Genomic DNA, 54744 nt, shown 5'->3' on the forward strand with positions numbered 1-54744 from the left:
GGTCGGGCCGGTCGGGCCGGTCGGGCCGGTCGCACCGTCCACTCCTGCCGCACCCGTCGGGCCGGTCGCACCGTCCACTCCTGCCGCGCCGGTCGGGCCGGTCGGGCCGGTCGGGCCGGTCGCACCGTCCACTCCTGCCGCACCCGTCGGGCCGGTCGCACCGTCCACTCCTGCCGCGCCGGTCGCGCCGGTCGGGCCGGTCGCACCGTCCACTCCTGCCGCACCCGTCGCACCCGTCGCACCCGTCGCACCCGTCGGGCCGGTCGCACCTGTGGCACCGTCTACTCCTGCCGCGCCGGTCGGGCCGGTCGGGCCGGTCGCACCTGTGGCGCCGTCCACTCCCGCCGCACCCGTCGGCCCCGTCGCGCCGGCCGGCCCGGTCGCACCTGTAGCGCCGTCCACTCCCGCCGCACCCGTCGGCCCCGTCGCGCCGGCCGGCCCGGTCGCACCTGTAGCGCCGTCCACTCCCGCCGCACCCGTCGCACCCGTCGGGCCGGTCGCACCTGCCGCACCCGTCGGACCGGTCGCGCCGTCCACTCCTGCCGCACCCGTCGCACCCGTCGCGCCGGTCGGGCCGGTCGGGCCGGTCGGGCCGGTCGCACCGTCCACTCCTGCCGCACCCGTCGCACCCGTCGGGCCGGTCGCACCTGTGGCGCCGTTGGGGCCCTGAGGGCCGGTCGGGCCGGTGGGACCGGTGGGACCGGTGACCGCGCCGCAGAACGGCACGCCGGTCGCGGCGACCCAGCGTGCGGTCACCCAGCCGGGACGGCCCGCCAGCCGGTACCAGACGGTGTTCCTGTCGATGGGAGCGCCCGTGTCCCAGCACAGGATGCTGACGTGCGCCCCGGACCGGAACGAGCCGAGGGTCGCCGAGTTGGTCGTGGGCTGCTCACGGATGCTCACACCGGTCCTCGCGGTGACCGTCCCCGTGACCGCCGGCCGAAGGCGCTTGTGATTCCTTCTCGCCCCCGCCTCCTGAGCGATCCGCACCGCCTGCGAGGCGTCGGCCTGAGCATGCGCCCGGCCCGCGACAGGCTGCGCCTGCGTGGCAACAGGGCCGCAGAGGCACCAGGTAAGGCCGAGACTCGCTGCTCCGAGTGCCAGAAACGAGACTCTCCTGGTCTTGACAGCCCCATACACCAAACCCACCGTGCCTTTCCTGGCGAACTGTGAAGAATGAGATGAGGACAGCCAACTGCATATGCTTTCAGCAACATCAGACAACACGACCGTAATGACTCAAACGCTGCATATATATCGCTCGGGAAGCTCGAAAATCATATAATCTGTCAAGTAATACGAGAGGGGGCGGAGATCAGTCCGCAAGGGCACCCCCATTCACCCAGACCTCGGGGAGAGTCGCATTCGGCCGGTTTGACTATGTAGAGCGCGAGCGGATTCCGGATGCGAGGTGAGCACGGCGCTTGGAGTTCTCCCGCTTCAAGATCCGCATCCCGATCCGTGTGACCGGTGTTTTGAAGCTGGCGACGCTGCTCGCGGTGGTCGTGTGCGCGATGACCAGTGCGGGCCACAACTCCCGGGGCGGAGATTGCCGAGTGGGCACGCCGCTGCGACCAGACGGTGCCGGCCGCGTTCACCGGCCGCTTCAGGCCCCCGGGTGAGCGGACCTTGCGGGATGTCTTCGCGCGGGTGGACGCTGCCGCGCTGACCGCAGTCGGCTTCGTCCGGCTTGCCGCGTTGACGCCGCCGGCTGCGGGGGCACTGTGCCCCGATGGCGGGCCCGAGCGGGAACAGCGCCGTTCCCATCAGGCAGCCGCCCGCCGCCCGGACGGGCAACTGCGCCGTCGCGCGTTCGCCGTGGACGGCAAGTGCCTGTGCGGAGCGGTCCGGCAAGACGGCACCCGCGTGTTCGTCATCACCGCCGTCCGCCACGACGACGCCCTGACCGCAGCACTGCGCGAGATCGGCGCCAAGAGGCAACGAAATACCGGAATTCGCTCCACTCCTGGACACCGTCGACGACGCGGACCTGGGCGACGCCGTTGTCATGGTGGACGCCCTGCACGCCCAAAAGGACCACGCCCGCTATCTCGTCGAGGACCGCCGCGCCCACTACCTGCTGTCCGTGAAGGACAACCGCCCCTTCTGGCAGGGCAGTCAAGGACGCTTCCCTGGAGCCACGTCTCCGTCCTTGGCCACTCCCGTGACCGTGCCCACGGTCGTGAGGAGGTACGCGAGGTGAAGGTCGTCACCGTCAACGGGCTGCGCTTCTCGCACGCCCGCCAGGTAGTACGCATCCACCGTGGGCGCCGCCGCATCGGCGCGAAGAAGTGGCAGACCGAGACCCGAAACCGTCCTCGCCCTCCACGGGATCCCGTGATCAAACCGGACGATCAGGGCTCTCCCCAGGGCACTGCGTGAAACGCAGTGATATTTTCAGGCCGAGTCGCGCCGGAGTGCGGCTTTCCGGGCCATTTGCGCTGGTGGCACGCCCTGTAGAGGCGGATGGTGGTGCGCTCCCTCGAATGAGGGGTTTGGCTGTCACTCTCTTGCGATGATGGCCACCCAGATGGATTACTGACTGTTGTCGGACTGGCCGAGTCATCCGCCTCTGTGTTCGGGATTATCCCGCTCCGCGTTCGGAGCCGTCAGCGGCGCGGTTGGCTTCCAGCGAGTGAAAATTCTCTGCCGGTTCTCGGCTCGCAACGCACATCGTAAGAAATCGGAAGTGGTGCCATGCTCAGCTGCAGCTGAAGTCGACGCCGCCACGTCTTTGGCGCGTGCAGTGAGACCGCGTTCGCGTACAACAGGTGTCTCGTTGCCGGTCGCCGCGAGACTTTCGACCGCCTCCGTCCTTCCCTGTCACATCCTCGCCGTCGAACCAGCTTGGGACGAGCCGCAATTCCGGTGAGGCTGTGCACGTCACGAACTTCGGTCACGGTACCGGGCCGAGCCGGGACGCCGCCCGGCCATGTGTGCCGCAGGCTCCCGGATGCGCGAGGTCGCTGGGGCTCCTCCCCTTCTCTCCATGCGCATCCGGCTCGAACTAACCCGCACCCCCTTCACAGTCCACGGCGCGTCGGTGGTCTGTCGGGAGGCGCCATCGCCAAGCCGGTGGCGCAAGGACCTCACCAGCGGCACGGCCAGCACGACCATGCGCCTGCGCCGGACACCCCACCGTTCAGCCGGCCATCGGACAGGCCACCAAGCCTTGTCCTCTGGAACACCCATGCCCACAAGGCCGTTCGGCCCACGCAACCAGCCGATCACACGGCCAACTGCGAAAGGACGCATCATGGCAACCATCACCTCCTCCACGGGCAGCCCCGGCTCGGTCGGGCAGACCCTGACGATCAACGGAACCGGCCTGTCGAGCGCCACCAAGGTGAACTTCGGCAACAAGTCGGCCACCGCCACCGTCGTCAGCAGCACGCAGATCACCTGCACCATCCCGTCGCTGTGCGCCGGGCAGTACAACGTCAACGTGACGGCCGGAACGTCGACCACCAACTCCCTGCCGTTCTTCTACGCCGCCACCCCCGCCGTCTCGTCCGTGAGCCCTGCCTCGGGCGCGGCCAGCCCCGGCTCCATCACCGTCAACGGCAGCGGCTTCCTCAACGCCACCGCGGTGACCTTCGGCGCCATCGGCGCGGGCACCGGGATGGCCGTGGTCAACGACAGCCAGCTCAGCGTCACGGCTCCCGCGCACGGAGCCTTCACCGGCTGCCTGGACACCGTGGACATCACCGTCACCACCCCGGGCGGCACCAGCACCACGGGCGTCAGCGACCAGTTCGTCTACTACAACGCCCCCGCCGTCACCGGAATCAGTCCGACCTCGGGGGCGGCCGACATCAACGTCACCGTCACGGGCACTTGCTTCGACAGTGTCAGCGACGTGACTTTCACACCGACCGGCGGTGGCGCATCGATCTCGGCGAGTAGCTTCACCCCCATCTCCGAGACTCAGCTGGTCGCCGTCGTCCCCGCCGGGCTCACCGCGACCGCCACCTACGACATCCAGGTCGTCACCCCCGGCGGTACTAGCCCGGCCGTCGCCGGCGACGTGTTCACCGCGGCCTGACCCTCCACCGCCCAGGGGCCGCCCATCGTCTCCCCCGACGAGGGCCGCCCCTGGGCACACACCCACTCGGGAGTGCACGGACCGCCGTGCCCCGACCCCGCTCCTGACCGGGCACGGGGCGCCCACCCCACCACGTGGAAAGGAGCACGTCATGGCGCCGATCATCAACAGCATCAGCCGCAACCAGGGATCGGCCGCCGGCGGTACGGCTGTCACCCTCACCGGCAGCGGCTTCACCGGCGCATCGTCAGTGACATTCGGGACGAACCCGGCCCAGTTCGCCGCGCTCAGCGACACGAAGATCAGTTGCACTGCCCCCGCGGGGTCGGGCTCGTCCGCCGTCACCGTCACCTCCTCGGACGGCACCAGCAACAGCGCGACCTTCACCTACCTTCCCAGCCCGGTCGTCAGCTCGATCGCTCCGAACCAGGGCCCTACGGCCGGAGGGAACACCGTCACCATCACGGGCACCAATCTCTCCGGCACCAGTGCGGTCATGTTCGGCAGCCACAGCGCCACCATCACCGGCAACACCAGCACACAGATCACCGTCCAGCCCCCCGCCGGTGCGGCGGCTCCGGTCAACCTCACGGTCACCACAGCGGGAGGCACCAGCACCCCGTTGCCGTACTTCTACGTCCCCCTACCGACTGTCGACGACGTCTCCCCTGCCCTGGGGCCACCCCTGGGCGGCAACACCGTGACTGTCACGGGGAGCAACCTGTCCCTCATCAGCACCGTACGCTTCGGATCCCGCACGTCCGCCAGCTTCAGCGTCGTCTCGGACGGCGAGATCACCGCCCTAGTCCCGCTCGGCTCCGGAACCGTCAGCGTCACCGCCACCACGCCGGGCGGCACGAGCCTTCCCGGCGTCGGCAATCCTTACTACACCTACGTCGGGCAGCCGGTCATCACCAGTCTCAGCCCCAACCAGGGGCCGGCCGCCGGCGGAAACAGCATCACCATCACCGGGAGTAACTTGACCTACACGGACAGTGTCAGGGTCGGCGGCATCCTGGCCCCGTTCGTCACCGTCTCCGACACCAAGGTCGTGGCCGTCGCGCCAGGAGGCACCTCCGGCACCGTCGCCGTCCTCGTCCACAGTCCGGGCGGCACCAGCAGCGCCAGCTACCAGTACACACCGTGACTCACAACGCCGGGGCGGTCCCCACGGCTCCGATGAACTCCGTCCAGGCAGCCGCCCCGGTCAACAGCACAGCCCCACCGGGCGCTTTGCTGTCCCGGACCGGGACGACACTGGGGACTCCGTCGGCGACTCGACGCAGTCGCCCCGCTTGACGCGCACCCGCAGGAAGACCCGCCTGCTCACCCCCTTCTGCCAGGCCGTGCTGATCCTGCACTGACACCGGCCGCGGGGTTGTTGCATCGAGTGCGACCCGGAGATGGGCGCCGGGGGTCAACACTCGGGCTTGGTGGGCCGTTGCATCAGCGCGACCGCGGCCTGGTTGAGGGTGACCTTCTCGTGCAGCAAGGCGGAGAGGAACCCAAGGTGGTACCGCGTAGCGGTACGGACCGGAATCTCCTGCCCTCGGGCAGGAGAGGGCGTCAATCCATGGCGATGGCCCGCAGCACGTCCAGGCGTGCCGCCCGCCGGGCCGGGCGCAGGCCCGCCAGGGCGCCCGCCGCCACGCCCACCAGGGCCACGACGACCAGCTGGACAGGCGGGACGGCGAAGGCGAACGCCGTGTCGCTCGTGCCGTCCGAGGCCTTCACCAGGACCCAGCCGAGGAAGGCGCCGAGGCCGAGTCCGCCGGCCGTGCCGAAGGCGGCGACCAGGACCGACTCCCAGCGGACCATGGCCCGCAGTTGGGGGCGCGTCTGGCCGACGGCCCGCAAGAGGCCCAGTTCCCGGGTGCGTTCGTGTAGCGCGAGGGTCAGCGTGTTGGCGATGCCGAGCAAGGCGATGAGGACGGCGAGTGCGAGCAAGGCGTAGACGAGGGTGAGCATCATGTCGATGCCGGCGGCCGAGGACTGCGCGTACTCGTCCCGGGTCTGCACCTGCGGGTTGCCGTACTGTGCGGCCACCTTCGCCACCGCCGCCTTGCCCGTGTCCGCGCTCACCCCGGACCTGAGGGCGACGGCCACCAGGGTGTCGGAGTCCTGGACGCGGTGCGGGGCCCAGGCGGCACGGGTGATGACGTAGTCACCGGCGAGTTCGGACCGGCCGTAGACCGCACGGACGGTGAAGTTCTGCTGCTTGCCGTCGGTGAAGGCGAGTCGGGCGGTGTCCCCGGTGTGCAGGTGCTGCCGGTCGGCCTCCGTTCGGGTGATGGCGATGCCGTCGGTACCGAGCCGGGTGAGTGAGCCCTGGACGGTTCCGAGGTCGAAGGTGTGGGCGAGGGCGACGGGGTCGGTGACCGTCAGTGCCCGTCCCTTGCCGTCCACTTCGGCGACTCCACGACCGAGTCCGACGGCGGTTTCCACCTCCGGGAGCCGCTGGAGCACCGGGGCCAGGCGGGGGCTCAGTCCGCTGCCGCCCGCGCCGAAGGACGGGTTGCTCACGGCGAGGTCGCCGGCGAAGGACCGGGAGACGGTCTGGTCCATGGTCGCCTTCAGGGACGCGCCGAACACGGTGAAGAGCGAGACGACGGCCACGCCGATCATCAGTGCGCTCGCGGTGGCGGCGGTCCGTTTGGGGCTGCGCAGGGCGTTGCGGCGGGCGAGGGCGCCGGTCACTCCGCGCAGCCGGCCGAGGGGGCCGCCGAGGAGTCGTACGGCCGTGGTGGCGGCGACCGGGCCCAGGATCACGAAGGAGACCAGGGCCAGCAGGGCGCCGAGTCCCGCCAGCCAGACGGACGGGGAGACCAGCACGCCGGTGAGGGCGAGGGCGACGGCCAGGGCGCCCAGACCCCCTCCGACCACCGTGCGGAGGCTGGACGCGCCTGAGGAGTCGACGGCGGTCTCGCGCAGGGCGGCGAGCGGGGCCGTGCGTCCGGCGCGCACGGCGGGCAGCAGGGCGGAGCCGAGGCAGACGACGACACCGACCGCGAGCGGGAGGGCCATCGAGAGCGTCTTGACCACCAAGTCACCCTCGGGGAACGGGAATCCGATCGCCGGGAAGAGCGCCTGCAGCCCGGCGGCGATCCCGATGCCGCCCGCGAGCCCGACGGCGGACGCCACGACGGCCACGACGCTCGCCTCCGTCAGGGTCGCCGCGGTCACCTGGCGGCGGGAGGCGCCGAGAGCGCGCAACAGGGCGTTTTCCCGGGTGCGTTGGGCGACGACGATGGCGAAGGTGTTGTGGATGGAGAAGGTCGCGACCAGCAGGGCGATCCCGGAGAAGACGAGCAGGAGGGTCGTGAAGACGGTCAGGAACTGACTGGAGATCATGTCGGTGTTCTCCTGGGCCGACTCCTGGCCGGTGATCGCCTCGACTCCCCTGGGCAGCACGGGAGTCAGCCGGTCGACCAGCTCCTTCTGACCGACCCCGGGTCCGGCCCGCACCAGGATGCCCGCCGCCTCTCCGGGCTTCGCGGTGAGGTACTTCTCGGCGTCGGCCCGCGTCATACCGGTGAAGGTCACCTGGGCCATGCCGTCCTCGCCGCCGAAGGTCGCGAGGCCGACGATGGTCACCGTGACGGGGTCGGGGGTGCGCAGGACGGTCGTGTCGCCGATCCTCAGGCCGCCCTTCTTCGCGGCTCCCCGATTGACCACGACCTCCCCTGACCTGGCGGGGGCTCGGCCCTCGGCGATCCGGTAGGAGTTGAGCTTCGGGTCCGTGATCCAGTTGCCGGCCAAAGTCGGCGGGCCCTTGCCGCCGATGGGCTTGCCGTTGGCGCCGACCAGCTGGCCTGCGCCCTGGATGTTCGGGGCGGCGGCCGCGACGCCGGGCACCTCCTCGACGGCCTTCACCAGGGAGGTGGGAACCGGCCGCCGTACGCCCTGCGCCTCGCCCGGGGTGGTGATGGCGTCGGCGCCGCGCACCACGGCGTCCGTGCCGCTGGTGGCCTTGCCGAACATCGAGTCGAAGCTGGCGCGCAGCGTGTCGCCCATGACCAGGGTGCCGGCCAGGAAGGCGACCCCGAGGAAGACGGCGAGGAAGGTGCCGGCGAACCGGCGCCGGTGGGCGCGCAGGGAGGACAGACTCAGTCGTACGGAGGCATTCATGACCGCACCTCGAAGGCCTTCATCCGGTCCAGGACCGTGTCGGCGGTCGGGGACTCCATCCGGTCGACCAGGCGCCCGTCGGCGAGGAAGACGACCTCGTCGGCGTGGGCGGCGGCCACCGGGTCGTGGGTGACCATGACGACCGTGCGGCCCGTCTGCCGTACGGCGTCGCCGAGCAGGCCGAGGACCTCGGCGCCGGAGCGGGAGTCGAGGTTGCCGGTGGGCTCGTCGGCGAAGACCACCTCCGGGCGGCCGGCGAACGCCCGTGCCACCGCGACGCGTTGCTGCTGGCCGCCGGAGAGTTCGGAGGGGCGGTGGTGCAGCCGGTCGCGCAGCCCGACGACGTCGACGAGCGCTTCGATCCACTCCGGGTCGCCGCTGCCGCCCGCCAGGTCCAGCGGCAGGGTGATGTTCTCGGCGACGGTCAGCGTCGGCACCAGGTTGAACGCCTGGAACACGAAGCCGACCCGGTCGCGGCGCAGCAGTGTCAGCCGGCGGTCGTCGAGCTTGCCCAGCTCGGTGTCGCCGATCCAGGCGGAGCCCGAGGTGAGGGTGTCGAGGCCGGCCGCGCAGTGCATCAGGGTGGACTTGCCGGAGCCGGACGGGCCCATGATCGCGGTGAAGCGTCCTTCCGGGAACGCCACGTCCACGCCGTCCAGGGCGCGTACGGCGGTGTCGCCCCCGCCGTACACCTTTACGGCACCCACGACGCGGGCCGCGGCCCGCACTGCGGTCGTCGTGCTCATGCCGCACCGCCCTTGCCGATACGGCCGAACTGCTCCTCCAGGACGGACGACCGCCGCCAGTACTCGTCCTCGTCGATCTCGCCGGAGGCGAAGCGGCGGCCGAGGACGGCGAGCGGCGAGTCGCCGGCCGGGCGCCAGGGGCCGCCGCGCCCGCGCCACGCGGTGCGGCGCAGGACGGTGACGACGCCGATCACGACGGCCGCCCAGATCAGCGGGAAGAACAGGATCCACGGGCCGGGCCCGCCGTCCCAGTTCGCCAGGGTCTGCATCTCGGTTCAACTCCCTTGTCGTCGCCCCTTGTCGCCGTTTTCCGAACCTCGTCGAACCTCGTCGAAAGGGGCTTGGTGTGATGCCTAGAGACTGGCTCCGGGGAGTGGTCCGGGTCGTCGTGCGGCCGGCGGCAGTGGCCGTACCTCCCGGGGAGTACACGGGCGAAGGGCGTCTGCTCCCCTCAGGGTTGGCGTTCTGTAACTACTAGTATGTACAGTCGGCGCATGAGCACGTCGGAGCGGTTGATCGAGTCCACCCGTGAGCTGCTGTGGGAGCGCGGTTACGTCGGCACGAGCCCGAAGGCGATCCTGGAGCGCGCCGGAGCCGGCCAGGGCAGCATGTACCACCATTTCAAGGGCAAGCCGGACCTGGCACTTGCCGCGATCCGGCGGACCGCCGAGGAGTTGCTGGCTACCGCCGAGGGAGTACTCACCGGGCCGGGCACGCCGTACGAGCGGATCGAGGCGTATCTGCGGCGCGAGCGCGATGTGCTGCGCGGCTGCCCGGTCGGACGGCTGACCATGGACCCGGACGTCATCGCGAGCGACGAACTGCGGGCGCCCGTCGACGAGACGCTCGACCGGATCCAGGAGCTGATCGCCGGGATCGTCGAAGAGGGCAAGGAGCAGGGGCAGTTCGGGCCCCGGTTGGACGGCGAGGAGATCGCCGCGACGGTCCTCGCGACCCTGCAGGGGGGTTACGTCCTCGCCCGTGCCTCCGGCTCGCCCGCCGCGTTCGACGCCGGCGCGCGCGGCCTCCTGTCGCTGCTGAGGAGTTGACGCACGTGCACGCCCTGCAGTACGAGCTGACCCGGCCCGCCGACTACGACACGGGCATCATCCGGGACCGGGTGGCCCGCGTCGGGCATCTGCTCGACGACTGGGACGGTCTCGGCTTCAAGACGTACCTGCTCCGCGAGCGCGGTGCCCACGGCTCACCCGTCAACCAGTACGCGCCGGTTCTACCTCTGGAACACCATGGAGGGCATGAACCGCTTCCTGTGGGGAGGCGCCTTCCAGGGTCTCGTGAACGACTTCGGGCGGCCCGAGGCACGGCAGTGGTCGGGCCTGGCGTACGAGGAGGGCGGCGCGCCCGACTCGCTTGCGGCCTTCGCGGTACGGCGGCGGGAGCCGGTGCCGGACGGGGCCGAGCTGTCCGGGCTGATGGCGGAGGTGACGCGGGAGACGGCGCGGGTCGCGGGCGAGGACGGTGCCGTGCTGGCGGCGGCCGCCGTGGACACCGCCCGCTGGGAGCTGGTCCACTTCTCGCTCTGGGCACACGACGCCCCGAAGGCCGAAGGGGACGTGTTCCAGGTGCTGCACATGTCGTCGCCCGGCCGGGACCGGCTGCCGCGCGGGCGGCAGTGGTGAGCACCTTCCGTCCTTGCGGCTGCCGCTGGTGGCTCGCGCCGTGGAGCCTCACCGCTCAGTGGCAGGCCGTCACTGAAGTGCCCCCAGCGGATCGTCCAGCACCGGCTGCCACGCCAACTCGGCCGCTCCGACAAGGCTGTTGTGGCTCAGCGTGCACGGCAGGATCGGTACGCCACCGCTCTGGCCCCACAGGCTGCGGTCGGCGACGACGGCACGTAGCCGCTCGGGGTCGGCGTCCAGCAGGGTGCGGTGCAGGCCGCCGAGGATGATGCGGTCGGGGTTCAGGATGTTGACCAGCCCGGCCAGGCCCAGGCCGAGGCGGTCGATCAGGGCCTCGGCGGCCCTGCGGACGGTCGGGTCGGCGTAGTGGTCGCGGACCAGGTCCTCGGCCTGCCGGAGCAGCGACACCTCGGGGCCGGGCTCGCGGCCCGCCTCGATGAGCAGTGCCAGCGGATCCGCCTCGACGTCCAGACAGCCCCGGCTGCCGCAGTGGCAGGGGCGGCCCTCGGGGTTGACGGTGAGGTGGCCGACCTCCAGGGCCAGGCCCGAACTGCCTGTGTGCAGACGGCCGTCCAGGACCAGCGCGCCACCGACGCCCCGGTGCCCGGTCGCCACGCACAGCAGATCGCGGGCGCCACGGCCCGCGCCGTGCCGGTGCTCGGCGAGCGCCGCCAGGTTCACGTCGTTGGCCGCGAAGGCCGGTCCGGTGATCCCTGCCGCGCGCACGCACTCCGCGAAGATCCGGCGCACCGGTGCGCCCACCGGCCAGGCCAGGTGCAGCGGGTTGAGGGCGAGGCCCTCCGGTTCGGCGACGGCGGACGGCACGGCGAGGCCGGCGCCGACGCAGCGGAGGCCGGTGGTGCGGAGCAGGTCGGCGCCCGCCTCCACCACCGAGCCGAGCACCTTCGCCGGGTCGGCCTCGACCGTCTCGCAGCCGGGGGCGGTGGCGACGATGCGGCCGCCCAGGCCGACCAGCGCGGCGCGGAAACCGTCGGCGTGGACCTGTGCGGCGAGCACGACGGGGCCGTCCTCGGCGACCTCAAGGCGGTGCGAGGGCCGGCCCTGCGACCCGGCCGCGGCGCCCGGGTGGGCGTCGACCCTGATCAGGCCGAGCGCCTCCAGTTCGGCGGCGACGGCGCCGGCCGTGGCCCGGGTGACGCCGAGTTCCGCGGTGAGCACGGCGCGGGTGGGGGCGCGGCCGGTGTGTACGAGTTCCAGTGCGGGGCCGAGTGCGCCGCGTCCTCGGTCCAGTCTCATCCTCGAGGTCCCTTCCCCCGTCGGGCGGGGGGCCGCCTTGCCGCTCATGAGAGCGAGTCTCCCATGATCCGTAGTTCTGCTTGGTCGCGAGCGCCGTGCGAACAGTGCGGCACCGTCGTGGCTGGTCGCGCCCACGGGGGGCGGAGCCGCACATCGATACAGCCCCGCACCATGAGGGGGCGCTCCGAGCGAGGCGTGTCAAAATCCACTCACTCTCAGCGTGACGTTCAGGCGACCGGTCAGACCCAGCTCCGAGGGTCCCGTCCCCGGGTAGACCCGAGGCACCCCGTGATAGGCGAGTCGCGACTCAGCCCCGAACACGAACAGGTCCCCCGACCGCAGTTCCACGTCCGTGTACGGCTTGCCCCTGCTCTCCGTGTTCCCGAAGCGGAACACACACGTGTCCCCCAGGCTCAGTGACACCACCGGTGCGTCCGACTTCTCGTCCGTGTCCCGGTGCATACCCATCCTCGCGTCGGCATCGTAGAAATTGATCAGTGCGATGTCGTACGACAATCCGCCCACCGCCTGTGGGCCCAGCGCGTCGGTCACCGCGCGGCGGCCCAGATCGTCGAGCCAGGGCGGGAACGGCTTCACGGGGCTGCGGTCGCCGTCGACGGCCGCGCGGGCATAGGCGTACGGGTACCAGTGCCAGCCCAGACACACCTGGCGGGCGGTCATGGTCCCGCCTTGCGGCGTCCGGACCGTGCGTAGTCCGGCGGGTGGCCGTGCCCACTCCCGGCAGGCGCCCAGCAGCTCACGCTGCCGCTGCGCGCTCAGCCAGTCGGGGACGTGCACGGCGCCAGGCGCGAGCTGGGCGCACGCCCTCGGGAACAGTTCGTCCTCCATGCCCCCATCCTGCCCGACCGGGTCTGAGCTGCGGCTCCGCTAGCCTGGACGCACGATGAGCGACCGTATGACGACTGCGTGGGGCGAGTACGAGCTGTCCCGCTTCCCTCAGGATCCGAGCGACCGGCTGCGTGCCTGGGACGCCTCCGACGCCTATCTGCTGAGGCATCTCGCCGGGGAACGGATCGGGCTGTCCGGCACAGTCGTGGTCCTCGGCGACCGCTGGGGCGCGCTGGCCACGGCGCTGGCGGAGCACCGGCCGACGCAGATCACCGACTCGTACCTGAGCCAGGAGGCGACCCGGGCGAATCTGGCCCGCGCGGGTGTCGAGCCGGGTGCAGTACAGCTCCGCACCACCCAGGACCCGCCGCCGGAACGGGTGGACGTGCTGCTGGTGCGGGTGCCGAAGAGCCTCGCGCTGCTGGAGGACCAGCTGCTCAGGCTGGCGCCCGCCGTGCACGCGGGCACGGTCGTGATCGGCACCGGCATGGTGAAGGAGATCCATACGTCGACGCTGCGGCTGTTCGAGCGGCTCCTCGGTCCGACCCGCACCTCGCTGGCCGAACAGAAGGCCCGGCTGATCCACTGCGTTCCGGACCCGTCGCTTCGGCGGCCGGCGAATCCGTGGCCGTACAGCTACGAGCTCCCGGACGGCGTCGGCGCGGTCTCCGGGCGCACGGTCGTCAACCACGCGGGTGTCTTCTGTGCCGACCGGCTCGACATCGGTACCCGGTTCTTCCTCGGGCATCTGCCCGAGGGCGGGCGTCGGGTCGTGGACCTGGGGTGCGGCAACGGGGTCGTCGGTACGGCGGTGGCGCTGGCCGATCCGACGGCCGAGGTGCTGTTCGTCGACGAGTCGTTCCAGGCGGTGGCCTCGGCGGAGGCCACCTACAAGGCCAACGGGGTGCCCGGGCATGCCGAGTTCCGGGTCGGGGACGGGCTGGCCGGGGTCGCGGCCGGCAGTGTGGACCTGGTGCTGAACAACCCGCCGTTCCACTCCCACCAGACGACCACCGACGCGACGGCGTGGCGGATGTTCACCGGGGCGAAGCGGGCACTGCGGCCGGGCGGCGAGCTGTGGGTGGTCGGCAACCGGCATCTGGGTTATCACGTGAAGCTGCGCCGGCTGTTCGGCAACAGCCAACTGGTGGCGAGCGACCCGAAGTTCGTGGTGCTGAAGGCGGTCAAGCGGGGGTAGTCCCCAGGACGCCGATGATCCTCGTGACCTCGCGGGCCATCGCCTCCCTGGCGATACTGAGGTACTCGCGGGAGTCGACCGCCTCGGAGTGGTCGGCGAGGAAGCGGCGGATCGCGGCGGTCATCGCCATGTTGAGCGCCGTTCCGACGTTGACCTTGGCGATGCCGCCGGCGACCGCGGCGACCAGGCCGTCGTCCGGGACTCCGGAGGAGCCGTGCAGGACGAGCGGGACGGGCACGGCGGCGCTCAGGTGTGTGAGGAGGTCGCGGTCGAGGGCCGCGGTGCGGGTGGTCATGGCGTGCGAGCTGCCGATCGCCACGGCCAGCGCGTCGACGCCGGTCCCGGCGACGAAGGCACGTGCCTCCTCGGGATCGGTGCGTGCGCCGGCCGCATGGGCGTCCAGCGGCGGGTTGCCGTCCTTGCCGCCGACCTCGCCCAACTCGGCCTCGATCCACAGGCCTCGGGTGTGGGCCCAGTCGACGGCCGCCACGGTCGCTGCGAGGTTCTCGGCGTACGGCAGCCGGGATGCGTCGTACATCACGGAGCTGAAGCCGGCTCCGGGCGCCTGCCGGAGCAGCTCGTCGCTCTGGACGTGGTCGAGGTGCAACGCGACGGGCACGCGGGCACTTTCGGCGGCCGCGGTGGCTGCACGGGCGAGCGGGAGCAGCCGTCCGTGGCGGAACTTGACGGCGTTCTCGCTTACTTGGAGGACCACGGGCGAACCGGCCGTCTCGGCGCCGCTGACGACGGCCTCCACATGCTCCAGGGTGATCACGTTGAACGCGGCGACGGCGGACCGGGCTTCGGCGGCCCGGGTCGTCAACTCACCGGTGGCTGCGAGGGGCACGGTCACACCTCCCCGGACGGGGCGAGGATCACCGAGCGGGTGAGGTGGCGCGGCTTGTCGGGGTCGAGGCCCCGGGCGGCGGCGACGGCGACCGCGAGGCGCTGGGCGCGGACGAGTTCGGCGAGCGGATCGAGGGTGCCCTCGACCCACAGTCCCCCGGTGGCGCGGACCTGTTCGGCGAGTCCGGCGGGCGCCGGGCCGAGCATCCAGGTGGCCGTGGAGCGGGTGGTGACGGCGATCGGGCCGTGCCGGTACTCCATCGCCGGGTAGGCCTCGGTCCAGGACAGCGAGGCCTCGCGCATCTTCAGCGCGGCCTCGCTGGCGAGTCCCACGGTCCAGCCGCGCCCCAGGAAGGTGAACTGCGCGCACTGGACGAGCCCGGTCGGCAGGGGCGCCGACAGGGTGGCGCGGGCATCGGCGACCGCCGCGTCGGTGTGCAGGCCGAGGTGGGCGCGCAGGAGGGTGAGCGCGGTGGTCGCGAACCGGGTCTGGACGACGGAGCGTTCGTCCGCGAAGTCCAGGAGGACGAGGTCGTCGGCGGCCCGCGGCGCGGGCGTGTCGGGGTCGGCGGTGATCACGGCCGTGCGCACGCGCCCCTTCAACCGCCCGAGCAGTTCCAGCACTTCGGTGGTGGTACCGGACCGGGTCAGGGCGAGCACCCGGTCGTAGGAGCGCCCGCGCGGGAACTCCGACGCGGCGAAGGCGTCTGTCTCCCCCTGCCCCGCGGACTCGCGCAGTACGGCCGCCGCCTGGGCCATGTAGTACGAGGTGCCGCATCCGACGATCGCGACCCGCTCCCCCGCCGCCGGCAGCGCCCCCGCGTGCCGCCCCGCCTCTCCCGCGACCCGTATCCAGCACTCGGGCTGGCTGTACAGCTCGTCCTCGACATGCGTCATGCCGCACCCTCCCGGATTTGATTGTTCTTGCAAGATAGAGGCGACTTTCGAGCATAATCAAGCACTCTGTCGAAGATGGGGTGCGTTAGGGTCGCCAGGAGATCGAGGAACGGAGGCGGCGGATGTCGCGCGACGCCCGCTGGAAGGCGCTGCTCGAGTTGCTCGTCGAGCGCGGCCGCCTGGAGGTCGAGGAGGCGGCGGCAGAGCTGGCGGTGTCGGCGGCGACGATCCGCCGGGACCTCGACCAACTCGCCGAGCAGCAGATGCTGGTGCGCACCCGGGGCGGGGCGGTGGTGCACGGGGTGTCGTACGAACTGCCGTTGCGCTACAAGACCGCCCGGCGGGCCTCGGAGAAGCAGCGGATCGCCAAGGCGGTGGCGGAACTTGTCGCGCCCGGCGAGGCGGTGGGGCTGACCGGCGGTACGACCACCACGGAGGTGGCCCGCGCCCTGGCCGTGCGCGGGGACCTCACCACCGGCACGCCGGCGCTGACGGTCGTCACGAACGCACTCAACATCGCCAACGAGCTGGCTGTACGGCCCCAGTTCAAGATCGTGGTGACGGGTGGGGTGGCGCGCCCGCAGTCGTACGAGCTCATCGGGCCGCTCGCGGACGGCGTGCTGGGTCAGATCACGCTCGATGTGGCGGTGCTCGGGGTGGTCGCCTTCGACGTCGTGCACGGGGCCGCGGCCCACGACGAGGCGGAGGCCGCGATCAACAGGCTGCTGTGCGAGCGCGCCGCCCGCGTGATCGTCGCCGCCGACTCCAGCAAGCTGGGCGGGCGGGCGTTCGCCCGGATCTGCGCGGCGGAGCTGGTGGACACGCTGGTGACGGACACGGCGGCGGCGCCGGAGGATGTGCGCCGGTTCGAGGAGGCGGGGATCCGGGTCGTGATCGTGTGACGCTGCCGCGGACCCCTGTCACCTGCCGCTGGTGTCCGCGCTGACGAAGCCCGCGCCCCGCTGGTCGTTGCAGCCGAACACAGGCCGGTCGACCGGGTCGGGCCAGCTCTGCCGGGCCTGGAGGGCGACGCTCACCAGGGTCAGCAGCAGATCGACGTCGCTCGCGGCGTCGAGTCGTATCGTCACCCACTGCGAGCCGGGGACGATACGGATCGCCCCCGTACTCTTGAGGTCACTGGCGAAATGCCGGATGGCGCGCGTGGTGAGACGCAGGTCCACATCGCGGTCGGAGTGGAAGTGCGCGATCTCGCCCTGCGGCGAGTTCACCGCCTGCCCCAGACCACAGCTCGGTACCGCCTGGGTCAGGTCGGGCCAGGTCGCCAGTTGCGCCAGAGCGCGCGAGGCCAACGTCATGGAGCCATCATGGACCGCTCATTCTCCGGTAACCAACCAGAGAGCAGTTATTAACCGAGCTGTTGCCGAACTCTATCCGAACACGGATGTCGGGAACGAGCGCATATCCGCAGGATTTCAGCCGTTCGAGGGACGGAAGGTACGTCTCGGACGTCCGGGACGGGCGTGGCCAACGTCACGTTTCCCGGTGGCGATCGACCCCTGGGCCGGCCGGCAGCCCGGCGCTGCGGCCGTCGAGCGCGGTGAGCACCGAATCGGCGACTTCCGGGGTGCCGAAGGTGGCGTACGGCGCCAGCCGCAGGTGCCGCCGAGAGCGAGCAACTGGTGCGCCGGCGCGATAGCGCCGGTAGTCCCCCAGATGCAGGTCGAGTTCGGAGGTCGGTTGCAAGGCCCCGTCGACCGCCTCGCCACCGGGGCCGACCACCGTCACCTGGTCCGCGGCGAGTTGGCCGAACACCGCCCGGCCGGCGGAGAGCGTGCCCGAAGGGGAGGCCTAGGCGGTGTCGTCTGGATCATGCCGGCGTCGCGGGCCCTGGCACGCACTCCCCCAGAGTGGGTGCCCCCAGCCGTCGTCACTCCCCGACGTCCCCCAGCCTTCGGCCGGGGGTGCCCCCACCGCGTAGCCCGCCGCGGCAGCGGCTGATTGTCCAAGCCTCCTCCGCCTTGCAGTTGCACCACCAGACCCCGCTCGGCTCGGTCAAGAGGCACGGTTCCTCACTGCCGATCTGATCCAGACGACACCCCCTAGCTCGCCGGCAAACCCTTTCATGATCGAATCCCCGGTGCTGTGGGTCCTTGCCGGTGACGATCACCAGCCAACCGGCCCCGCGAGCGACTGACGACGGGGCTGCCCGGCGAATGAGGGGTGTACATAGGCCCCTACGAGCCGCTCCCCCACGCTCCACCCCTTGCGACACCCCGGCGCCTCCTCCTACGCTGATTTTGTGCCGCTAATAAACAAAACCCGATCGCACACCGTCGTGCCGGGTAGCACCGCCGCCCTCACCCGCCTGCGCGTCGCCATCACCGCACTCTTCGCCATGGACGGCTTCGTCTTCGCCGGCTGGGTGGTCCGGATCCCGGACATCAAGCACCAGACCCATGCCTCGGTCGGCACGCTGGGGCTCGCACTGCTCGGCGTCTCGGCCGGCGCCGTGATCACCATGACCCTGACGGGGCGACTCTGCCGCCGGTACGGCAGCCACCCGGTGACGCTGGTCTGTGCCGTGCTGCTCTCACTGAGCGTCGCGCTGCCCCCACTCACCCACTCGGTGGCGGCACTCGGCGCCGTCCTGCTCGTGTTCGGCGCGGCATACGGCGGACTGAACGTGGCGTTCAACAGCGCAGCGGTCGACTTGGTCGCCGCCCTCGGCCGCCCGATCATGCCGAGCTTCCACGCGGCGTTCAGCCTGGGCGGCATGATCGGAGCGGGGCTGGGCGGCCTGGTCGCCGACTCGCTCTCCCCCACGCGCCACCTGCTCGCGCTCACCGTGATCGGCCTGCTGGTCACGGCCGTCACCGCCCACACGCTCCTGCGGTACGACACCCCGGCCCCCCACGCCGAGCGGCACCACGACTCCGCCCCGCGCCGCCTGGACACCCGCACCCGCCGAATGGTCATCGTCTTCGGACTGATCGCCCTGTGCACGGCGTACGGCGAGGGCGCGATGGCCGACTGGGGCGCGCTCCACCTCCGGCAGGATCTGGATGCGTCGCCGGGTCTCGCGGCGGCCGGTTACACGTGTTTCGCGTTGGCCATGACGGTCGGCCGGGCGAGTGGAACGAGGCTGCTGGAGCGGCTCGGGCGGTCCAGGACCGTGATCTTCGGCGGCAGCACGGCAGCGGCCGGCATGCTGCTCGGTTCCCTCGCACCATGGATATGGGCAACGCTGCTCGGCTTCGCGATCACGGGCCTGGGCCTGGCCAACCTGTTCCCGGTGGCGGTGGAGCGGGCGGGCGCCCTGGCCGGTCCGTCGGGCGTCGCGACGGCGTCCACGCTCGGTTACGGCGGCATGCTGCTGGGCCCGCCCGCGATCGGTTTCATGGCTGACTGGACTTCACTGCCGACGGCGCTGACGAGCGTGGCGGTACTGGCAGGGACAGCCACGCTGATAGGCGCGACGAGCAAGTGACGGACCAGGGGCTGTTCGGCACCGCCGAAGGCCCCGTCGTGGCTGAGCACCGATGCGACGGATCGAAGGGACTCAGTCCAGCAAGGCCGGCTCCCGCACCGGGCACTCGGTCGCCGGAGCGATCCCGGTGGACTTCCGGGCCGTGCTGTTCACCGCCGTCGCAGGCTGTCCGCTGTGCTGGCTGCGCGACCGCAGCGGCTCCCTGCCGGTGCCGATGGCCCTGCACTGGGCGGTCAAGTGCGCGGTGTTGCGGTAGATGCATCAACTCGGCGCGGAGCGGGCACGGCTGTGACCTGCTCGGAGGCTCGCGGGTGGGTCGTTCGTTCAGGTATGTGAGGATGTCTGGCCTCGGGCGATGCAGGTCCAACGCCACGATGTTGCATCAGGTGCAACCGTGGGAGCGGCTGTGCAGACTGTCGACGTGCCGGGCGCGTTTCGGCTGATTGTTCCGGGAAACGGGCGGGTATTGGACCCGGCGCCGGCGATGTTCGACGCGATGCTGCGCGGTCGGGAGCAACAGCAGCGAAGTCGGCTGCTGACGAAGAAGACGATCGCCGACCGGATGAGCCTGGTGCGGCGGTTCGCGCTGTTCGCGGCGACGTACCCGTGGGAGTGGACCCCGGAGGACGTCGAGGCGTATTTCTCCCACCATTGTCGGGCACCTCGCCGCTGGCGCATTCGACGGTGCGAGGGCAGCAGGGCGATCTGCAGATGTTCTGCGCGTTCGTCAGTGACCGCCGCTACGGCTGGGCGGCCGCCCGAGCCACCGCCCTGGTCCAGCTCGCCCAGGACATGCCTCCGGCCGTCCTCGCAGCCATGCTCGGCCTCCACCTCAACACCGTCAGGCGAGGGCGCTCCCGCGCGGTCACCGACTGGACCGCCTACCTGCAAGCCCGGGCCTCCAGTCGGGCGGCTCCGCACCTCGACTACGGCACGTCACCAGCCCGCGTCAACCCGAAGCACGCCACGTCGAACACCGGATGACGGCATCCAGTGGCTGTACGGATTTCCATGATCGACGTCAATCACTCCCGCATCAGGCAGCAGTCGTCGCGGTGCGCAGTCGGTCCGGAAGATGACGCCGGTGAGTCCCTCGGACAGGGTCCACAGATGGCGGGCGGTTTCCGGGTCGCTGGCTGTCCTGGCGCGGCCGACGAGGGTGGGGGCGCCGGTGCGCTCGCTGCTGCCGTCGGGTCCGACGTTGCACACAGCTGATCGAGCACGCCCAGCGCCGCAACGAGGTGCGCCAGGGCCCGGTCGACCCGGCCAGGCACAAGGCGTACCCACGTATGTCGACCGGATCGCCGCGGTGCCGGGAGGAGAAGCGAAGGCGGGCGGTAGCGGGTATGCGGCGCGTCGCTTCACACGCCCCGGGTGGCCGCTGGCGGGCGATGTCCGTCTCCACTGTCGGACCAACGCACATCGATCGAGTGAGCCACGAGCGAAGACCCTCATGACAACCTGTCAGGCCACTAGGCAGGAAACAGGTCACTGACCAGCCAGGCGGAGAGCCGCAAGTACAGAACCGGTCAGTACTTCGAGGGGCGTTCGCGTGGGTCGAAGTCGGCCCACAGGACCTCGGAGTCGTGGACCTCGCCGGTCGGCTTCAGGCCCAGGGCCTTCGCGATGCCGGCCGACGCTCGATGACCGGGATGCACATGGGCCACAAACCCGGCGACCCCCTGGGAGCGCAGCCACAGGGCCATCGCCAAGGCCCCTTCCTTGCCATAGCCGACACCTTGGAAGGCGTGGCCGACAACCCATGCGAGTTCGGCTTCGACGCGGCCGGGACCGGGGTGGTAGAGCGTTGCCTGCACTGTTCCGACCAGCTGCCCGTCGCTTCTATTCCGGAGCATCCAATTCAGCCAACCCTGCCGCCCGTCGGGTGAGTGGCCAACGGCCTGCCGCCGGTAGCGCTGCTCCAGCTCTTCTCGTGTGGGCGGTGTGCCTCCGATCCATTCATGCAAACGCTTGTCGTTGAGGATTTCCTCAGCTTCTTCGACATGCGTGATTGCTAGCGGTTCCAGTAGCAAACGATCCCCTTGGAGTAGAGGGGCGGTCGGCCAGGAGTTGGTTTCAGGCATGCGGTGATCTTAACTCCCATCCGCAAGGGCGCCTCTCCAGTCATATTCGCCCCCAGCCAACATAAGGGCCTCTGGCGTGAAAGGTTTCGATCCTTTAGTTTGTTTGATCGTTGTACCGAGCAAGGAAAATGGGCGCGATGCCCGAAATAGGAGGCAGAAGTATGGCGAACGAAACGGACGTCACCACTCAGAACCCCGACCTCATGCTCGACGCCGAACTGGACGCGGCTGCGCTGGAAGCCGCGCTTCCCACGCTGGCCGAGAAGCTCGGACTTCTGTCCGACGAACTCACCGCGGACGAGCGTGCCGTGCTCAGCTCCATCGTCACCTCGGCCAGCCTGCACCTGCGTGAGCTGCAGAAGGACAACGAGGAAGCGCTGTTCATCTTCGCGAAGCCGATCTCGGCGGCTGCCACACCGGAGATCCGGATGGGTCTGATCGACCTTCCCGGACAGCTGGGGTTCACCGGAGAGTAGTAACTCCCCGATGGACGGGCGCTAGTCCCAAGCACAGTCAGTAAAAACTGGAGAGAAAGTCAGGGGATCTAAATATGACATCTGCGGAGGAAGCTTCGGCGTTGGTGCAGCGGTTGTCTCAGCTGTCGACGGATCTGACCGCCGCAGAAAGGGAGAACCTGAAATTCCTCCTGAGCATGGCCGCGGGCGGTGTGCTCAGCGGCCATGCTCAACAAATTCCAGAAAACCTACGGGAGAGCGCCCTCGGCGCTACGCAGCATTCACTGCCGAAGCTCCAGGCGGGGGGCCGGGACAAATTCCCCACGGGTGTGGTGTTCTACGGCCGGGCATCTTTCCTGTCCGATGAGGACCTCGCCGCACTGGACCAGGAATCACACGCCTGCCGTCCCGTCGCCGAACGCTTCCTCGACCACTACGTTGCCTCCAGTGCCCCCGTGGCCAGGGACATCTCGCTTTCTCAGCCCATCCGTAAGTTCCTCAACGAGGTCGTCGGTGCCGTCGCGCCGACACGTAGGGCGAATCACCTGTACTACGACGAGCCCGACCTCGGTATCGATCCGCACGTCGACAAGGACGAGTTCTCTCTCAACATCCTCACCATGCTCGAACACCGGGCCAGCGGCGAGCAACGGTCCGAACTCATTCTTCATCCGCCGGACCACGAGGCGATCCGCTTCCATTTGCAGCCGGGAGAGTCCCTCGTCTTCTTCGCGGACAGTGTCACGCACCAGCGCACCCGAACCGTCGAGGGCGAGGCGATCCGTCTGGTGTCCTTCGGCTACCGCACCCTTGGGGGAACACATGAGTGACACGTCGACCATGGGCCGCCGCCTCGCCGGTCTGCACGAGCGGCTCACGCCGGCCGAACAGGCGAATCTGAAGCTGATCCTGGGGCTGTCCGCCGGACGCCTGGTGGCCTCGACCGAGGCCGAGGCGGCGCCGGGCCGCGAAGCGGTGACCGACGCGCTGGAGATGCTCTGCCCCTACGACGTACCGGACCCGCGCGGGGTGCGGTACCGGGGACGCCCCGACTTTCTCACCGACGAACTGCTGACGTCCCTGATCGACGAGTCCGGGCAGGTCGGCAAGACCGCGCTGCCCTACGACGAGCACTACCTCGGCTACGGCGGCCCAGTCGCCAGCCGCCTGGCGACCAGCCGGGAACTGGCCGACCTGGTGGCCACGGTCGTACCGAAGGCGGAGGCGACCGGTGTGGCGAGCTATCTGTACTACCGCGACGCCGGTCAGGGCATCGTCCCGCACATCGACACCGACATCTTCTCGCTGAACGTGCTGATGATGCTCGCGCACGATATTCCCGAGGGGACACCCGAGCCCTCAGCGCTGCACATGCACTACGCGGATGGCAGCAAGGAACGGTTCCAACTGGAGCCCGGCGAGGTCGTCATCTTCCTGGCCGGCACGCAGGCGCACAGCCGCACGCCGATCCGCGAGAACGAGCGGGTCTCCATCCTCACGTTCGGATTCATGCCCGAGGGCGCCCCGCTGGAGAACTACAAGCGATGACCGTCGCCCTCGGAATCCACTGCGGACACGAGTCTTCCTGCGCCGTTGTCCGGGACGGTGTCCTGCTGGCCGCGATCCAGCAGGAGCGGGTCACCCGGCGCAAGTACGACGGCCAGGAGGCGCTGACCAACAGGCTCCCGGTCCGGGAGGTGCTGGCCGCGGCTGGCCTGGTCCTGGAAGACGTCGACGTCATCGTCAGTTCCTTCCAGGCCGCGGGCCCTTCCGGCGTGGGCCTCCAGCGGCCCCTGGTGTCATCCTCCTTCGACCTCTTCGACCCGTTCGACGAACGCCACCAGGTGGTGTCCCACCACCTGGCGCACGCGGCATCCGCCCTGTACGCATCGGGCTTCTCGGAAGCGACCGTGCTGGTCTCGGACAGCGCCGGCACCTCGTCACGGGACGGCGCCGACTTCCACGTTCCGTTCCCGGAGTTCTTCCGCACGTACTACAGCGACGCGACGTCGCCACGACTCTTCACCGAGATGCGTTCCATGTACGCGTTCCGGCAGGACCGGTTCGAACTGCTGGAGCGGGCGTTCAGCGAACCGCACAACCAGCCGGACGTGTTCGTACAGAGCGAAGCGAGCCTGTACGACAACGTCGCCCGATTCCTCTTCCGCAAGGAGCACGCCCACGGCCAGTTGATGGCACTGGCCGCGCTGCCCTTCGACCAGCCCCCCCGAGTGACCGTCAATGACATTCTCACGAGCGGTCCCCGGCCGCGGCTGCGCAACGGCTGGCAGATCCTGGAGACGACCACCGACGTCACACAGAGCGCCGATGTCGCACACGCGGTGCAGGTAGCGTTCAACCGGCTCATCGTCAGCCATGCTGCACAGGCCGTCGAACTCAGTGGGATACCGGACCTGTGCTGCGCGGGCGGTGTCTTTCTGAACCTGTCAGGGAACACCGCCATCGGCGCGCTGCCGCAGGTGCGCAACCTGTACGTGCCGTCCTGTCCCCACGACGCGGGCATCTCCGTCGGCGCCGCCTATCTCGGCTGGGCGCGCACCTCGCGGACACAGACCGTGGCTTCGGTGAAGGTCACCTCCGATTTCCTGGGACGCGCCGCCGAACCGGTCACACCACAGGAAGCGCAGCGCCAGGGATACGCCGTCTCCGCGACCGCGGACCTGAGCCGACGGGCCGCCGAGGTACTGCTGGACGGGGCGATCCTGGTCAGGTACGCCGGCCGGGCCGAGTTCGGCCCGCGGGCGCTCGGGAACAGGTCGATCCTGTGTCACCCGGTCGCCTGCGCCAACGCCCGGTCCAAGCTGAACCGGATCAAGAAGAGGCAGCCATGGCGGCCCGTCGCCCCGATGGTGCGGACCGAGGACCTCACGACCTATTTCATCGGGCCCACGGAAGCACCGTTCATGAACTACGACTTCGAGGTGCGCGAGGAATACCGTGCCGTGCTGAAGGAGATCGTGCACGCGGACGGCTCGGCGCGGGTGCAGACGGTCACGGCTGACGACAACCCCGCGATCCACGACATCCTCACGCAGATGGCCGAGACGGGACAGATCCCGGTCCTGGTCAACACCTCCCTCAACGGACCCACCCAGCCGATCATCGAGTCCGCGTCGGACGCGCTGGCGTTCTCCCGTCACCCGGACATCGGGTTCCTGCTCACCGAGGACGGCCTGTTCGCGTCTCCCTCGCCCCTGAAGATCCCCGTCCGCCGCGCGGAGGCGACCGTTATGGCCGTCTTCGGGACGGGCGACAGCACCCGGTACGTACTGAGTAACGCAGGCGCCCAGGTCCCGGTCGGCCGAGACCTGTTCGTGTCCCTGCTGGAGCAGGAATCCGTGCTGACCGACAGCACCGCCGCCGACGTCGTCGAGTGCCTGCGCGCTGGCGTACTGGCGGAAGCCTGAAAACCCGAACGCCCGACAACAGACACCGAGAAGAGCCCGAGGACGGATGACGACCACCATCGAACCACTGAGAGAGAACAACGCGCTGGCAGTGTCCCTGCCGGTGGCGAACTTTCTCTCGTTCTTCGCCATCGCCGCCGTCGAGTTCTCAGTGCCTTTCGTCGCCGTAGACACCCTGGGCGCCAACGCGACGATCGTCGCGCTGCTCGGCATCTGCCGCTTCGCTCCCCAGGTGCTGCTGGCCGGTCCAGCGGCCCGACTCGTCGAACGGTTCGACCAGCGGGCCGTCATGATCGGCTCCGAGTTGCTGCGAGCCGTCGCCTTCGCACTGGCAGCGCTCGGCCTCGCTTTCGCACCCGGCGTGGCGATCGGCGTCTTCTGTCTGGCGAACATCTCCCTGGCCTGCGGCTCCATCCTGACCGCGGTCTCGACCCAGGTACTGATCCCGCAAGCCTTCACCGATGAAGCTCTGCCGAAGATCTACTCACGTCTTGGCATGGCCGAGTCGTCCGCCGACGCGGCGGCACCTTTTGTGACCGGTCTCGCCCTGGCCGCCGTCGGCCTGACGCCCACGTTCGCCTCAGCCGCGGTCCTGGCCCTGGCCGCGTGCGGGCTGCTGGCGCGCATCCCTCGCGTGCGCGTACCGAACGGCAGCGCATCCGACGAAAAGGCCGAGGGACCGGGCACAGCAGATGCAGAGCCAACAGGAGACGCCGCCCCTGCCAGGAAAAGCACGCTGCGCGGCGGCCTGGCCATCAACTTCCGTACATCGGCGCTGCGTACCGTCACCGTCTGGTCTCTGTCGTACAACTTTGGGCAGTGCGTCATCGAGGCCGTCCTGCTGATCACACTGCTTCATACGACGCCCCTGTCCGCGACGACATACGGCGTCATCCGCAGCTGCTCGGTGCTGTTCGCCGTTCTCGGTGCCTTTGTCGCCGAACGGCTCCCGCGAGCGCTCCGCAGCGGATGGGGGACCTCGCTGTTCGGCTGCGGGGCGGTCGGCGCCTACACCGTGATCGGGCTCGGAGCGTACATGGGAGGTACCGGGGGGCTGCTGCTGGTGCTCGCGGGATTCGTCATCGACGAGTTCTGCTCGGGCGTCGTCCTGGTCCGGGTTCAGACATTCCGGGCCCGGGCCATCACCGACGCGGAACGGCCCATGGCTACAGCCTCCTACCGCGCTGCGAACCTCACAGCGGTACCTGTAGGGCTCGCGGTCGGCGGAGTGGCCGGCGTGCTGATGAATTCAGCAACCCTATTGCTGACCATTGGGCTGCTCATGGTCATACCAGCAGCTGTGATCTGGTCCCGGGCAGTTCGGGAATCCGAGCCCACCACGGCCTGACCACGCGCTGATGCGGAAGATTGGCTACGTGCAGTCGCCGTGTGCTGTGGCGACGTGTCGGCCGGACGGCGGGCGTCCGCTTCCGCCCGGCCGGACAGGATCTCGGTCATCGTCTCCCGCGTGATGGCGGCCTCGGATATCGCGCGCTTTGAATGACGCTCCCCGCCAGTCAACGCACTGGGGACTCGGTGGGGTTCCTGCTGCGCCAGGGGCCTGCTGTGCCGGCGAGTGCCGCATCGGGCAGACTCGCGGCATGGAGACTGCCGAGTTTCTTCAGATCCTCGACCGGGAGGGCCGGGCGTTGGCCGCGGCCGGCACGGAGGCGGGCCTCGACGCCGAGGTGCCGACCTGCCCGGGCTGGCAGGTGCGCGACCTGCTGCGGCACACGGGCACCATCCACCGGTGGGCCGCCAGTGTCGTCGCCGACGCCCACCCCGGCCCCCGGCCCATCCCGGACCCGCCCGACCTCGACGGCACCGACCTGACCACCTGGTTCCGCGACGGCCACCATCACCTCGTCGGCACCCTCGCCGCTGCCCCGCGGAACCTGACGTGCTGGACCTTCCACCCCGCCCCCGTCTCCTCACCACTGGCCTTCTGGCTGCGCCGGCAGGCTCATGAGACGACCGTCCACCGGTACGACGCCGAGGCCGCCCGGGGCGGGCCGGCGTCCCCGATCGCCTCGGACTTCGCGGTCGACGGCATCGACGAACTGCTGCGCGGCTTCCACGCCCGCACCCGCAGCCGGGTCCGCTCCGAACACCCGCGGGTGCTCCGGGTGCGCGCCGCGGACACGGACGCGGCATGGGCCGTACGGCTGTCGGCACAACCGCCCGTCACGGAACTCGGCGCACTCCATGGGGCGATGGCCGAACCCTCTGGCGCAATGGCCGAACTCTCGGGTCCTGCCGACGAGTTGTACCTGGCGCTGTGGAACCGGATACCGGTGCCGAAGGTGACCGGCGACCCGGAACTGGTCGACCTGTGGCGCACCAGGTCCGGGATCTGACCGCCGGTTCTAGCCGGCCAGCATCCGGGTGAGCACCGCGCGCTGCACCGGCAGCACCTGGCCGTGCAGCGCGCGCCCCTTGCCCGTCAGCGCCACCCGCACGCCCCGCCGGTCCTCCGGGCACATGGTCCGCTCGACCAGGCCGTCCTTCTCCAGCCGGGCGACCAGCCGGGACAGCGCGCTCTGGCTGAGGTGCACCCGCTCAGCGATCTCCTGGACGCGGTAGCTGCAGGCGCCGTCCGCCGCCGGACCGTCGGAGAGCAGGTCGAGTACCTCGAAGTCACTGGCGCACAGGCCGTGGTCGTGCAGGACGCGGTCGAGTTCGCACTGGGTGCGGGCGTGCAGGGCCAGAATGTCCCGCCACTGCTCCACGAGTGCCTGCTCGGGCTTCTTCGCCGCCATCCCGGCACCGTAGCAGAGAAACAGGATTGTTGCATCGTAATTAAATGCGCTTACATTGAATGCATATGCATGTAATGTCCGCATGACCTCTCCGCTCACCGCCCCTCCTTTCAAGGGACGCTGGACTCCCCGGCTCTGGGGCACACTGCTGGTGCTTTGCGCCGCGATGTTCCTGGACGCGCTCGATGTGTCGATGGTCGGCGTCGCCCTGCCCTCGATCGGCTCCGACCTGCACCTGTCGACCTCGACGCTGCAATGGATCGTCAGCGGCTACATCCTGGGATACGGCGGCCTGCTGCTGCTCGGCGGCCGTACCGCCGACCTGCTGGGCCGGCGCCAGGTGTTCCTCGTGGCCCTCGGCGTCTTCGCGCTCGCCTCGCTGCTCGGCGGCCTCGTCGACTCGGGCCCGCTGCTGATCGGCAGCCGCTTCATCAAGGGCCTGAGCGCGGCCTTCACCGCTCCGGCCGGCCTCTCAATCATCACGACCACGTTCCCGGAGGGCCCGCTGCGCAACCGTGCCCTCGCCATCTACACCACTTGCGCGGCCACCGGCTTCTCCATGGGCCTGGTGCTGTCCGGCCTGCTCACCGAGGCCAGTTGGCGCCTCACCATGCTGCTGCCCGCCCCCATCGCCCTGATCGCGCTCGTGGCCGGCCTCAAGCTGCTGCCGCGCAGCTCCCGCGAACGCGACCACAACGGCTACGACATCCCCGGCGCGGTCCTCGGCACCGCCTCGATGCTGCTCCTGGTGTTCACCGTGGTGGAGGCCCCACAGGTCGGCTGGGCTTCGGCCCGCACCCTGCTGTCGTTCCTCGCGGTCGCCGTCCTGCTCACCGCCTTCGTCCGGGTCGAACGCCGTTCCCCCGGCCCGCTCATCCGGCTCGGCGTGCTGCGCTCGGGCAGCCAGGTCCGCGCCCAGCTCGGCGCGGTCGCCTTCTTCGGCTCGTACGTCGGCTTCCAGTTCCTGACCACCCTCTACATGCAGTCCGTGCTCGGCTGGTCGGCGCTGCACACCGCCCTGGCCTTCCTGCCCGCGGGCGCGCTGGTGGCGGTGTCCTCGACCAGGGTCGGTGCGATCGTGGACCGCTTCGGCACCCCGCGGCTGATAGCGACGGGCTTCGCGTTCATGGTCCTCGGATACGTCCTGTTCCTGCGCGTCGACCTCGACCCCGTCTACGCGGCGGTGATCCTGCCGTCGATGCTGCTGATCGGCGCTGCCTGCGCGCTGGTCTTCCCCTCGCTCAACATCCAGGCCACCAACGGGGTGGACGACCACGAGCAGGGCATGGTCTCCGGGCTCCTCAACACCTCGGTGCAGGTGGGCGGCGCGATCTTCCTGGCGATCGTGACGGCGGTGGTCACCGCCGGCGCCCCGGCCCATGCGACCCCGCAGGCGGTCCTCGACAGCTACCGCCCCGGCTTCATGGTGGTGGCGGGCGTGGCCCTCGCCGGCTTCCTGATCACACTCACCGGACTGCTCACCCGGCGTGGGCAGCAGACCGTCGTGATCGCCAAGTCCACGTCCCTGGAGGCGGAGCGCGTGTCCGTCAGCGACTGACGGAACCCTCCGAACGTGCGCCCGGCGGGGCAGGTTGCTCCGCCGGGCGCACGGCTGTGACACTGACGGGATGACGAGTCACGGGGGACGGCGCAGTCAGGCCGAGCGGGACGCGATCACCGTCGAGATCGGCTACGCGCTGTGCGGCGCGGTGTTCGCGGCGGCGGTGGTCTTCGGAGCGGTGGCGGGACCGGCCCTGCTCTTCGATGTGCCCGGTGGTCTCGAACGGGCGCTGCCGCTGGTGGGCGTGGCGCTCGCCACTGTGATGTTCTTCGCCCGGGTGGTCAGCGTGTTCGTCCGCTTCCAGCGGTCGTCTCAGCCCAGCCAGCCCGGCCGGACCAGCCCCGACTCATAGGCCAGGACGACCAGTTGGGCTCGGTCGCGGGCGCCCAGCTTGACCATCGCGCGGCTCACATGGGTCTTGGCGGTCAGGGGGCTGACCACCAGGCGGCGGGCGATCTCCTCGTTGGACAGGCCGATGCCGACCAGGGCCATCACCTCCCTTTCCCGTTCCGTGAGTCGGGCGAGGGCGTCGGCGGCGGCCGGCTCCTTGGAACGGGCCGCGAACTCCGCGATCAGCCGGCGCGTCACCCCCGGCGACAGCAGTGCGTCCCCGCCCACCACCGCCCTGACGGCGCGCACCAGTTCCTCCGGCTCGGTGTCCTTGACCAGGAAGCCCGAGGCCCCGGAGCGGATCGCCTCGAAGACGTACTCGTCCAGTTCGAACGTCGTCAGCATGACCACCTTGACGTCCTTCAGCTCCTCCTCCGCGGTGATTCGGCGGGTCGCGGCCAGGCCGTCGAGATGCGGCATACGGATGTCCATCAGGACGACATCGGGGCGCAGTTCGCGTACCTGGCGCAGCGCCTCCTCGCCGTCCGCCGCCTCCCCGGCCACCTCGATGTCCGGCTGAGCGTCGAGCAGCGCCCGGAAACCGGCCCGCACCAGCGACTGGTCGTCGGCGAGCAGTACCCGGATCATCGGTCCTCCCGATCGGTCAAGGGCAGTGGGGCGTCGGTCAGAGGCAGTACGGCGAGCACCCGGAAGCCGCCGTCGGCGCGCGGTCCCGCCTCGATCGTGCCACCCAGCGCGGCCGCCCGCTCCCGCATCCCGGCCAGCCCGTTCCCGCTGCCGCCCGCGTCCGCGCCGGTCGCCGGGCCGTCGTCGTCGATCCACAACCGCAGCTGACCGCCGCCGTGTTCGAGCCGCACGCGCGCGTGCCGCGAACCCGAGTGCCGTACGACATTGGTGAGCGCCTCCTGCACGATCCGGAAGGCGGCCAGGTCGGCGCCGGGCGGGAGCCGCGGCGGCTCCCCCTCGACCGCCACGGTGAGACCCGCACTCGCCGCCTGTTCGACGAGTTCCGGCAACCGCCCCAGGCCAGGCGCCGGCGCGCGCGGCACGTCCCCCGGAGCGCGCAGGGTGTCGAGCACCTGACGCACCTCGCCGAGGGCCTCCTTGCTGGCGGCCTTGATGGTGGTGAGCGCGGACCGGGCCTGCTCCGGGTCGGAGTCCAGGAGTGCGAGGCCCATGCCCGCCTGGACGTTGATGACCGAGATGCTGTGCGCCAGCACGTCGTGCAGCTCGCGGGCGATCCGCAGCCGTTCCGCGTCCGCCCGCCGCCGGGCCGCCTGAGCGCGGTCGGCCCGCTCCCGCGCCCACTGCTCGCGCCGCAGCCGGACCAGCTCGGCCACGGAGACGATGATCAGCACCCAAGTGGCGATGATCATCTCCTGGCCAAGATTCGCCCCCGTGTCACCCGGCGGCGGCAGCCAGCGGTACAGCCAGAGCGAGATCAGCAGGTGGCCGCCCCACAGCATCCCGATGGCCGCCCAGGCGGCCCGGCGGCGCCCGGCGACGACAGCGCTGAAGCAGGCCACGGCGACGGCCGCGAAGAGCGGCCCATATGGGTAGCCGGCCGCGAGGTAGACCAGGGCGAGCGCGGCCGTGCCGAACACCACGGGCACCGGGTGCCGGTGCCGCCACAGCAGCAGCGCGCAGGTGGCCAGGAGCAGCAGCCGGGCGTACACGTCGAGGTGTTCGCGGTGCGGCTGCCCGTGGGCGGCGAAGTTCGAGCCCACCAGTACCAGGACAGTGAGCGGGACGGTGGTGCGCCACGGCAGCCGGCCGCGGGACGGCTCGTCCTCACCCCCGTCGTCGCGGTACCGCCACGGGGGGCCGTGATGCCACCACTGCGCGGGGCCGCGCTCCCCTACCCGCTGCTCGTCCATGTCCGCCACGCTAGACGGCACCGGCCCACGCGAGCGTCAGCCCGGCGAGGTGATCACGCGTACTCCCCGGGAAGTAGGCCGCCGGGTCGCGGTCAGCGGCCGGGCGCCAGCTCCGCCACCTCGGCGTCGAACAGCCGCTCCGGGTCGAAGCCCATGCCCGCGAACTGTCCGGCGAGTTCGAGGGAGAGCACGCCGTGCATCCGGGTCCAGAAAGCCAGCGCCCGGCGAAGCACTCCCGGCGGCGCGGGGTGGTCCTCGGCCCACTGCCGGTGCTGGGCGAGGTGCGCGGTGAAGCCGGCGGAGGCCGGCACCTCGGGCTCGGCCAGCTCGTCCCGGAGGACGGCGCCGGGACGTCGGCCGCCCCGGCGCAGTGAGGACCGTCGGCTCCCCTGCCGCCCTTCGCGAACGCCGCGTCGTCCACGAAGGCCGGCCCGGCGAAGCGTTCGCCCATCCGGCGATGGATGACCGCGTCGGAGAGGTGCCCGTCGGCCGGCGGGAGTTCGGCGGAGCCGGGCCCTCAGTAGCGGGCGTGGCCGTCGAGGCACTGAAGCTGGTACGTGGGGCCTTCGGCCACGCGCCGGCCCACGTTCCGGGTTCGTTCGGATGCCGCCCAGGTTCACGCCCCCGGGTGGCGCCCGGGTGAGCCCGCCGCTCGCGCAGGTGACGCCCGGGGGTGGCGGCGCGCCCAAGGCGACCAGCGCGGACCGCTCCCGAGGCGACGGTGTGTCTGTCACCTCGCCACCGGAGCCGACCGACTACGGGAAGACCACGCCCACCCCGTGGGCGAGCTGGGCGGCCGCGTGCCGGAAGAACCGGTCACGGTCCTCGACGACCCCCTTGAACTGCCCGAACAGTTCGAATCCGACGAGTCCGAACAGCTGCGCCCACGCCGCGACCATGGCCACGGCCACCTCCGGCGGGAGGCCGGGCATCAGCTCGTCGGCCATCCGGCGGGCCTCGGGCGCGAGCTCGGCGGGCATGGGGGTGCGGGCCAGACCGCGCCGCTCGAACGCCTCGCGCACGATGCCGATCAGGACGAGGGCGACTCGGGCGGCCGGCAGAACGGTCGTCTCAGGCGCCGAGTAGCCGGGCACCGGCGAGCCGTAGATCAACGCGTACTCGTGCGGGTGCGCCAGCGCCCAGCCGCGTACCGCCTCGCACACGGTGACCCAGCGGTGCGCCGGGGCGGCGTCGGCGGCAGCGGCGTGCGCGGCCTCGGCGGCCTCGCCGAGGGAGTCGTAGGCATCGATGATGAGCGCGGTGAGCAGGTCGTCACGGCTGGGGAAGTAGCGGTAGAGCGCCGAGGAGACCATGCCGAGTTCACGCGCGACGGCCCGCAGCGACAGCTTGGCCGCGCCCTCGGCCGCGAGCTGTCTGCGCGCCTCGTCCTTGATGGCCGCGGTGACTTCCATCCTGGCTCGCGCACGGGCGCCCTGTGAGGTGCTCATACGAGCAGTGTGCCACGAGAGTGGAGCAGTGCACACGCTTTGAAGCACTGCACTCGAGCATGACCGCCGAACTCGTTTCAGTGCAGCGATCTCAAATCAGTGCGGCGCCCAAAAAAGAGAGCACCGCTCTTGCCTTGTATCACCGATCTCCCCCACACTGGGAGCCCTGCGAGAGCACCGCTCTCCCAAACTGTGGGGGTCACGTGTCGACACACGTCCAGAAGCCCGGCTGGTTCACCGTCAACGTCTTCAATCGCGCCGTCTCCTGGCTCACCCGACGCGGCATCAGCATCTGGGGCTCCCGTGTCCTGGCCGTCCGCGGACGCAAGAGCGGGGAGTGGCGCACCACCCCCGTGAACCTGCTGACGGTGGACGGACAGCAGTACCTGGTCGCGCCGCGCGGCCACGTCCAGTGGACCCGCAACATGCGCGCCGCCGGCGGCGGCGAACTGCGGCTCGGCAAGAACGTGGACGTCTTCACCGCCACCGAGGTCCCCGACGACGACAAGGCTCGGCTGCTGCGGGCCTACCTGAAGCGATGGAAGGCGGAGGTCGGCGTCTTCTTCAACGGGGTCGGCCCCGACTCTCCCGACGCCGACCTGCGCCGCATCGCCCCCGACCACCCGGTCTTCCGGGTCTCCGTCAAGAAGTGACGGCGTCGTCGTCGGCCGCGTCCTCGGTGGGCGCGTTCTCCTTCGCCACCGGGCCCGGGTCGAGGGCGGTGAGGGCGCGCTGGGCGAGCGGATGGGAGCGGACGAGTTCGCCGAGGGAGGTCCGGCCCTGGGTGATCTCCTTGAACGCGCGCCAGGCGGGGCGGAACCCGGTCAGGGCCGCGTGGAACAGCCCGGGCCTGCGCTCGAACACCGCCAGCATCCGCTTGCCGACGCTCATCTCGACGCCGAGGCCCGCCTTGACGGCGAAGGCGTAGTTCAGCGCCTGGCGGCGGGTGTCCACGGCGTCATGGGCCTCGGCGATCCGCACCGCCCACTCCCCTGCGAGCCGCCCCGAACGCAGTGCGAAGGAGATGCCCTCGCGGGTCCACGGCTCAAGGAGGCCCGCCGCATCACCACACACCAGCACCCGGCCCCGGGAGAGCGGGGAGTCGTCGGCGCGGCAGCGGGTCAAGTGGCCGGAGGAGATGCTCGGTTCGAAGCCGGCGAGGCCGAGCCGGGCGACGAAGTCCTCCAAGTACCGCTTGGTGGCGGCGCCTTCGCCGCGCGCCGAGATCACCCCGACGGTCAGGGTGTCGCCCTTGGGGAAGACCCAGCCATAGCTGCCGGGCATCGGGCCCCAGTCGATGAGGACCCGCCCCTTCCAGTCCTCGGCCACCGTCTCCGGCACCGGGATCTCCGCCTCCAGGCCGAGGTCCACCTGGTCGACCTTCACACCGACGTGGGCGCCTATCCGGCTGGCGCTGCCGTCGGCGCCGACGACCGCGCGGGCCAGCAGGGTCTCGCCACCCTGGAGGACCAGGGCCACCGTGCGCCGGTCGGGGACGGCCGAGCCGTGCTGTTCCACGCGCTGCACGGAGGCGCCCGTGCGCAGCTCGGCGCCCGCCTTCTGGGCGTGCTCGACCAGCTGCTGGTCGAACTCGGGCCGGTTGATCAGCCCGAACATCATCTGCTTGGAGCGGCGGGTGCGGGTGAACCGTCCGTTGTTGGAGAAGGTGACCGCATGCACCCGGTCCTTCAGTGGCAGCTCGAAGCCGGGCGGGAGGGCGTCGCGTGAGGGGCCGATGATGCCGCCTCCGCAGGTCTTGTAGCGGGGCAGCTCGGCTTTCTCCAGCAACAGTACGCGCCGTCCCGCGACCGCCGCCGCGTAGGCGGCCGAGGCCCCCGCAGGTCCCGCGCCCACCACGACGACGTCCCACACCCGCTGCACGTCGTCCGCCGAAGAATTCTCACCGCTCACGATGTTCCGCTGCTCCGATCAAGCCGTAGAAGCCGTATCACGCCGTATCAACCGTAGGTGCCGTATCGAGCCGTAGGTCTCGCTCTGTCCGTCCGTGGGCCGACACCTGTCACCTGTCCCCTCGCATCCTACGGCGGAGATCGCCGCAGGCCGCTGTGGGAGGATCGGTGCACTCACCAGTTCAACGTCGCACCCACGAGGAGCGTGCCCATGTCGTCCAATCCGGTCGCCGATACCGTCGCCGCCCTGCTGCCCAGGGCGAAAGCGGAGCTCGCCGAGCTGGTGGCCTTCAAGTCGGTGGCGGACTTCACCCAGTTCCCGAGGAGCGAGAGCGAGGGCGCCGCGAACTGGGTCGCCGACGCGCTGCGCGCCGAGGACTTCGTGAACGTCGCTCTGCTGGACACCCCGGACGGCACGCAGTCGGTGTACGGCTATCTGCCGGGCCCGGAGGGTGCCAAAACGGTCCTGCTGTACGCGCACTACGATGTGCAGCCGCCGCTGGACGAGGCCGCCTGGACCACCCCGCCGTTCGAGCTGACCGAGCGGGACGGCCGCTGGTACGGGCGCGGTGCCGCCGACTGCAAGGGCGGCGTGATCATGCATCTGCTGGCGCTGCGCGCGCTCAAGGCGAACGGTGGCGTCCCGGTCAACGTCAAGGTGATCGCCGAGGGCTCGGAGGAGATGGGCACCGGCGGCCTGGAGCGGTACGCCGAGCAGCACCCCGAGCTGCTGGCGGGGGACACGATCGTCATCGGCGACTCGGGCAACTTCCGCGTCGGCCTGCCGACGGTGACCACGACCCTGCGCGGCATGACCATGCTCCGAGTCCAGATCGACACACTTCAGGGCAATCTGCACTCCGGGCAGTTCGGTGGCGCCGCCCCGGACGCGCTGGCCGCGCTCATCCGGGTCCTGGACTCGCTGCGCGCCGAGGACGGTTCGACGACGGTCGACGGGCTCGCCCCGGAGTCGCGCTGGACGGGGCTGGAGTACGACGAGGAGCAGTTCCGCACGGACGCCAAGGTGCTCGACGGCGTCGGGCTGATCGGCGACGGCTCGGTCGCCGACCGCATCTGGGCGCGCCCGGCGGTCACGGTGCTCGGCATCGACTGCCCACCCGTGGTCGGCGCCACCCCGTCGGTCCAGGCGAGTGCCCGTGCCCTGGTCAGCCTGCGGGTGCCGCCGGGCGTGGACGCGGCCGAGGCGAGCAAGCTGCTCCAGGCCCATCTGGAGGCGCATACCCCGTGGGGTGCCCGGGTGCGGACGGAGACGGTCGGCCAGGGCCAGCCGTTCCGCGCCGACGTCACCAGCCCGGCGTACCAGGCGATGGCCGACGCGATGGCGGTCGCCTACCCGGGCGAGACGATGCAGTACGCCGGTCAGGGCGGCTCCATCCCGCTGTGCAACACCCTGGCGAGCCTCTACCCGCACGCCGAGATCCTGCTGATAGGTCTGAGCGAGCCGGAGGCGCAGATCCACGCGGTCAACGAGAGCGTGTCCCCCGAGGAGCTGGAGCGCCTGTCGGTGGCGGAGGCGCTGTTCCTGCGGAACTACGCGGCGGGCTGAACCGCTCTGCCCACAGCAGAGGACTCTCGTCTCCGGACGGGGGTCCTCCCTACGGTCGGGGCATGGACGTCATCGAACTCCTCCCCCGGCTGCACCTGCTGCGCTTCCCGGTCGGCCAGGCCTACCTCTGGCACGACCCGGACGCCGGCACCTCGACGCTGATCGACGCCGGCCCGCTCGGCGCGGGCCGTACGATCGCCGACGCGCTCACCGCCCTGGGCCGGTCCCCTTCGTCGGTACGACGGATCGTCCTCACCCATTTCCACGAGGACCACGTCGGCGGGGCGGCCGAGTTGGCCGCCCTGAGCGGGTCCGAAGTGCTGGCGCACCGCCTGGACGCGCCGGTGATCCGGGGCGAACTCGCTGGTCCGCCGCCGGTGTTCGAGGAGTGGGAGCTGCCGGTTTACGCCGAGGCCACGAGGCATCTGCCCGTCGGCGAGCCGGTCCGCCCGGACGAGGTCACGGAGTTGTCCGACGGTGACGTCCTGGACTTCGGCGGCGGCGCCCGGGTCGTCCACGTCCCCGGTCACACCGACGGCAGCATCGCGCTCCATCTCCCCGCGTACGGCGTGCTGTTCACGGGGGACGCGGTAGCGGTCTCACCGGTCACCAGGTCGGTGATACTCGGGGTGTTCAACCTCGACCGGGCCCGGGCCGTCGCGTCCTTCCGGCGGATGGCCGCCCTGCAGACGGATGTGGCCTGCTTCGGCCACGGCGATCCGGTGAGCTCGAACGCGTCCCAGGTGCTGCGGAAATCCGCGGACACCTACGGGCCGCCGCGGTGACCATGGGAGCAATGACCAACGCCGCGCGCCGCATGCCCACCCATACCGGCATCGCGACCTCGCCGGCCCTGCTGAGCGATGTCACGGGTCCTGCAAGACGATCGGCGGCTCACAACACCCCCTTCAAAGACCCGGCGACTGACAGGCAGTCAGGTGGTGTCAACCGACCGGGACGCCGGCCTCCAGATAGAGCGCGGCACCGCGCTCGCGGGCCCGCAGCGCCCAGCGCAGCCGTTCGTAGCGCACCGGGGGCAGCATCTCGGCCGCCTCCTGTTCGGTGACGAAGCGCCAGTCGCGCAGCTCGGGCCCCGGCAGCACCAGCCGCCCGGCCTCGGCGGAGTCCAGCCGGCCGCCGTCGAAGAGCAGCCGCAGGCCTCCGTAGCGGGGCGGCGCGGGCTGCTCCCAGTCGACGACCAGCAGCCGCGGGACCTTCTCCAGCCGTATCCCGGTCTCCTCCTCGACCTCCCGCACGCCCGCCCGCGCGGGGGCTTCGCCGGGCTCGACGACACCGCCGGGGAACTCCCAGCCGGCCTTGTAGGTGGGGTCGACCAGCAGGACGCGATCGTCCTCGTCGAAGAGGAGCACCCCGGCCGCGAGGGTCTCGGCGGTGGGTTCCGGGGTCTGCACGATGTCGCAGACGGGCGCGGCACCGGAGCCGACGGCCTCGGCGACGTACACGGCCGTCTCGTACGGGGTGAGCGCGCTGGTGTCGACGAGATGGGCGTCGGCACCGATCCAGGAGGCGAGGGCGGCACGGTAGGGCTCGATCTGGTCGTACGACCACTGCCGGACGCGCATCTCGCCGTCGGGTAGGTCGGGCGGGATCTCCCGCCCGGCTATTCGCTCGCGCAGGATCGTTTCGGCCGGGGTGAGACACAGATGCCGGATGGCGATACGGCGGGCGGCGAGGCCGCCGAAGATCTCGTCCCGGTACTCCTGGCGCAGCAAGGTCATGGGAACCACCAGGGTCCCGCCCAGCTCGGCGAGCATTCCGGCCGCCGTGTCGATCACCAGTCGTCGCCAGATCGGCAGATCCTGGAAGTCGCCGACCTCGGCGAGGTGTTTGGCCGGTAGCAGGTGTGTCAGTGCCCCGCCGATGACCTCGGGGTCGAAGAGCGTGCTGTTCGGGATCAGTTCGATCAGTTCACGTGCGGTGGTGGTCTTTCCCGCACCGAACGCGCCGTTGACCCAGACGATCACGGACTCCCCCTCTTCTGTTGGCCCCCTGAGGCTTGCCCGCTCCACACTGCCACGGAAACCAGTTCCCGTTGAGGGCGCGCAAAACGGTGCCGGTGCTCCCTCCGCGGAACCCCGGCACCGCCGTTCGTTTCCGCCCCGCCCGGCTACTCCTGGCCCAGGAGGTTGTGATCCGTCTGGAAGCTGTCCTGGCTCACGACGTGGTCGACGTGCTCCAGGGTCCCCGAGGCGCTCACGTCTGCGAGCGGGCCGTTTTCGGCGGCGTGGGACGGAGTGACGGCAGCCACGACGAATCCGGTGGCCAGGCTGGCGATGGCAAGCATGCTGCGCTTCTTCATGCCCGTTTCAACTGTGCGGGCGGCCCGGGGTCACGGGCGAACCCACGCGGGGAGCAACGCGGCACGTCGGCGCGGAAACCGGCTGCCCCGACTACCCGAGCGGTCTGACCGCATGGACATCGGATGTCCTGACCAGGTCGTCCACAGACCAGCCTCAGCCAACGCATAGCCTCTCCCGACGCCCCCCCATCAACACAACCCAACGCACACGACGGCGCCTCTGCCCCAACTACCCTCGCAACCAGGTCCGCAAGGGGAACCGGAGCAACCTTCACCGCTTCCCTTCCAACACAGCCCAACAGCTCCTACCATAAGCGCGCACCGATGACGTATACATGCAGTCATCCCACCTTTCGCGAGTCGGAGGAGCGTAACGATGCGTCAGCCTCACACCCGCACAACCCGCCGAAGAGTGGTCGGAGCACTGACCGCGGCACTGCTCTGCACCGCGGGCCTCGCCGCACCCGCCGTCGCCGCCGGGGCAACCGGCTCGCCCACCGTCGCCGAGGGTCTCGCCCTCACGCCGCCGATGGGTTTCAACAACTGGAACTCCACGCACTGCGGCGCCGACTTCGACGAGGCCATGGTCGAGGGCATCGCGGACCTCTTCGTGGCGAAGGGCCTCAAGGACGCCGGCTACCGGTACGTCAACCTCGACGACTGCTGGGCCCTGCCGAGCCGCGACGCGGACGGCAAGCTGGTCCCGGACCCGGCCCGGTTCCCCCACGGGATCAAGGCGGTCGCCGACTATGTGCACGCCAAGGGTCTCAAGCTCGGCATCTACACCAGCGCCGGCACCAAGACCTGCAACGACGCCGGCTTCCCGGGCGCCCTCGGCCACGAGTACAGCGACGCCCAGCAGTTCGCCGACTGGGGTGTCGACTATCTCAAGTACGACAACTGCAACAACCAGGGTGTGGACGCCAAGCAGCGCTACCTCACCATGCGGGACGCGCTGAAGGCGACCGGGCGGCCCATCGTCTACAGCATCTGCGAATGGGGCGAGAACAAGCCCTGGGAGTGGGCGTCGGACGTGGGGCAACTGTGGCGCACGACCGGGGACATCAGCGACAACTGGGGCTCCATGCTGTCGATCCTCAAGCAGAACCTGCCACTCGCGCCCCATGCGGGTCCCGGCCACTGGAACGACCCGGACATGCTTGAGGTCGGCAACGGCGGGATGACCGAGACCGAGTACCGCTCGCACTTCTCGATGTGGTCGGTCATGGCCGCCCCGCTGCTCATCGGCACCGACCTGCGCAAGGCCTCCCAGACGACCTTCGGCATCCTGGACAACAAGGAGGTCATCGCCGTCGACCAGGATCCGCTCGGCAAGCAGGGCACGGTGGTCTCCTCGGCGGGCGGACGCTGGGTCGTCGCCAAGGAGATGAAGGACGGCAGCCGCGCGGTCGCCCTCTTCAACGAGTCCAACTCGCCCCAGCGCATCGCGACCACCGCACAGGCCGTCGGCCTCTCGAACGCGCCCGCCTACACGCTGCGCGACCTGTGGCAGCACCGGAGTTACAACACCGCGGGCACCATCTCCTCGGTCGTCCCGGCGCACGGCACGGTCCTGGTCCGGGTGGCCACCGACCGGCGCTGGTCGGCGAACCCGCCGGCCGTCGAACTTGGTCTGAACGGCAACCAGTTCATCGAACCGGGCAGTACGGCCTCGGTCACCACGTCCGTCACCGACCTGGGCCGCACCACGGCCCACAAGGTCTCCGTGTCGCTCACCGGCCCCGAGGGCTGGACCGTCACCGCGACCTCGCCGGCCAGGACCGCGGCACTGGCGACGGGCCGTGCCCTGCGCACCGGCTGGAAGGTGACCGCTCCCGAAGGGACGCCGAAGGGGGCGTACGACCTCGGGCTCAGGGCGAGTTACATGTCGCCGGCCGGGGCGCGCACCGAGAGCGCGATGACGGTCACGATGACCGTCGCGGACCCACCGCCCGCCGGAAGCTCCTATCTCAGCGACCTTCCCTGGCTGTCGGCCGGCAACGGCTGGGGGCCGGTGGAGCGCGACACCAGCAACGGGGAGACCGCCGCGGGCGACGGGCATCGGCTCACCGTCGGCGGGGTGGTGTACGCCAAGGGGCTCGGCACCCACGCCCAGAGCGCGATCGACTACTACACCGGGAAGGCGTGCGAGAAGGTCACCGCCGACGTCGGCGTGGACGACGAGGAAGCCGCCAAGGGCACGGTCTCCTTCGAGGTCTGGGCGGACGGCACGAAGGTCGCCTCGACCGGCGTACTGACCACGGACATGGCCGCCCAGCCGCTCACCGCCGACGTCACGGGCGCCGAGGTGATCAGCCTTGTCGTGACCGACGGAGGTGACGGCGTCACCTCCGACCACGGCGACTGGGCGGACGCGCGGATCACCTGCTGACGTCCCGCGACCCGCACGATCACCCGCTGACACCCCCGCGTCCCGCACGTCGGCCGCTTCCGACCGGCCCGGTCGGCCGGACCTGAACTCCGGCCGACCGGGCCTGAACGTTCCTGCCGAGTGCCGCGGCCGCCTCAGACGCCCGCTGCCGTCGCGTCCGGCCTGCCGGCCAGCGCGGCCGCGGCGGCTCCCACCAGGCCCGCGTCCGTGCCCATCTGCGCCGGCACGATCGTCAGGCGCTGCACGAAGGAGAGGGTCGCGTAGTCGGTGAGGGCCTTGCGCAGGGGCGTGAAGAGGATGTCCCCCGCCTTGCCCACGCCGCCGCCGATCACCGCGATGTCGATCTCGACCAGGGTCGCGGTGGCCGCGATCCCGGCCGCCAGTGCCTGCGCGGCCCGCTCGAAGGACGCCACCGCCACCGGGTCGCCGGTCCGGGCCGCGGCCGCGACCGCCGCTGCCGAGGTGTCGCCGTCGGGACCCGGCTGCCAGCCGCCCTCCAGTGCACGCCGGGCGATGTTGGGGCCGCTCGCGATGCGTTCCACGCAGCCGCGCGCCCCGCAGGGGCACGGGTCCCCGTCCAGGTCGACGCTGATGTGGCCGATGTGGCCCGCGTTGCCGGTCGGCCCGGGGTGCAGCCTGCCGCCGAGCACCAGGCCGCCGCCGACGCCCGTCGACACGACCATGCACAGCGCGTTGTCGTGGCCGCGGGCCGCGCCCTGCCAGTGTTCGGCTGCCGTGATGGCGACGCCGTCGCCGATCAGCTCGACCGGCAGCCCCCCGGCGGCCGCACGCACCCGCTCGACGAGCGGGAAGTCCCGCCACCCCGGCACGTTGACCGGGCTCACGGTGCCGGCGGAGGCGTCCACCGGCCCCGCGCTGCCGATCCCGAGCGAACCGGCCCGTCCCCACAGAGGCGAACCGGCGAGTTCGCCGACCACCTCCTCGACGGCGCCCATGACGGTCTCGCCGTCCTGCTGGGCGGGCGTGGCGCGCTGGGCGCGCGCCTGGATCCGTCCGTGGCCGTCCACCAGTGCGCCGGCGATCTTGGTGCCGCCGATGTCGAGGGCCGCCACGAGGTCGGTGTGCATCAGAGTCAGATCTCCCCGTAAACCATGAGTAGCCGAGTGAAAGGCAGCCGTCCAGCAGTGGGGCGCGGGCCGGAGATTGCGGTGGACAGTCTCCCCCGCATCTGACAACGTTGTCCAGGCTCTATGCTCGACGCCACATCCTCATACAAACCCATGGGCCTGTGCATCCCCCGTGGACAACAGGAATCCCACCGTGGACGACAGGACAGGACGCAGCATCGTGCCCGAGACCTCCCGCCGCCCAGACCGTCTTCCCGGCTCCCGTTACGGGAACCGGCCGACGATGAAGGACGTGGCGGCGCGCGCCGGTGTCGGCCTGAAGACGGTGTCCCGGGTGGTCAACGGGGAGCCCGGGGTCACCCCGGACACCGAACGCCGGGTCCAGGAGGCGATCGACGCGCTCGGCTTCCGCCGCAACGACAGCGCGCGGGTGCTGCGCAAGGGCCGTACCGCGAGCATCGGGCTCGTTCTGGAGGACCTCGCCGACCCGTTCTACGGCCCGTTGAGCCGTGCTGTCGAGGAGGTGGCCCGGGCCCATGGCGCGCTGCTGATCAACGGGTCCAGTGCCGAGGACCCGGACCGGGAGCAGGAGCTGGCGCTCGCGCTGTGCGCGCGGCGGGTGGACGGGCTGGTGGTGATCCCGGCCGGGGACGACCACCGCTATCTGGAGCCGGAGATCAGGGCGGGCGTGGCCACGGTGTTCGTGGACCGCCCGGCCGGCAGGATCGACGCCGATGTGGTGCTGTCCGACAACTACGGCGGTGCCCGCGACGGGGTCGCCCATCTGATCGCGCACGGCCACCACCGGATCGGCTTCATCGGTGACATGCCCGGCATCCACACGGCAGCCGAGCGGCTGCGCGGCTACCGGGCCGCGATGGAGGACGCCGGGATATCCGTCGAGCCGGCGTGGACCTCCCTCGGCGTGACGGACCCGGAGCGGGTGCGCCGGGCCGCCGAGGAGATGCTGTCCGGGGCCTCCCCGGTCACCGCGATCTTCACGGGCAACAACCGCGTGACCGTCACCGTGATCCGCGTCCTCGCCGAGCAGACCCGCCCGGTCGCGCTCATCGGTTTCGACGACATCGAGCTGGCCGATCTGCTGCACCCCGGTCTCACGGTCGTCGCCCAGGACGCGGCCCTGCTCGGCCGTACGGCCGCCGAGCGGCTCTTCCGCCAGCTGGACGGCACCCTCATGGCACCCGAGCGGATCGAGCTGCCGACCCGGCTGGTCACCCGCGGCTCGGGCGAGCTGCCGCCCTCGGACTGAGCCGAGCATGACCGGCCGTACGCTCGCGGAACTGGGCCTGGACCAGGCACCGCGCGACCATCCGCTGACCTACCCCGGCAGCTGGCCCGCCGACTCCGGACTCCTCGACGGCGACCGGCTGTTGCCGCTGGACCGGCTGGTGCACGACGACGGCCGGGTACCGGTGCTCGCGGTCGGTTCCAACGCCTCTCCCGCCCAACTCCAGCACAAGATGGCCGAGTCCGGGGTGAGCGGGCCGATCCCCATGGTGCGCTCCCGGGTGACCGGCGTCGAGGTGGGCGTCTCCGCGCATGTCAGCCGCCTCGGCTATGTCTCGGCGTCCCCGGTCCAGTCTCCTACGACGGTACGGGAGCTGTTCGTCCTCTGGCTGGACGGGCGGCAGTTGGAGGTGATCGACGCGAGCGAGGGCGTACCGCTGCCGGCCGGCAACTTCGGCCGGGCCTGGCTGCCCGCCCCGGACGTACGCGTCGCCCTGGCGGACGGCACGACACTCCCCGGCGTCCATGCCTACGTCAACCGGCACGGCGTCCTGCACGACGGCACCGGCACGCCCCGCCGACACCCCGGCGAGCGCGCCGTCCTCACCGAACTCCTGTTGCAATCAGCCGAGTTGAGGGAGCTGTTCGGTGTCACACCCGAGGAGTTCTGCGCGCGTGCGCGGGCCGACGCCGAATTGTGCCGGCGGGGCACCCGGCTGTTCGCCGAGCGGAAGTGGGCGGTCGCGTCGGGCCTGGAGCGGTACGTCCGCGCTCAGCAGACGGGAAGTCCGGGGACCGGCACGTCGTTGTCACCGCCCTTGATGTAGACATCACTGATGTAGACACCGGTGTTGCCGCTGTCGTCGTCGGTTCTGGCCCACCAGACGTTGGTCCACTTGCCGTAGGTCTCGCGGCGGCCCAGGTTCGCCTGGCAGTAGAAATAGTTGGTGCCCGCGTTGAGCACGCCGGCCTTGGCGCCGGAGGCCGTGTAGGACGTGGCGGTCCGCCAGACCTCGCAGTTGTACTTGCCGCCGCCGATGGGCCGGCAGGCCGGTGCGGGTGGGGTCGGCCCACCGCCGGTGCCCGGACTCTGGGACGGGCGCGTGCTGTCGGAGGGCATCACCGAGGGGGTGGCGGAGGCGCGCTCGGTCGGCTTGCCGGCCTCGGTGGGCGGGGCACTGTCGGCGGGAGCGGTGGTCCTTTCCTCACCCTGGCCCGTGGGGTCGGGCCTGGCCGGGTGCCTGGACGCACTGGGGCGGGCGCTCTGCGACGCTCCGGCGGAGGCCGAGGCCGAGGCGGCCTGTCCCCTGTCCGGGTTCGTGATGTCGCCGCCCTTGCCGTTCAGTACGGCGACGGTCGCCCCCGCCGTCGCGAGGACCACGGCGACGGCCGCGGCGGCGAGCAGCACGGCCCGGCGGCCCTTGCGGGGTGGCGGGGTGGGAGTCATCGGGCCGGTGGGAGCGGCGAGTCGGGGCGGGGGACCGAAGCCCGGCGCAGGCCCCCGCACCTCAGGCTCCTGATGAGGCCCCTGGATACCGGGCCCGTGGGCGGGTCCTTGGGTCAGCCCTTGGGCGGGCCCGAAGTCCGGCGGTATCGCCGGCACGCCGGCTTCGGTCTCCGGCCGCGCGGGCTCGCGCAGCGTCGTCGTCGGCGTGTCCGCGACCGGTTCCCGCACCACCGCCCGCAGTAGCTCGCACGCCTCCTCGGCGTCCGGGCGGGAGTCGGGCCACTTCTCCATCAGGCGCCGTAGGACGGGGCCGAGAGGCCCGGCTCTGCGGGGCTCCAGGAGGGGCTCGGCCACGATCGCGGTGAGGGTCGAGTACGTGGATGTACGGCGGAACGGCGAAGTACCCTCCACGGCCGCGTACAGGGTGGCGCCGAGCGCCCAGACGTCGGAGGCCGGGCCGGGTTCCGCGCCCTTGGCCCGCTCAGGGGCCAAGTAGTCGAGGGAGCCGACGAGTTCGCCGCTGCGGGTGAGGTGGGTGGCGGAGCCGTCGCCGGGGTCGTCCATGGTGGCGATACCGAAGTCGGTGAGGACGACCCGGCCCGAACGGTCGAGGAGGATGTTGCCGGGCTTGACGTCCCGGTGCAGTACGCCGGCCCGGTGGGCGGCGGCCAGCGCGTCCATCACCTCGGCGCCGACGCGGGCCGCCTCGTGCGGGTCGAGGGTGCCGCGGTCGCGCAGCAGGTCGTCCAGGGAGGGGCCGTCGATCAGCTCCATGACGATCAGCGGGCGGCCGTCGACCTCGGCGATGTCGTGCACGGCGATCACCCCGGGATGGCGGACCCGGGCGGCGGCGCGGGCCTCGCGCTGCATCCGCAGCCGCAGATCGGCCAGTTCGGGCCCGGCGCTGTCGGTGTAGGTGCGCAGTTCCTTGACGGCGACCTCACGGCCGAGGACCTCGTCGACCGCGCGCCAGACCACGCCCATGCCACCGCGCCCGAGCCGGGCCGTCACCCGGTACCGCCCGGCCAGCAGCCGACCGGCCCCGTCAGCCTGCCCGTACTCCCCCGAACTCGAAGACACCGCCGCCCCGTTCCTCCGACACGTCCGTGAACCGCGTCCACCCTACGGGGCGGCGCCGGCGGCTCAAGTGGCCCGGGACGGCTGTGACAGGGCCGCTACTTGCCGGAGGCCGTCAGGTCGCCGCGCCGGGGTGCCGCGAAGCCCTCCAGATCGGCCCGGGTCAGACCGGTCAGCCGGGCCACCTCGGCGATGTCGAGGGCGCCGCAGTCCAGGCCGCGCAGCAGATAGCCGCTGAGGGCCTTGGCGGTGGCGGGCTCGTCCATGACGTCACCGCCGGTGCGGTTGGCGTACCGGGTGAGCCGGGCGGCCGCCTGCTCGAAACCCTCGCGGTAGAAGGCGAACACGGCCGCGTAGCGGGTCGGGATGTGCCCGGGGTGCATGTCCCAGCCCTGGTAGTAGGCACGGGCCAGGGCGCGCCGGGTGAGCCCGTAGTGCAGCCGCCAGGCGTCGTGCACCTTGGCCGTCGGGCCGACCGGCAGCACGTTGGTGGAGCCGTCCGACACGCGTACGCCCGTACCGGCGGCGGCGACCTGCATGACCGCCTTGGCGTGGTCGGCGGCCGGATGGTCGCTGGCCTGGTAGGCGGCGGAGACACCGAGGCAGGCGCTGTAGTCGAAGGTGCCGTAGTGCAGTCCGGTGGCACGGCCCTCGGCGGCCTGGATCATGCGGGCGACGGTGGCGGTGCCGTCGGCGGCGAGGATGGACTGGCTGGTCTCGATCTGGATCTCGAACCCGATCCGGCCGGGCTCCAGGCCGTGCGCCTTCTCGAAGGCCTCCAGCAGCCGGACCATGGCGGTGACCTGCTCGGGGTAGGTCACCTTGGGCAGGGTCAGCACCAGCCCGTCGGGGAGTCCGCCCGCCTCCATCAGTCCGGTGAGGAAGATGTCGAGGGTGCGGATGCCCCGGTCGCGCACCGCGACCTCCATGCACTTCATCCGGATGCCCATGTAGGGCGCTGCCGTGCCGTTCGTATGAGCCTCGCCGACAAGCCGCCCCGCGCGGGCCGCCGTCTCGTCCTCCTCGGCGTCGGGGCGGGCGCCGTAGCCGTCCTCGAAGTCGACGCGCAGGTCTTCGATCGGCTCACGCTCCAGCTTGGCGCGGACCCTGGAGTGGACGGGCTCGGCGAGTTCGTCGGACAGGCCGAGGACGGCGGCGAAGGAGGCGGCGTCGGGGGCGTGTTCGTCGAGGGCGGCGAGGGCCCGGTCGCCCCAGGAGCGGATGGTGTCCGCGGCGAAGGCGTCGCCGGGGACGTACACGGTGTGGACGGGCTGGCGGGTGCCGGGGTCGCCCGGGTAGCGGCGCTCCAGTTCGGCGTCGACCGGCGCGAGGGAGGCGCTGATCTCCTCGCTGACGGCGCCCGCGAGACTCGTCGCCACCTTCTGCTGCTGGCCCTGACCCATCCCACACCCTCCTGTTTTCCACTGTACGGAATCAACAATCCGTTGAATGAAGTTATCCGGGTGCCTTCGGGATGGTCAACACCATGTCCACGGGGCGACACGTCCCCATCTGGGCATGTTCACGCTCGACTCACACCTGGGTAGCACACTCTCTGCGCAGGACTCGACTTACGCACGCCTCGTCCGGCCGTCGCCACCGAAGGAGCCCCCGTGCCGAACCAGCGCCGAGTCACCCGCCGTCTGGGACTGAAGGTCTTACTGGCCGCGGCGGTCACCGTGCCCCTCTCCGGTGCCGCGATCTCCGTCGCGTCCGCCCCCTCCGTGCCGGCCGCCACCCTGCGGGCCGGCCGGGCGACGCCCTCGGCCCCGCCGCGGCGCGCGCCCCGGCTCGACGTCATGACCTTCAACCTGCGGTACGCGAGCACCGCCGAACCCAACAGCTGGGCCGACCGCCGACCCGTGATGCGCGAGCTGCTGCGCCGCGCGCACCCGCAGGTCATCGGCACCCAGGAGGGCCTCTACCAGCAGCTGCGCGACATCGACGCCGACCTCGGACCGTACTACGTCTGGATCGGCACCGGCCGCGAGGGCGGCAGCCGGGACGAGTCCACGGCGATCTACTACGACATCCGGCGCCTGGCGCCGGTCGAGCACTACACCTTCTGGCTCTCCGACACCCCGGAGCTCGTCGGCTCCAACACCTGGAACGCCGCCTTCCCCCGTATCGTCACCTGGGTCCGCTTCCGTGATCTCGCCGACGGCGGCCGGGAGTTCTACGTCGCCAACACCCACTTCGACCACAGGAGCCAGTACGCGCGCGAGCGCAGCGCGACCCTGCTCACCCAGCGGGTCGCGGAGTTCGACCCCGCGCTGCCGGTCGTGGTGACCGGCGACTTCAACGCCGTCGCCCACAAGAACCCGCCCTACGACACCCTGGTGGGTTCGGGGCTCGTCGACACCTGGGACGCGGCGGAACACCGGAGCCCGCTGTACGCGACCTTCCACGGCTACAAGGGGCTTGTCCCGGACGGCGACCGCATCGACTGGATCCTGACCACCCCGGGTGTGACCACGCACCAGGCGACGATCAACACCTTCTCGACGCACGGCCAGTTCCCCAGCGACCACCTGCCCGTGCAGGCCTCACTGAGTCTGCGATGACACGACGACGCCCCCGTGACCGGCGTGCGGTCACGGGGGCCTTCGACAGCCTGGCGGCGGCGATCAGCCCTTGCGGGCCTTGACCTCCTCGGTCAGCTGCGGGACGACGTCGAAGAGGTCGCCGACCACGCCGTAGTCGACCAGTTCGAAGATCGGGGCCTCGGCGTCCTTGTTGATCGCGACGATCGTCTTCGAGGTCTGCATACCCGCGCGGTGCTGGATCGCGCCCGAGATACCCGAGGCGATGTACAGCTGCGGCGAGACGGACTTGCCGGTTTGGCCGACCTGGTTGGTGTGCGGGTACCAGCCGGCGTCGACGGCGGCACGCGAGGCACCGACAGCGGCGCCGAGGGAGTCGGCGAGCGCCTCGATGATCGCGAAGTTCTCGGCGCCGTTGACGCCACGGCCGCCGGAGACCACGATCGCGGCCTCAGTCAGCTCCGGACGGCCCGTCGACTCACGGGCGGTGCGGCCGGTGACCTTGGTGCCGGTCGCCTTCTCCGAGAAGGTCACGGACAGCGCCTCGACCGCACCGGCGGCCGGAGCGGCCTCCACGGCCGCGCTGTTGGGCTTGACCGTGATGACCGGTGTGCCCTTGGCGACACGGGACTTGGTGGTGAAGGACGCGGCGAACACCGACTGGGTGGCCACCGGGCCCTCGTCGCCGGCCGCGAGGTCGATGGCGTCGGTGATGATGCCGGAGCCGATGCGCAGCGCCAGACGGGCGGCGATCTCCTTGCCGTCGGCGGAGGACGGGACCAGGACGGCGGCCGGGGACACCTGCTCGTAGGCGGCCTGCAGCGCGTCCACCTTCGGTACGACCAGGTAGTCGGCGTACTCGGACGCGTCGTGGGTGAGGACCTTCACCGCGCCGTGCTCGGCGAGGGTGGCGGCGGTGTCGGCGGCGCCGTTGCCCAGCGCGACGGCGACGGGCTCGCCGACGCGGCGGGCCAGGGTCAGCAGCTCCAGGGTGGGCTTGCGGACGGCACCGTCCACGTGATCGACGTAGACGAGGACTTCAGCCATGGGAATGCTCTCCTGCTTGGATAAGTTGAGGGGCGGTCAGCGACTGCTGGGCTCAGATGAACTTCTGGCCCGCGAGGAACTCAGCGAGCTGCTTGCCGCCCTCGCCCTCGTCCTTGACGATCGTGCCGGCCGTGCGGGCCGGGCGCTCGGTGGCGCCCTCGACCTTGGTCCAGGCGCCCTCCAGGCCGACCTCCTCGGCCTCGATGTCGAGGTCGGACAGGTCCCAGGACTCCACCGGCTTCTTCTTGGCGGCCATGATGCCCTTGAAGGACGGGTAACGCGCCTCGCCCGACTGGTCGGTCACCGACACGACCGCCGGCAGGGAGGCCTCCAGCTGCTCGGAGGCGGCGTCGCCGTCGCGGCGGCCCTTGACCGTGCCGTCCTCGACCGAGACCTCGGAGAGCAGGGTGACCTGCGGGACGCCCAGACGCTCCGCCAGCAGGGCCGGGACCACACCGGCGGTGCCATCGGTGGAGGCCATGCCGGAGACGACCAGGTCAAAGCCGGCCTTCTCGATCGCCTTGGCCAGGACCAGGGAGGTGCCGATGACGTCAGTGCCGTGCAGGTCGTCGTCCTCGACATGGATCGCCTTGTCCGCGCCCATGGAGAGCGCCTTGCGCAGCGCGTCCTTGGCGTCCTCGGGACCGACGGTGAGGACGGTGACCTCGACGTCGTCGTCGGAGTTCTCGGCGATCTGCAGCGCCTGCTCGACCGCGTACTCGTCCAGCTCGGAGAGCAGACCGTCCACGTCGTCACGGTCGACGGTCAGGTCATCGGCGAAGTGCCGGTCGCCAGTGGCGTCGGGCACGTACTTCACAGTGACAACGATCCTCAAGCTCACGCCGGCTCTCCTACTGCATCGTCTTTTCTGGGCTGCCTCTTGCAGGCAGCATAGGCGCCTGAAGCGGCCGATTCCGGTCGGGGCGGCCGTGCGCTCCGAACGGAATATTACTCGTCAGTACACCCAGTTCGTTCCCGCTAAGCAAGCGCTTTGAACTGTGACCTTCGCAACGCAGCGTAACCGGAACTCAACGCCGTCACAGAAGCCGGGACGCGTGATCAATCGCGCAATCCGTTGAAGCCGCCCTGGTGGTACAGAAGCGGCCGCCCGGCGCCGGAGGGATCACCCACCACGACCTCCGCCAGCACGATGCGGTGGTCACCGGCCGGAACCCGCGCGACGACCCGGCACATCAGCCAGACCAGCACGTCTTCGAGGACCGGGACCCCCGCATGGCCCTCGCGCCAGCTGGTGGGCGCCCCGAACCGGTCGGCGCCGCTGCGCGCGAAGGTCGCCGCGAGCTCCGCCTGGTGCTCCCCGAGGATGTGGACGCCGATGTGCTCGGCGGTCGATATCGCGGGCCAGCTGGAGGCGCCCGTGCCGACGCCGAAGGAGAGCATCGGGGGCTCGGCGGAGACGGAGGTGAGGGAGGTGGCGGTGAAGCCGACCGGGCCCTCGACACCCCGGGCGGTGATCACCGCGACGCCGGCCGCGTGCCGCCGGAAGGCGGAGCGGAGCAGGTCGGGAGAGGCGAGCCGGGGAGTGCCGAGGTCGGGCGTGGCCGTCATGGAGTTGTCCTTCTTCTGCGGGAGGCGGCGTGGGGGTCCGGGACTGCTCAACGACCCGGACAGCGCGCGCTCGCGGTGCGGGCCAGGTCCACGTGGGCCCGCCCGGAGAGAAGGAGTTCCTGAGGCATACGGTCAGGCTGACGATAGGTGGTGCGCCCAGTCAAGTACGTTCCGGGATATGGGAGCTGCCTCACCGTCACCGGCACGCCCGTCATACCGCCTCTCCCAGCGCCGCGATGACATCCGCCCTGCGGGGCTGCCCGGTGGCCCGGCGCACCACCCGGCCGTCCGCGTCGAGAACCAGCACCGTGGGCGTCTTCAGGATCCCCAGTTCGCGTACGAGGTCCAGGTGGGCCTCGGCGTCGATCTCGACATGGGTGACCCCGGGGACCATGCCTGCGACCTCGTCGAGCACCCGCCGGGTGGCCCGGCAGGGGGCGCAGAAGGCACTGGAGAACTGCACCAGCGTTGCCCGCCGGCCGAGTTCGCCGCCCAGTTCACCGAGGTCAGCCGCTCCCAGCCGCTTACCTTCGTCCCGCCCGCGCACTCTCACCCTCCCGCTCCGCCGCTTGTGCAGCACTCCGTAGACGCTCGCCGCCGCGAGCACCGCCACGCACACCACCAGTCCGGTCATCACGGGCACCAGCATTCACGAGACCGCTCGCCACCGGGACCAGCGTTCACGAGACTGCAAAGATTCCCGGCTCCCCTTATCGGGCTTCGGGGCGGAATCCTTGGTCCATGGACATCGACGCACGTGGCCCGCGCTTCGCAGCGGCCGTGACGACGGTCGTGCTGGCCGCCGCACTGATCACCCGGAACCCCTGGATCCTCGCCTGGCAGACGCTGGCGTTCGCGCTCGGCGCGGCCGGGGGCATGAGCCGTTCGCCGTACGGCTGGGCGTTCCGGACTGCCGTACGGCCCCGGCTCGCACCGCCTACGGAGTTCGAACCACCGGAACCCCCGCGGTTCGCCCAGGCGGTGGGACTGGTGTTCGCGGGACTCGGTCTGGTCGGCTTCACGCTGGGCCCCGGCTGGCTGGGGCTGGCGGCGACCGGGATGGCGCTCGCCGCGGCCTTCCTGAACGCGGCGTTCGGGTACTGCCTGGGGTGCGAGATGTTCCTGCTGGTCCGCCGACTGGCGGTACGCGCGGAGTAAAGGCAGGGTAAAAATCCGAGGTGGATCATAGGCCGACGTGACGAGGATCTCGCCACTCCGGGGAACCAGGGCTGGCTCCCCGTCCGTTCTTCGGGCACGATCTGCGAGACGCCGTAAACCTACGGCTCCGTAACTTTCCCGCCGGGAACCCCTTTCCCAGGCAGAGCAGAAAGGGTCCGCCTCGCCCATGGCAGAGTTGGTCTACCGTCCCGTCATCGGTTTCGCCAAGACGCTGTTCAAGGTCTGGGACCTCAAGATCGACTGCCAGGGCTCCGAGAACATCCCGCGCTCGGGCGGCGCCGTGCTGGTGAGCAATCACATCAGCTATCTGGACTTCGTGTTCGACGGACTGGTGGCTCTCCCGCAGAAGCGCCTGGTGCGTTTCATGGCGAAGGAGTCGGTCTTCCGGCACAGGATCTCCGGTCCGCTGATGCGCGGGATGAAGCACATCCCGGTGGATCGCAAGCAGGGTGAGGCGGCCTACCAGCACGCGCTGGACTCGCTCAAGTCCGGTGAGATCGTAGGCGTCTTCCCGGAGGCCACGATCTCCCAGTCGTTCACGCTGAAGAGCTTCAAGTCGGGCGCTGCGCGCCTCGCCCAGGAGGCCGGCGTACCGCTGATCCCGATGGCGCTGTGGGGCACGCAGCGGCTGTGGACCAAGGGCCAGCCGCGCAATTTCAGGCGCAGCCACCTTCCCGTCACCATCCGGGTGGGCGAGCCGGTCGAGGCCCCGCGCGACCAGTACGCGGGTGCCATCACCCGCCGTCTGCGCGACCGCGTCCAGGACCTGCTGGACGCGGCCCAGCGCGCCTACCCCGCCCGCCCGAAGGACACGACCGACGGCTGGTGGCTCCCGGCCCATCTGGGGGGTACGGCGCCCACGCCGGAGCAGCTGAAGGCGGCCGAGGCGATCTGAGTCTCAGCCCGCCGACTCGGGGACCCGCACCTCGATACGCGACCCGGAACTGAACTTCTCCAGCAGTTCGGCGAGTTCCGCTCCCGCCGACTCGACCTCGGCCACCGGCATCGGGGCGAGGCTCTCCAGGAGGAAGACGGCCGAGGTGGTCTGCTCGGTCAGGCGGGTGCGTGGGCCCTGGCGCCAGTTCCAGCGGCGGCAGGTGACGCCTGCGTCGTCACACCACACCACCTCGCCGGCGTCGGGATGCTCGACGGCCTCCTCGCCGCCCGCGACGGTCACGAAGTCCTCCTCGCCAGTGGCGCGCACGAGGCGCATCCCGCCCTGGATGAGGTCGAGGTCCTCGCCGCCGACGGGGATCAGGTGGGCGACACTGATGGCGTTGTAGAGGTCCACGAGCAGGTTGATGCGGGGCAGGCCGCCGTCCGCGAGGGCCCGCTTGGCCAGCGCCTCGGCGGAGTTCCGGGTACGGGACGGCTTGGAGCCGAACGCCGTGTAGGCCGCGCGCCAGGCCACCATGTGCGGATCCTCGTGCGGAGCGCGCCCGTCGAGGCGTACGGCGAGACGCCGGGCCGCGTCGTCGAGCAGTGCCGAACTCGCCTCGGTGCTGGGCCCGTTGACCAGGCCGTGGGCCTCGATCGCGAGGTGTGTGAAGCCGGGCGCGAGGGCGCGCACCTCGTCGGACACGGTGAGCGTGAGAGTCATCTGCCTTGCCTCAGAGTGCGGTGGGGAGTGTCTTCCACAGGTATGGGCGGTCGGGCGCCGCTTTCAGCGCGCCCAGCACGACCGGGTGAGGTTCAGCGTACAGCACCGGATAGTCCACCTCATTGGACTCCGGGTCGGGGATCCAGGCCAGTCGCTCGCCGTCCAGGGAGAACTGGGCGTCGACGCCGGGCCTGTTGCCGCGCGGGTCCTGCCGGTGCCAGGCCCCGTTGAAGCGGACGGCGACCAGCCCGTGCACGGCATGACCGTCGCCGTCGTCGTCCGCCAGCCGCTGGTAGCACAGGGCCGTCGGGATGTCCTCGGCACGCAGCAGGGCGGTGAGGGCGTGGGCCTTGGCGTAGCAGATGCCCGTGCGCTGCTCCAGCACGTCCGAGGCCCGCCAGGTGACACGGGGATCACCGGCATCGGCGGAGTGCGGGATCGCGTCCCGCACGAATTCGAACGCGGCCCGTGCATAGACATACGAGTCCGCGGCTCCCGCGGCCAGCCGGGCCGCCGTCTCCCGGACCGCGGGATGGTGATGGTCGATGACCTCGTCAGCGGCCAAGTACGCGGACAGGTCCGCAGTGTTCTGGATCAGCTGCATGTGCGCGAGCATAGGAATGCAGCCGCCCGGGAGTCAATGACTTTTCAGTTGGTCGCATATTTATGCATGAGCTCCGGCTAGCGCGCCATCTCCTCCTTGAGCGCTGCCACGAACGCGTCCACGTCTTCCTCGGTCG

55 protein-coding genes and 4 pseudogenes (1 of these 59 running past the window's edge) are annotated in these 54744 nt (G+C 70.7%); 28 read left to right on the forward strand and 31 right to left on the reverse strand.

Annotated elements, in window-relative coordinates:
* Window positions 1-903, reverse strand: a pseudogene (locus ABZ396_RS16860) (hypothetical protein); the annotation flags it as partial.
* Between the two features lie 1105 nt (window positions 904-2008).
* Here ABZ396_RS16860 and ABZ396_RS16865 point away from each other — a divergent pair.
* The 4 genes from ABZ396_RS16865 (at window position 2009) to ABZ396_RS16880 (ending at window position 5192) form a co-directional block, all read left to right on the forward strand.
* Window positions 2009-2203: a hypothetical protein gene (locus ABZ396_RS16865; protein ID WP_358918205.1), complete on the forward strand. Its 195-nt coding sequence runs from the start codon at window positions 2009-2011 to the stop codon at window positions 2201-2203.
* A complete protein-coding gene (locus ABZ396_RS16870) occupies window positions 2200-2382 on the forward strand; it encodes a hypothetical protein (protein WP_358918207.1) in 183 nt (60 codons plus the stop codon). The genes ABZ396_RS16865 and ABZ396_RS16870 overlap by 4 nt, the downstream gene beginning before the upstream one ends.
* A gap of 874 nt (window positions 2383-3256) precedes the next feature.
* On the forward strand, window positions 3257-4045 hold the full coding sequence (locus ABZ396_RS16875) for an IPT/TIG domain-containing protein (protein ID WP_358918209.1): 789 nt from the start codon (window positions 3257-3259) through the stop codon (window positions 4043-4045).
* A 151-nt stretch (window positions 4046-4196) separates the two neighbouring features.
* A complete protein-coding gene (locus tag ABZ396_RS16880; RefSeq protein ID WP_358918211.1) occupies window positions 4197-5192 on the forward strand; it encodes an IPT/TIG domain-containing protein in 996 nt (331 codons plus the stop codon).
* Between the two features lies 1 nt (window position 5193).
* Here the strand turns inward: ABZ396_RS16880 and ABZ396_RS16885 are convergent, their stop codons facing one another.
* From ABZ396_RS16885 to ABZ396_RS16900, 4 genes are all read right to left on the reverse strand, one after another.
* Entirely contained in the window at window positions 5194-5469 is a 276-nt protein-coding gene (locus tag ABZ396_RS16885) for a DUF397 domain-containing protein (RefSeq protein ID WP_358918213.1), read from the reverse strand.
* A gap of 142 nt (window positions 5470-5611) precedes the next feature.
* Window positions 5612-8173, reverse strand: a complete 2562-nt coding sequence (locus ABZ396_RS16890) for an FtsX-like permease family protein (protein WP_358918214.1) — start codon at window positions 8171-8173, stop codon at window positions 5612-5614.
* Window positions 8170-8919, reverse strand: a complete 750-nt coding sequence (locus tag ABZ396_RS16895; RefSeq protein ID WP_358918216.1) for an ABC transporter ATP-binding protein — start codon at window positions 8917-8919, stop codon at window positions 8170-8172. Before ABZ396_RS16895 ends, ABZ396_RS16890 begins: the two co-directional genes overlap by 4 nt.
* Entirely contained in the window at window positions 8916-9188 is a 273-nt protein-coding gene (locus tag ABZ396_RS16900) for an SHOCT domain-containing protein (RefSeq protein WP_358918217.1), read from the reverse strand. The genes ABZ396_RS16895 and ABZ396_RS16900 overlap by 4 nt, the downstream gene beginning before the upstream one ends.
* Window positions 9189-9413: 225 nt before the next feature.
* On the opposite strand from ABZ396_RS16900, the gene ABZ396_RS16905 reads away from it, so the two are divergent.
* Both ABZ396_RS16905 and ABZ396_RS16910 read left to right on the forward strand, forming a co-directional pair.
* The gene (locus ABZ396_RS16905) at window positions 9414-9968 is read left to right on the forward strand and encodes a TetR/AcrR family transcriptional regulator (RefSeq protein ID WP_358918219.1); all 555 of its coding nucleotides are present in this window, start codon (window positions 9414-9416) and stop codon (window positions 9966-9968) included.
* A gap of 5 nt (window positions 9969-9973) precedes the next feature.
* Window positions 9974-10559 (forward strand): annotated as a pseudogene (locus tag ABZ396_RS16910) (DUF4865 family protein).
* 69 nt (window positions 10560-10628) lie between these two features.
* Here ABZ396_RS16910 and ABZ396_RS16915 read toward each other — a convergent pair.
* Window positions 10629-11864 carry an ROK family protein gene (locus ABZ396_RS16915; protein ID WP_358918221.1) on the reverse strand — a complete coding sequence of 412 codons (1236 nt, stop codon included), beginning with the start codon at window positions 11862-11864 and terminating at the stop codon, window positions 10629-10631.
* Between the two features lie 150 nt (window positions 11865-12014).
* Window positions 12015-12665: an alpha-ketoglutarate-dependent dioxygenase AlkB gene (locus tag ABZ396_RS16920; protein ID WP_358918223.1), complete on the reverse strand. Its 651-nt coding sequence runs from the start codon at window positions 12663-12665 to the stop codon at window positions 12015-12017.
* Between the two features lie 67 nt (window positions 12666-12732).
* On the opposite strand from ABZ396_RS16920, the gene ABZ396_RS16925 reads away from it, so the two are divergent.
* The gene (locus tag ABZ396_RS16925) at window positions 12733-13863 is read left to right on the forward strand and encodes a methyltransferase (RefSeq protein ID WP_358918225.1); all 1131 of its coding nucleotides are present in this window, start codon (window positions 12733-12735) and stop codon (window positions 13861-13863) included.
* Here ABZ396_RS16925 and ABZ396_RS16930 read toward each other — a convergent pair.
* A complete protein-coding gene (locus tag ABZ396_RS16930) occupies window positions 13850-14710 on the reverse strand; it encodes a class II fructose-bisphosphate aldolase (protein ID WP_358918227.1) in 861 nt (286 codons plus the stop codon). The genes ABZ396_RS16925 and ABZ396_RS16930 overlap by 14 nt on opposite strands.
* Window positions 14711-14712: 2 nt before the next feature.
* Window positions 14713-15606: an SIS domain-containing protein gene (locus ABZ396_RS16935; protein WP_358918229.1), complete on the reverse strand. Its 894-nt coding sequence runs from the start codon at window positions 15604-15606 to the stop codon at window positions 14713-14715.
* A gap of 122 nt (window positions 15607-15728) precedes the next feature.
* Between ABZ396_RS16935 and ABZ396_RS16940 the strand changes: the two genes are divergently transcribed.
* The gene (locus ABZ396_RS16940) at window positions 15729-16508 is read left to right on the forward strand and encodes a DeoR/GlpR family DNA-binding transcription regulator (RefSeq protein ID WP_358918231.1); all 780 of its coding nucleotides are present in this window, start codon (window positions 15729-15731) and stop codon (window positions 16506-16508) included.
* Window positions 16509-16526: 18 nt separating this feature from the next.
* Here ABZ396_RS16940 and ABZ396_RS16945 read toward each other — a convergent pair whose 3' ends face one another.
* Both ABZ396_RS16945 and ABZ396_RS16950 read right to left on the reverse strand, forming a co-directional pair.
* The gene (locus tag ABZ396_RS16945) at window positions 16527-16922 is read right to left on the reverse strand and encodes a luciferase family protein (RefSeq protein ID WP_358918233.1); all 396 of its coding nucleotides are present in this window, start codon (window positions 16920-16922) and stop codon (window positions 16527-16529) included.
* 175 nt (window positions 16923-17097) lie between these two features.
* Window positions 17098-17379: a hypothetical protein gene (locus tag ABZ396_RS16950; protein ID WP_358918235.1), complete on the reverse strand. Its 282-nt coding sequence runs from the start codon at window positions 17377-17379 to the stop codon at window positions 17098-17100.
* 523 nt (window positions 17380-17902) lie between these two features.
* Between ABZ396_RS16950 and ABZ396_RS16955 the strand changes: the two genes are divergently transcribed.
* From ABZ396_RS16955 to ABZ396_RS16965, 3 genes are all read left to right on the forward strand, one after another.
* On the forward strand, window positions 17903-19054 hold the full coding sequence (locus ABZ396_RS16955) for an MFS transporter (protein ID WP_358918237.1): 1152 nt from the start codon (window positions 17903-17905) through the stop codon (window positions 19052-19054).
* Window positions 19055-19106: 52 nt separating this feature from the next.
* On the forward strand, window positions 19107-19310 hold the full coding sequence (locus ABZ396_RS16960; RefSeq protein ID WP_358918239.1) for a CPBP family intramembrane glutamic endopeptidase: 204 nt from the start codon (window positions 19107-19109) through the stop codon (window positions 19308-19310).
* Window positions 19311-19738: 428 nt separating this feature from the next.
* Window positions 19739-20038 carry a hypothetical protein gene (locus tag ABZ396_RS16965; RefSeq protein WP_358918241.1) on the forward strand — a complete coding sequence of 100 codons (300 nt, stop codon included), beginning with the start codon at window positions 19739-19741 and terminating at the stop codon, window positions 20036-20038.
* Between the two features lie 87 nt (window positions 20039-20125).
* Here ABZ396_RS16965 and ABZ396_RS16970 read toward each other — a convergent pair.
* Together ABZ396_RS16970 and ABZ396_RS16975 are read right to left on the reverse strand one after the other, a co-directional pair.
* Window positions 20126-20254, reverse strand: a pseudogene (locus tag ABZ396_RS16970) (oxidoreductase); the annotation flags it as partial.
* Window positions 20255-20583: 329 nt separating this feature from the next.
* Window positions 20584-21138 (reverse strand): GNAT family N-acetyltransferase, encoded by a 555-nt coding sequence (locus ABZ396_RS16975; RefSeq protein WP_358918243.1) that lies wholly within the window; start codon window positions 21136-21138, stop codon window positions 20584-20586.
* Window positions 21139-21299: 161 nt separating this feature from the next.
* Here ABZ396_RS16975 and ABZ396_RS16980 point away from each other — a divergent pair, with 161 nt between their 5' ends.
* The 6 genes from ABZ396_RS16980 (at window position 21300) to ABZ396_RS17005 (ending at window position 27378) form a co-directional block, all read left to right on the forward strand.
* Window positions 21300-21614, forward strand: coding sequence for a hypothetical protein (locus tag ABZ396_RS16980; protein ID WP_358918245.1), 315 nt, complete (start codon window positions 21300-21302; stop codon window positions 21612-21614).
* A 74-nt stretch (window positions 21615-21688) separates the two neighbouring features.
* Window positions 21689-22423 carry a hypothetical protein gene (locus ABZ396_RS16985; RefSeq protein WP_358918247.1) on the forward strand — a complete coding sequence of 245 codons (735 nt, stop codon included), beginning with the start codon at window positions 21689-21691 and terminating at the stop codon, window positions 22421-22423.
* Window positions 22416-23141 carry a hypothetical protein gene (locus tag ABZ396_RS16990; protein ID WP_358918249.1) on the forward strand — a complete coding sequence of 242 codons (726 nt, stop codon included), beginning with the start codon at window positions 22416-22418 and terminating at the stop codon, window positions 23139-23141. The genes ABZ396_RS16985 and ABZ396_RS16990 overlap by 8 nt, the downstream gene beginning before the upstream one ends.
* Window positions 23138-25021, forward strand: a complete 1884-nt coding sequence (locus ABZ396_RS16995) for a carbamoyltransferase C-terminal domain-containing protein (protein WP_358918251.1) — start codon at window positions 23138-23140, stop codon at window positions 25019-25021. Before ABZ396_RS16990 ends, ABZ396_RS16995 begins: the two co-directional genes overlap by 4 nt.
* Window positions 25022-25112: 91 nt before the next feature.
* The gene (locus ABZ396_RS17000) at window positions 25113-26369 is read left to right on the forward strand and encodes an MFS transporter (RefSeq protein WP_359184880.1); all 1257 of its coding nucleotides are present in this window, start codon (window positions 25113-25115) and stop codon (window positions 26367-26369) included.
* 253 nt (window positions 26370-26622) lie between these two features.
* A complete protein-coding gene (locus tag ABZ396_RS17005) occupies window positions 26623-27378 on the forward strand; it encodes a maleylpyruvate isomerase family mycothiol-dependent enzyme (RefSeq protein WP_358918255.1) in 756 nt (251 codons plus the stop codon).
* A 9-nt stretch (window positions 27379-27387) separates the two neighbouring features.
* Here ABZ396_RS17005 and ABZ396_RS17010 read toward each other — a convergent pair whose 3' ends face one another.
* Window positions 27388-27780, reverse strand: coding sequence for a MarR family transcriptional regulator (locus ABZ396_RS17010; protein ID WP_358918257.1), 393 nt, complete (start codon window positions 27778-27780; stop codon window positions 27388-27390).
* Window positions 27781-27862: 82 nt separating this feature from the next.
* On the opposite strand from ABZ396_RS17010, the gene ABZ396_RS17015 reads away from it, so the two are divergent.
* Window positions 27863-29338, forward strand: coding sequence for an MFS transporter (locus ABZ396_RS17015; protein ID WP_358918259.1), 1476 nt, complete (start codon window positions 27863-27865; stop codon window positions 29336-29338).
* A gap of 70 nt (window positions 29339-29408) precedes the next feature.
* Window positions 29409-29693, forward strand: coding sequence for a DUF6332 family protein (locus ABZ396_RS17020; protein ID WP_358918261.1), 285 nt, complete (start codon window positions 29409-29411; stop codon window positions 29691-29693).
* Here ABZ396_RS17020 and ABZ396_RS17025 read toward each other — a convergent pair.
* The 4 genes and pseudogenes from ABZ396_RS17025 to ABZ396_RS17040 form a co-directional block, all read right to left on the reverse strand.
* The gene (locus tag ABZ396_RS17025; RefSeq protein WP_358918263.1) at window positions 29654-30319 is read right to left on the reverse strand and encodes a response regulator transcription factor; all 666 of its coding nucleotides are present in this window, start codon (window positions 30317-30319) and stop codon (window positions 29654-29656) included. The genes ABZ396_RS17020 and ABZ396_RS17025 overlap by 40 nt on opposite strands.
* On the reverse strand, window positions 30316-31569 hold the full coding sequence (locus ABZ396_RS17030; protein ID WP_358918265.1) for a sensor histidine kinase: 1254 nt from the start codon (window positions 31567-31569) through the stop codon (window positions 30316-30318). The genes ABZ396_RS17025 and ABZ396_RS17030 overlap by 4 nt, the downstream gene beginning before the upstream one ends.
* A 92-nt stretch (window positions 31570-31661) precedes the next feature.
* A pseudogene (locus tag ABZ396_RS17035) lies at window positions 31662-31889 on the reverse strand (TetR-like C-terminal domain-containing protein); the annotation flags it as partial.
* Window positions 31890-32324: 435 nt separating this feature from the next.
* Entirely contained in the window at window positions 32325-33017 is a 693-nt protein-coding gene (locus tag ABZ396_RS17040) for a TetR/AcrR family transcriptional regulator (protein ID WP_358918267.1), read from the reverse strand.
* Window positions 33018-33220: 203 nt separating this feature from the next.
* On the opposite strand from ABZ396_RS17040, the gene ABZ396_RS17045 reads away from it, so the two are divergent.
* Window positions 33221-33670: a nitroreductase family deazaflavin-dependent oxidoreductase gene (locus ABZ396_RS17045; protein WP_358918269.1), complete on the forward strand. Its 450-nt coding sequence runs from the start codon at window positions 33221-33223 to the stop codon at window positions 33668-33670.
* Here the strand turns inward: ABZ396_RS17045 and ABZ396_RS17050 are convergent.
* Window positions 33660-34928 (reverse strand): geranylgeranyl reductase family protein, encoded by a 1269-nt coding sequence (locus ABZ396_RS17050; RefSeq protein WP_358918271.1) that lies wholly within the window; start codon window positions 34926-34928, stop codon window positions 33660-33662. The genes ABZ396_RS17045 and ABZ396_RS17050 overlap by 11 nt on opposite strands.
* Window positions 34929-35138: 210 nt before the next feature.
* Here ABZ396_RS17050 and ABZ396_RS17055 point away from each other — a divergent pair, with 210 nt between their 5' ends.
* Together ABZ396_RS17055 and ABZ396_RS17060 are read left to right on the forward strand one after the other, a co-directional pair.
* Entirely contained in the window at window positions 35139-36494 is a 1356-nt protein-coding gene (locus ABZ396_RS17055; protein WP_358918273.1) for a dipeptidase, read from the forward strand.
* 62 nt (window positions 36495-36556) lie between these two features.
* Entirely contained in the window at window positions 36557-37279 is a 723-nt protein-coding gene (locus ABZ396_RS17060) for an MBL fold metallo-hydrolase (RefSeq protein WP_358918275.1), read from the forward strand.
* A gap of 159 nt (window positions 37280-37438) precedes the next feature.
* Here ABZ396_RS17060 and ABZ396_RS17065 read toward each other — a convergent pair whose 3' ends face one another.
* Both ABZ396_RS17065 and ABZ396_RS17070 read right to left on the reverse strand, forming a co-directional pair.
* The gene (locus tag ABZ396_RS17065; RefSeq protein ID WP_358918277.1) at window positions 37439-38479 is read right to left on the reverse strand and encodes an NUDIX domain-containing protein; all 1041 of its coding nucleotides are present in this window, start codon (window positions 38477-38479) and stop codon (window positions 37439-37441) included.
* Between the two features lie 143 nt (window positions 38480-38622).
* Complete coding sequence (locus ABZ396_RS17070) at window positions 38623-38814, reverse strand: hypothetical protein (RefSeq protein WP_358918279.1); 192 nt, start codon at window positions 38812-38814, stop codon at window positions 38623-38625.
* Window positions 38815-39190: 376 nt separating this feature from the next.
* On the opposite strand from ABZ396_RS17070, the gene ABZ396_RS17075 reads away from it, so the two are divergent.
* Window positions 39191-41206, forward strand: a complete 2016-nt coding sequence (locus ABZ396_RS17075; protein ID WP_358918281.1) for an NPCBM/NEW2 domain-containing protein — start codon at window positions 39191-39193, stop codon at window positions 41204-41206.
* A gap of 134 nt (window positions 41207-41340) precedes the next feature.
* Here ABZ396_RS17075 and ABZ396_RS17080 read toward each other — a convergent pair whose 3' ends face one another.
* The gene (locus tag ABZ396_RS17080) at window positions 41341-42294 is read right to left on the reverse strand and encodes an ROK family protein (protein WP_358918283.1); all 954 of its coding nucleotides are present in this window, start codon (window positions 42292-42294) and stop codon (window positions 41341-41343) included.
* 193 nt (window positions 42295-42487) lie between these two features.
* Between ABZ396_RS17080 and ABZ396_RS17085 the strand changes: the two genes are divergently transcribed.
* Window positions 42488-43564, forward strand: coding sequence for a LacI family DNA-binding transcriptional regulator (locus ABZ396_RS17085; protein ID WP_358918284.1), 1077 nt, complete (start codon window positions 42488-42490; stop codon window positions 43562-43564).
* Between the two features lie 7 nt (window positions 43565-43571).
* On the forward strand, window positions 43572-44369 hold the full coding sequence (locus tag ABZ396_RS17090) for a hypothetical protein (RefSeq protein ID WP_358918286.1): 798 nt from the start codon (window positions 43572-43574) through the stop codon (window positions 44367-44369).
* Here the strand turns inward: ABZ396_RS17090 and ABZ396_RS17095 are convergent.
* Window positions 44315-46069, reverse strand: a complete 1755-nt coding sequence (locus ABZ396_RS17095) for a serine/threonine-protein kinase (protein WP_358918288.1) — start codon at window positions 46067-46069, stop codon at window positions 44315-44317. The genes ABZ396_RS17090 and ABZ396_RS17095 overlap by 55 nt on opposite strands.
* Before the next feature lie 95 nt (window positions 46070-46164).
* Window positions 46165-47469, reverse strand: coding sequence for an aldolase/citrate lyase family protein (locus ABZ396_RS17100; RefSeq protein WP_358918290.1), 1305 nt, complete (start codon window positions 47467-47469; stop codon window positions 46165-46167).
* Between the two features lie 210 nt (window positions 47470-47679).
* On the opposite strand from ABZ396_RS17100, the gene ABZ396_RS17105 reads away from it, so the two are divergent.
* The gene (locus ABZ396_RS17105; protein ID WP_358918291.1) at window positions 47680-48630 is read left to right on the forward strand and encodes an endonuclease/exonuclease/phosphatase family protein; all 951 of its coding nucleotides are present in this window, start codon (window positions 47680-47682) and stop codon (window positions 48628-48630) included.
* A gap of 63 nt (window positions 48631-48693) precedes the next feature.
* On the opposite strand, the gene ABZ396_RS17110 is transcribed toward ABZ396_RS17105, so the two are convergent.
* From ABZ396_RS17110 to ABZ396_RS17125, 4 genes are all read right to left on the reverse strand, one after another.
* Entirely contained in the window at window positions 48694-49656 is a 963-nt protein-coding gene (locus ABZ396_RS17110) for an electron transfer flavoprotein subunit alpha/FixB family protein (protein WP_358918293.1), read from the reverse strand.
* Between the two features lie 52 nt (window positions 49657-49708).
* Window positions 49709-50497, reverse strand: a complete 789-nt coding sequence (locus tag ABZ396_RS17115; RefSeq protein ID WP_358918294.1) for an electron transfer flavoprotein subunit beta/FixA family protein — start codon at window positions 50495-50497, stop codon at window positions 49709-49711.
* Between the two features lie 218 nt (window positions 50498-50715).
* The gene (locus ABZ396_RS17120; protein WP_358918296.1) at window positions 50716-51225 is read right to left on the reverse strand and encodes a flavin reductase family protein; all 510 of its coding nucleotides are present in this window, start codon (window positions 51223-51225) and stop codon (window positions 50716-50718) included.
* Between the two features lie 211 nt (window positions 51226-51436).
* Window positions 51437-51859, reverse strand: a complete 423-nt coding sequence (locus tag ABZ396_RS17125) for a thioredoxin family protein (RefSeq protein WP_358918298.1) — start codon at window positions 51857-51859, stop codon at window positions 51437-51439.
* 107 nt (window positions 51860-51966) lie between these two features.
* Here ABZ396_RS17125 and ABZ396_RS17130 point away from each other — a divergent pair, with 107 nt between their 5' ends.
* Both ABZ396_RS17130 and ABZ396_RS17135 read left to right on the forward strand, forming a co-directional pair.
* Window positions 51967-52383, forward strand: a complete 417-nt coding sequence (locus ABZ396_RS17130) for a DUF4395 domain-containing protein (protein WP_358918300.1) — start codon at window positions 51967-51969, stop codon at window positions 52381-52383.
* 187 nt (window positions 52384-52570) lie between these two features.
* On the forward strand, window positions 52571-53299 hold the full coding sequence (locus ABZ396_RS17135; RefSeq protein WP_358918302.1) for a lysophospholipid acyltransferase family protein: 729 nt from the start codon (window positions 52571-52573) through the stop codon (window positions 53297-53299).
* A 3-nt stretch (window positions 53300-53302) separates the two neighbouring features.
* On the opposite strand, the gene ABZ396_RS17140 is transcribed toward ABZ396_RS17135, so the two are convergent.
* From ABZ396_RS17140 to ABZ396_RS17150, 3 genes are all read right to left on the reverse strand, one after another.
* Window positions 53303-54004 (reverse strand): phenylalanine--tRNA ligase beta subunit-related protein, encoded by a 702-nt coding sequence (locus tag ABZ396_RS17140; protein ID WP_358918304.1) that lies wholly within the window; start codon window positions 54002-54004, stop codon window positions 53303-53305.
* A 10-nt stretch (window positions 54005-54014) separates the two neighbouring features.
* Complete coding sequence (locus ABZ396_RS17145; RefSeq protein ID WP_358918306.1) at window positions 54015-54608, reverse strand: transglutaminase family protein; 594 nt, start codon at window positions 54606-54608, stop codon at window positions 54015-54017.
* Between the two features lie 77 nt (window positions 54609-54685).
* Window positions 54686-54744, reverse strand: the final stretch of a protein-coding gene (locus ABZ396_RS17150; protein ID WP_358918307.1) for a low specificity L-threonine aldolase. Its footprint extends 1012 nt past the window's final position; 59 of the gene's 1071 nt are visible here — the last part of the coding sequence; its start codon lies beyond the right edge, outside the window — the gene reads right to left on this strand; the stop codon is at window positions 54686-54688.

This window comes from Streptomyces sp. NPDC005866, from assembly GCF_040629895.1.
Taxonomy (GTDB): Bacteria; Actinomycetota; Actinomycetes; order Streptomycetales; family Streptomycetaceae; genus Streptomyces.

Excerpts from the sequence above, each read along its gene's own strand:
- ABZ396_RS17030 (WP_358918265.1), bottom strand. The coding sequence starts at position 31,569 with ATGGACGAGCAGCGGGTAGGGGAGCGCGGCCCCGCGCAGTGGTGGCAT.
- ABZ396_RS16905 (WP_358918219.1), top strand. The coding sequence starts at position 9,414 with ATGAGCACGTCGGAGCGGTTGATCGAGTCCACCCGTGAGCTGCTGTGG.
- ABZ396_RS16980 (WP_358918245.1), top strand. The coding sequence starts at position 21,300 with ATGGCGAACGAAACGGACGTCACCACTCAGAACCCCGACCTCATGCTC.
- ABZ396_RS17135 (WP_358918302.1), top strand. The coding sequence starts at position 52,571 with ATGGCAGAGTTGGTCTACCGTCCCGTCATCGGTTTCGCCAAGACGCTG.
- ABZ396_RS16990 (WP_358918249.1), top strand. The coding sequence starts at position 22,416 with ATGAGTGACACGTCGACCATGGGCCGCCGCCTCGCCGGTCTGCACGAG.
- ABZ396_RS17005 (WP_358918255.1), top strand. The coding sequence starts at position 26,623 with ATGGAGACTGCCGAGTTTCTTCAGATCCTCGACCGGGAGGGCCGGGCG.
- ABZ396_RS16865 (WP_358918205.1), top strand. The coding sequence starts at position 2,009 with ATGGTGGACGCCCTGCACGCCCAAAAGGACCACGCCCGCTATCTCGTC.
- ABZ396_RS16940 (WP_358918231.1), top strand. The coding sequence starts at position 15,729 with ATGTCGCGCGACGCCCGCTGGAAGGCGCTGCTCGAGTTGCTCGTCGAG.
- ABZ396_RS17075 (WP_358918281.1), top strand. The coding sequence starts at position 39,191 with ATGCGTCAGCCTCACACCCGCACAACCCGCCGAAGAGTGGTCGGAGCA.
- ABZ396_RS17100 (WP_358918290.1), bottom strand. The coding sequence starts at position 47,469 with ATGGGTCAGGGCCAGCAGCAGAAGGTGGCGACGAGTCTCGCGGGCGCC.
- ABZ396_RS16935 (WP_358918229.1), bottom strand. The coding sequence starts at position 15,606 with ATGACGCATGTCGAGGACGAGCTGTACAGCCAGCCCGAGTGCTGGATA.
- ABZ396_RS17120 (WP_358918296.1), bottom strand. The coding sequence starts at position 51,225 with ATGACGGCCACGCCCGACCTCGGCACTCCCCGGCTCGCCTCTCCCGAC.
- ABZ396_RS17060 (WP_358918275.1), top strand. The coding sequence starts at position 36,557 with ATGGACGTCATCGAACTCCTCCCCCGGCTGCACCTGCTGCGCTTCCCG.
- ABZ396_RS17020 (WP_358918261.1), top strand. The coding sequence starts at position 29,409 with ATGACGAGTCACGGGGGACGGCGCAGTCAGGCCGAGCGGGACGCGATC.
- ABZ396_RS16900 (WP_358918217.1), bottom strand. The coding sequence starts at position 9,188 with ATGCAGACCCTGGCGAACTGGGACGGCGGGCCCGGCCCGTGGATCCTG.
- ABZ396_RS17080 (WP_358918283.1), bottom strand. The coding sequence starts at position 42,294 with ATGCACACCGACCTCGTGGCGGCCCTCGACATCGGCGGCACCAAGATC.
- ABZ396_RS16920 (WP_358918223.1), bottom strand. The coding sequence starts at position 12,665 with ATGGAGGACGAACTGTTCCCGAGGGCGTGCGCCCAGCTCGCGCCTGGC.
- ABZ396_RS16890 (WP_358918214.1), bottom strand. The coding sequence starts at position 8,173 with ATGAATGCCTCCGTACGACTGAGTCTGTCCTCCCTGCGCGCCCACCGG.
- ABZ396_RS16880 (WP_358918211.1), top strand. The coding sequence starts at position 4,197 with ATGGCGCCGATCATCAACAGCATCAGCCGCAACCAGGGATCGGCCGCC.
- ABZ396_RS16945 (WP_358918233.1), bottom strand. The coding sequence starts at position 16,922 with ATGACGTTGGCCTCGCGCGCTCTGGCGCAACTGGCGACCTGGCCCGAC.
- ABZ396_RS16925 (WP_358918225.1), top strand. The coding sequence starts at position 12,733 with ATGACGACTGCGTGGGGCGAGTACGAGCTGTCCCGCTTCCCTCAGGAT.
- ABZ396_RS16975 (WP_358918243.1), bottom strand. The coding sequence starts at position 21,138 with ATGCCTGAAACCAACTCCTGGCCGACCGCCCCTCTACTCCAAGGGGAT.
- ABZ396_RS16985 (WP_358918247.1), top strand. The coding sequence starts at position 21,689 with ATGACATCTGCGGAGGAAGCTTCGGCGTTGGTGCAGCGGTTGTCTCAG.
- ABZ396_RS16895 (WP_358918216.1), bottom strand. The coding sequence starts at position 8,919 with ATGAGCACGACGACCGCAGTGCGGGCCGCGGCCCGCGTCGTGGGTGCC.
- ABZ396_RS17130 (WP_358918300.1), top strand. The coding sequence starts at position 51,967 with ATGGACATCGACGCACGTGGCCCGCGCTTCGCAGCGGCCGTGACGACG.
- ABZ396_RS17140 (WP_358918304.1), bottom strand. The coding sequence starts at position 54,004 with ATGACTCTCACGCTCACCGTGTCCGACGAGGTGCGCGCCCTCGCGCCC.
- ABZ396_RS17055 (WP_358918273.1), top strand. The coding sequence starts at position 35,139 with ATGTCGTCCAATCCGGTCGCCGATACCGTCGCCGCCCTGCTGCCCAGG.
- ABZ396_RS17025 (WP_358918263.1), bottom strand. The coding sequence starts at position 30,319 with ATGATCCGGGTACTGCTCGCCGACGACCAGTCGCTGGTGCGGGCCGGT.
- ABZ396_RS17145 (WP_358918306.1), bottom strand. The coding sequence starts at position 54,608 with ATGCAGCTGATCCAGAACACTGCGGACCTGTCCGCGTACTTGGCCGCT.
- ABZ396_RS17015 (WP_358918259.1), top strand. The coding sequence starts at position 27,863 with ATGACCTCTCCGCTCACCGCCCCTCCTTTCAAGGGACGCTGGACTCCC.
- ABZ396_RS16915 (WP_358918221.1), bottom strand. The coding sequence starts at position 11,864 with ATGAGCGGCAAGGCGGCCCCCCGCCCGACGGGGGAAGGGACCTCGAGG.
- ABZ396_RS16960 (WP_358918239.1), top strand. The coding sequence starts at position 19,107 with ATGCGACGGATCGAAGGGACTCAGTCCAGCAAGGCCGGCTCCCGCACC.
- ABZ396_RS17040 (WP_358918267.1), bottom strand. The coding sequence starts at position 33,017 with ATGAGCACCTCACAGGGCGCCCGTGCGCGAGCCAGGATGGAAGTCACC.
- ABZ396_RS17070 (WP_358918279.1), bottom strand. The coding sequence starts at position 38,814 with ATGAAGAAGCGCAGCATGCTTGCCATCGCCAGCCTGGCCACCGGATTC.
- ABZ396_RS16875 (WP_358918209.1), top strand. The coding sequence starts at position 3,257 with ATGGCAACCATCACCTCCTCCACGGGCAGCCCCGGCTCGGTCGGGCAG.
- ABZ396_RS17110 (WP_358918293.1), bottom strand. The coding sequence starts at position 49,656 with ATGGCTGAAGTCCTCGTCTACGTCGATCACGTGGACGGTGCCGTCCGC.
- ABZ396_RS17125 (WP_358918298.1), bottom strand. The coding sequence starts at position 51,859 with ATGACCGGACTGGTGGTGTGCGTGGCGGTGCTCGCGGCGGCGAGCGTC.
- ABZ396_RS16995 (WP_358918251.1), top strand. The coding sequence starts at position 23,138 with ATGACCGTCGCCCTCGGAATCCACTGCGGACACGAGTCTTCCTGCGCC.
- ABZ396_RS17090 (WP_358918286.1), top strand. The coding sequence starts at position 43,572 with ATGACCGGCCGTACGCTCGCGGAACTGGGCCTGGACCAGGCACCGCGC.
- ABZ396_RS17010 (WP_358918257.1), bottom strand. The coding sequence starts at position 27,780 with ATGGCGGCGAAGAAGCCCGAGCAGGCACTCGTGGAGCAGTGGCGGGAC.